The 57,671-nt window shown below is 72.6% G+C and carries 43 protein-coding genes (1 of these 43 running past the window's edge); 19 read left to right on the top strand and 24 right to left on the bottom strand.

Features of this window, described 5'->3' with window-relative positions; all coding sequences use genetic code 11:
• Positions 1-3,092, bottom strand: partial view of a TM0106 family RecB-like putative nuclease gene (locus SZ60_RS07110; RefSeq protein ID WP_043594843.1) — the 5' portion only. It extends 424 nt beyond the left edge of the window; the window shows 3,092 of its 3,516 coding nt (coding positions 1-3,092); it begins with the start codon at positions 3,090-3,092; the stop codon falls past the left edge of the window.
• Positions 3,093-3,525: 433 nt separating this feature from the next.
• Positions 3,526-4,149 carry a helix-turn-helix domain-containing protein gene (locus SZ60_RS07105; protein WP_043595034.1) on the bottom strand — a complete coding sequence of 208 codons (624 nt, stop codon included), beginning with the start codon at positions 4,147-4,149 and terminating at the stop codon, positions 3,526-3,528.
• An 80-nt stretch (positions 4,150-4,229) separates the two neighbouring features.
• Between SZ60_RS07105 and SZ60_RS07100 the strand changes: the two genes are divergently transcribed.
• The gene (locus SZ60_RS07100; RefSeq protein WP_043594842.1) at positions 4,230-5,249 is read left to right on the top strand and encodes an FAD-dependent oxidoreductase; all 1,020 of its coding nucleotides are present in this window, start codon (positions 4,230-4,232) and stop codon (positions 5,247-5,249) included.
• Positions 5,246-5,944 (top strand): bifunctional 2-polyprenyl-6-hydroxyphenol methylase/3-demethylubiquinol 3-O-methyltransferase UbiG, encoded by a 699-nt coding sequence (locus SZ60_RS07095; RefSeq protein ID WP_043594841.1) that lies wholly within the window; start codon positions 5,246-5,248, stop codon positions 5,942-5,944. The genes SZ60_RS07100 and SZ60_RS07095 overlap by 4 nt, the downstream gene beginning before the upstream one ends.
• A 107-nt stretch (positions 5,945-6,051) precedes the next feature.
• On the opposite strand, the gene SZ60_RS07090 is transcribed toward SZ60_RS07095, so the two are convergent.
• The 4 genes from SZ60_RS07090 to SZ60_RS07075 are packed head-to-tail and all read right to left on the bottom strand — an operon-like array spanning position 6,052 to position 12,456.
• Positions 6,052-9,195, bottom strand: coding sequence for a glycoside hydrolase family 2 TIM barrel-domain containing protein (locus SZ60_RS07090; RefSeq protein ID WP_043594840.1), 3,144 nt, complete (start codon positions 9,193-9,195; stop codon positions 6,052-6,054).
• Positions 9,192-10,163 (bottom strand): carbohydrate ABC transporter permease, encoded by a 972-nt coding sequence (locus SZ60_RS07085; protein ID WP_082059946.1) that lies wholly within the window; start codon positions 10,161-10,163, stop codon positions 9,192-9,194. The genes SZ60_RS07090 and SZ60_RS07085 overlap by 4 nt, the downstream gene beginning before the upstream one ends.
• Positions 10,160-11,122 (bottom strand): carbohydrate ABC transporter permease, encoded by a 963-nt coding sequence (locus SZ60_RS07080; protein WP_043594839.1) that lies wholly within the window; start codon positions 11,120-11,122, stop codon positions 10,160-10,162. Before SZ60_RS07080 ends, SZ60_RS07085 begins: the two co-directional genes overlap by 4 nt.
• The gene (locus SZ60_RS07075) at positions 11,119-12,456 is read right to left on the bottom strand and encodes an ABC transporter substrate-binding protein (RefSeq protein ID WP_043595032.1); all 1,338 of its coding nucleotides are present in this window, start codon (positions 12,454-12,456) and stop codon (positions 11,119-11,121) included. The genes SZ60_RS07080 and SZ60_RS07075 overlap by 4 nt, the downstream gene beginning before the upstream one ends.
• Before the next feature lie 110 nt (positions 12,457-12,566).
• Here SZ60_RS07075 and SZ60_RS07070 point away from each other — a divergent pair, with 110 nt between their 5' ends.
• A complete protein-coding gene (locus SZ60_RS07070) occupies positions 12,567-13,238 on the top strand; it encodes a TetR/AcrR family transcriptional regulator (protein ID WP_052505228.1) in 672 nt (223 codons plus the stop codon).
• The gene (locus tag SZ60_RS07065; RefSeq protein WP_052505227.1) at positions 13,235-14,044 is read left to right on the top strand and encodes an alpha/beta hydrolase; all 810 of its coding nucleotides are present in this window, start codon (positions 13,235-13,237) and stop codon (positions 14,042-14,044) included. Before SZ60_RS07070 ends, SZ60_RS07065 begins: the two co-directional genes overlap by 4 nt.
• Positions 14,045-14,091: 47 nt before the next feature.
• Here the strand turns inward: SZ60_RS07065 and SZ60_RS07060 are convergent, their stop codons facing one another.
• Positions 14,092-14,475, bottom strand: a complete 384-nt coding sequence (locus SZ60_RS07060; RefSeq protein ID WP_043594838.1) for a cupin domain-containing protein — start codon at positions 14,473-14,475, stop codon at positions 14,092-14,094.
• 60 nt (positions 14,476-14,535) lie between these two features.
• Between SZ60_RS07060 and SZ60_RS07055 the strand changes: the two genes are divergently transcribed.
• A complete protein-coding gene (locus tag SZ60_RS07055; protein ID WP_043594837.1) occupies positions 14,536-14,727 on the top strand; it encodes a hypothetical protein in 192 nt (63 codons plus the stop codon).
• A 6-nt stretch (positions 14,728-14,733) separates the two neighbouring features.
• Here SZ60_RS07055 and SZ60_RS07050 read toward each other — a convergent pair whose 3' ends face one another.
• Positions 14,734-15,765: an alcohol dehydrogenase catalytic domain-containing protein gene (locus SZ60_RS07050; RefSeq protein WP_043594836.1), complete on the bottom strand. Its 1,032-nt coding sequence runs from the start codon at positions 15,763-15,765 to the stop codon at positions 14,734-14,736.
• A 79-nt stretch (positions 15,766-15,844) separates the two neighbouring features.
• Here SZ60_RS07050 and SZ60_RS07045 point away from each other — a divergent pair, with 79 nt between their 5' ends.
• Both SZ60_RS07045 and SZ60_RS07040 read left to right on the top strand, forming a co-directional pair.
• Positions 15,845-16,366: a DoxX family protein gene (locus SZ60_RS07045; protein ID WP_043594835.1), complete on the top strand. Its 522-nt coding sequence runs from the start codon at positions 15,845-15,847 to the stop codon at positions 16,364-16,366.
• Between the two features lie 103 nt (positions 16,367-16,469).
• Positions 16,470-18,593, top strand: a complete 2,124-nt coding sequence (locus SZ60_RS07040) for an ATP-dependent DNA helicase RecQ (RefSeq protein ID WP_043594834.1) — start codon at positions 16,470-16,472, stop codon at positions 18,591-18,593.
• 52 nt (positions 18,594-18,645) lie between these two features.
• Here the strand turns inward: SZ60_RS07040 and SZ60_RS07035 are convergent, their stop codons facing one another.
• The 3 genes from SZ60_RS07035 to SZ60_RS07025 form a co-directional block, all read right to left on the bottom strand.
• Complete coding sequence (locus tag SZ60_RS07035; protein WP_082059944.1) at positions 18,646-20,286, bottom strand: NAD(P)/FAD-dependent oxidoreductase; 1,641 nt, start codon at positions 20,284-20,286, stop codon at positions 18,646-18,648.
• Positions 20,283-21,284, bottom strand: coding sequence for a zinc-binding dehydrogenase (locus SZ60_RS07030; protein WP_082059943.1), 1,002 nt, complete (start codon positions 21,282-21,284; stop codon positions 20,283-20,285). The genes SZ60_RS07035 and SZ60_RS07030 overlap by 4 nt, the downstream gene beginning before the upstream one ends.
• Before the next feature lie 205 nt (positions 21,285-21,489).
• Positions 21,490-23,061: a cation:dicarboxylate symporter family transporter gene (locus SZ60_RS07025; RefSeq protein ID WP_082059942.1), complete on the bottom strand. Its 1,572-nt coding sequence runs from the start codon at positions 23,059-23,061 to the stop codon at positions 21,490-21,492.
• 173 nt (positions 23,062-23,234) lie between these two features.
• On the opposite strand from SZ60_RS07025, the gene SZ60_RS07020 reads away from it, so the two are divergent.
• Both SZ60_RS07020 and SZ60_RS07015 read left to right on the top strand, forming a co-directional pair.
• Positions 23,235-25,031, top strand: a complete 1,797-nt coding sequence (locus SZ60_RS07020) for a sensor histidine kinase (RefSeq protein ID WP_043594832.1) — start codon at positions 23,235-23,237, stop codon at positions 25,029-25,031.
• Positions 25,028-25,741: a response regulator gene (locus tag SZ60_RS07015; protein ID WP_043594831.1), complete on the top strand. Its 714-nt coding sequence runs from the start codon at positions 25,028-25,030 to the stop codon at positions 25,739-25,741. The genes SZ60_RS07020 and SZ60_RS07015 overlap by 4 nt, the downstream gene beginning before the upstream one ends.
• A gap of 141 nt (positions 25,742-25,882) precedes the next feature.
• Here SZ60_RS07015 and SZ60_RS16410 read toward each other — a convergent pair whose 3' ends face one another.
• Together SZ60_RS16410 and SZ60_RS16405 are read right to left on the bottom strand one after the other, a co-directional pair.
• On the bottom strand, positions 25,883-26,650 hold the full coding sequence (locus SZ60_RS16410; protein ID WP_156155527.1) for a hypothetical protein: 768 nt from the start codon (positions 26,648-26,650) through the stop codon (positions 25,883-25,885).
• A 91-nt stretch (positions 26,651-26,741) separates the two neighbouring features.
• Complete coding sequence (locus tag SZ60_RS16405; RefSeq protein ID WP_052505225.1) at positions 26,742-27,905, bottom strand: hypothetical protein; 1,164 nt, start codon at positions 27,903-27,905, stop codon at positions 26,742-26,744.
• Positions 27,906-28,046: 141 nt separating this feature from the next.
• On the opposite strand from SZ60_RS16405, the gene SZ60_RS07000 reads away from it, so the two are divergent.
• On the top strand, positions 28,047-28,403 hold the full coding sequence (locus SZ60_RS07000) for a hypothetical protein (RefSeq protein ID WP_043594830.1): 357 nt from the start codon (positions 28,047-28,049) through the stop codon (positions 28,401-28,403).
• Positions 28,404-28,465: 62 nt separating this feature from the next.
• Here the strand turns inward: SZ60_RS07000 and SZ60_RS06995 are convergent, their stop codons facing one another.
• Both SZ60_RS06995 and SZ60_RS06990 read right to left on the bottom strand, forming a co-directional pair.
• The gene (locus SZ60_RS06995) at positions 28,466-31,000 is read right to left on the bottom strand and encodes a carboxylate--amine ligase/circularly permuted type 2 ATP-grasp protein (RefSeq protein ID WP_043594829.1); all 2,535 of its coding nucleotides are present in this window, start codon (positions 30,998-31,000) and stop codon (positions 28,466-28,468) included.
• Between the two features lie 98 nt (positions 31,001-31,098).
• The gene (locus SZ60_RS06990) at positions 31,099-31,755 is read right to left on the bottom strand and encodes a TetR/AcrR family transcriptional regulator (protein ID WP_043594828.1); all 657 of its coding nucleotides are present in this window, start codon (positions 31,753-31,755) and stop codon (positions 31,099-31,101) included.
• A gap of 75 nt (positions 31,756-31,830) precedes the next feature.
• Here SZ60_RS06990 and SZ60_RS06985 point away from each other — a divergent pair, with 75 nt between their 5' ends.
• Positions 31,831-33,363: an MFS transporter gene (locus tag SZ60_RS06985; protein ID WP_043595025.1), complete on the top strand. Its 1,533-nt coding sequence runs from the start codon at positions 31,831-31,833 to the stop codon at positions 33,361-33,363.
• An 89-nt stretch (positions 33,364-33,452) separates the two neighbouring features.
• Here SZ60_RS06985 and SZ60_RS06980 read toward each other — a convergent pair whose 3' ends face one another.
• Together SZ60_RS06980 and SZ60_RS06975 are read right to left on the bottom strand one after the other, a co-directional pair.
• Positions 33,453-35,960, bottom strand: coding sequence for a glycoside hydrolase family 65 protein (locus tag SZ60_RS06980; RefSeq protein ID WP_043594827.1), 2,508 nt, complete (start codon positions 35,958-35,960; stop codon positions 33,453-33,455).
• Positions 35,957-36,787 (bottom strand): HAD family phosphatase, encoded by an 831-nt coding sequence (locus SZ60_RS06975; RefSeq protein ID WP_082059941.1) that lies wholly within the window; start codon positions 36,785-36,787, stop codon positions 35,957-35,959. Before SZ60_RS06975 ends, SZ60_RS06980 begins: the two co-directional genes overlap by 4 nt.
• Positions 36,788-37,112: 325 nt before the next feature.
• Between SZ60_RS06975 and SZ60_RS06970 the strand changes: the two genes are divergently transcribed.
• Complete coding sequence (locus tag SZ60_RS06970) at positions 37,113-40,547, top strand: DEAD/DEAH box helicase (protein WP_052505224.1); 3,435 nt, start codon at positions 37,113-37,115, stop codon at positions 40,545-40,547.
• Positions 40,548-40,636: 89 nt separating this feature from the next.
• Here SZ60_RS06970 and SZ60_RS06965 read toward each other — a convergent pair whose 3' ends face one another.
• Positions 40,637-40,936, bottom strand: coding sequence for a putative quinol monooxygenase (locus SZ60_RS06965; RefSeq protein WP_043594826.1), 300 nt, complete (start codon positions 40,934-40,936; stop codon positions 40,637-40,639).
• Between the two features lie 98 nt (positions 40,937-41,034).
• Entirely contained in the window at positions 41,035-42,690 is a 1,656-nt protein-coding gene (locus SZ60_RS06960; protein ID WP_369700698.1) for a molybdopterin-dependent oxidoreductase, read from the bottom strand.
• 193 nt (positions 42,691-42,883) lie between these two features.
• On the opposite strand from SZ60_RS06960, the gene SZ60_RS06955 reads away from it, so the two are divergent.
• Positions 42,884-44,356 carry an APC family permease gene (locus tag SZ60_RS06955; RefSeq protein WP_082059940.1) on the top strand — a complete coding sequence of 491 codons (1,473 nt, stop codon included), beginning with the start codon at positions 42,884-42,886 and terminating at the stop codon, positions 44,354-44,356.
• 102 nt (positions 44,357-44,458) lie between these two features.
• On the opposite strand, the gene SZ60_RS06950 is transcribed toward SZ60_RS06955, so the two are convergent.
• Positions 44,459-45,580, bottom strand: a complete 1,122-nt coding sequence (locus SZ60_RS06950) for an SDR family oxidoreductase (protein WP_043594825.1) — start codon at positions 45,578-45,580, stop codon at positions 44,459-44,461.
• Between the two features lie 112 nt (positions 45,581-45,692).
• Between SZ60_RS06950 and SZ60_RS06945 the strand changes: the two genes are divergently transcribed.
• Together SZ60_RS06945 and SZ60_RS06940 are read left to right on the top strand one after the other, a co-directional pair.
• Entirely contained in the window at positions 45,693-46,241 is a 549-nt protein-coding gene (locus tag SZ60_RS06945; RefSeq protein WP_043594824.1) for a hypothetical protein, read from the top strand.
• A 187-nt stretch (positions 46,242-46,428) separates the two neighbouring features.
• A complete protein-coding gene (locus SZ60_RS06940) occupies positions 46,429-48,120 on the top strand; it encodes a threonine/serine exporter family protein (protein ID WP_231567069.1) in 1,692 nt (563 codons plus the stop codon).
• Here the strand turns inward: SZ60_RS06940 and SZ60_RS06935 are convergent.
• Positions 48,117-48,956, bottom strand: coding sequence for a site-specific DNA-methyltransferase (locus tag SZ60_RS06935; RefSeq protein WP_156155525.1), 840 nt, complete (start codon positions 48,954-48,956; stop codon positions 48,117-48,119). The two genes, SZ60_RS06940 and SZ60_RS06935, sit on opposite strands and share 4 nt — an antisense overlap.
• Before the next feature lie 106 nt (positions 48,957-49,062).
• Here SZ60_RS06935 and SZ60_RS06930 point away from each other — a divergent pair, with 106 nt between their 5' ends.
• The 3 genes from SZ60_RS06930 to SZ60_RS06920 all read left to right on the top strand — a co-directional run bounded on the left by SZ60_RS06930 (position 49,063) and on the right by SZ60_RS06920 (position 52,025).
• A complete protein-coding gene (locus tag SZ60_RS06930) occupies positions 49,063-49,566 on the top strand; it encodes a hypothetical protein (RefSeq protein WP_156155524.1) in 504 nt (167 codons plus the stop codon).
• Positions 49,567-49,626: 60 nt separating this feature from the next.
• Complete coding sequence (locus SZ60_RS06925) at positions 49,627-51,420, top strand: DEAD/DEAH box helicase (RefSeq protein ID WP_043594821.1); 1,794 nt, start codon at positions 49,627-49,629, stop codon at positions 51,418-51,420.
• 191 nt (positions 51,421-51,611) lie between these two features.
• The gene (locus SZ60_RS06920; RefSeq protein WP_156155523.1) at positions 51,612-52,025 is read left to right on the top strand and encodes a hypothetical protein; all 414 of its coding nucleotides are present in this window, start codon (positions 51,612-51,614) and stop codon (positions 52,023-52,025) included.
• 281 nt (positions 52,026-52,306) lie between these two features.
• Here SZ60_RS06920 and SZ60_RS06915 read toward each other — a convergent pair whose 3' ends face one another.
• From SZ60_RS06915 to SZ60_RS06905, 3 genes are all read right to left on the bottom strand, one after another.
• On the bottom strand, positions 52,307-53,281 hold the full coding sequence (locus SZ60_RS06915) for a RimK family alpha-L-glutamate ligase (RefSeq protein WP_043594819.1): 975 nt from the start codon (positions 53,279-53,281) through the stop codon (positions 52,307-52,309).
• A 101-nt stretch (positions 53,282-53,382) separates the two neighbouring features.
• A complete protein-coding gene (locus SZ60_RS17165; protein WP_052505223.1) occupies positions 53,383-54,081 on the bottom strand; it encodes an alpha/beta hydrolase in 699 nt (232 codons plus the stop codon).
• A 320-nt stretch (positions 54,082-54,401) separates the two neighbouring features.
• Positions 54,402-55,856 (bottom strand): hypothetical protein, encoded by a 1,455-nt coding sequence (locus SZ60_RS06905; protein WP_043594818.1) that lies wholly within the window; start codon positions 55,854-55,856, stop codon positions 54,402-54,404.
• Positions 55,857-56,012: 156 nt separating this feature from the next.
• On the opposite strand from SZ60_RS06905, the gene SZ60_RS06900 reads away from it, so the two are divergent.
• The coding region (locus SZ60_RS06900; protein WP_043594817.1) for a DUF3375 family protein at positions 56,013-57,671 on the top strand (1,659 nt) is incomplete at its 3' end.

Here is a 57,671-nt window from a genome sequence, read left to right as displayed (position 1 = left end):
ACGACCGCCCGGGCCTCCTCGACCGACGAGGTCGTGTTGCCGACGTGCGTCACCGGTTCGACGTGGAGCCCGGGCCTCACGCCGTCGAGTCGGCGGTCGGACGCATGGGCGGTCAGGGCCCCGCCGTAGGACAGCTCACTGACCGGGGCGCACAAGGCCGGATGCATGCGCCAGGTCGTGGCGAGGAAGTAGCCGTACTCGGCGGGCAGCACGTCGTGGCCGTCGGCCAGCCAGCCGAGGGCCGACTCGTCGACCGGCTCGGGGTGGCTGCCCTGGCTGACCTGCGGCAGCTGCTGAGGGTCGCCGAGCAGCAGCAACCGCGTCGCGGCGACCGACGCCGCCACGGTCGAGGCGAGCGAGAACTGCCCGGCCTCGTCGACGACCAGCAGGTCGAGGGAGGCGCGGGCCACCTTGTCGGCGTTGGCGAACCCCCAGGCGGTGGCCCCGAACACGGCCCCCACGGCCTGCCCGCCGCCGTCGACCCCGGTACCGCCCGCCCCACCGTCGGCCTCGGCGAGGAACGCGGCCTCGCCGCCGGACCTCAGGGTGCGCCAGGGCTGCTCGTCGGCCTGTACGGCGGTCGTGCCCGACTTCGGCACCTTGCCCACCCGTTCGGGATCGACCCCGGCCGTGATCGCCGCACGCAACACGTTCTCGACCACCGCGTGCGACTGCCCCACGACGCCGACGCGCCAGCCGTGCTCACGCACCAGCCGGGCGATGACCCGCGAACCGACGTAGGTCTTGCCCGTGCCGGGCGGGCCCTGCACCGCCAGGTACGACCGGTCGAGGTCGAGCATGGTCTCGACGACGGCCGAGACGGTGTCGTTGCCGACCACGGGTGCGGGCCCGCCGCCCGACCGCCGACGCGGCGGCTGCCGCCGCAGCAGGTCGAATGCCGGATCGGGCAGCATCTCGGGCAGGGCGTCGAGCACGTGCCCACCCCATTCGGCGATCGCCTCGGGCTGCGGGGTGGCCCGGGGAGGCGCGGCGGGCGTCAGCGCGACCGGGAACGCGTCGTGCCGGTCGTCGTCGCCGGTGACGCGCTCGAGAAGCACGACCTCGTGCCGGTCGCCGTTCGGGCCGGCCTCGACCACCGTCGACCCGACGGCACCACGCAGTCCGGGGCCGAGCGAGGCGACCCCGGGCGGGACGGGGGCGTCGTAGACCGCGTAGGGCGCGCCTCCTTCGGTGAGGCGGCTACCGGGCGCGAGGCGACCGCGCAGCCGCACCTCGCGGCTGAGCTTGCGGGCCCGGGGCAGCTTCTGCCATTCGCGCTCGACCGAGGCCGTCTCGACGACGAACACGTCGCGGGTGTCGGCCCAGTCGTCGACCGGGTTGCGGAGGCGGTCGAAGTGCTCTTGCCAGAACGTCTTGGCCTCGCGGCGGTGGTAGTCGATGGCCGACGCCGCGAGGGCGATCGCGGTCTGGTCGGGGGTGCGGTCGAGCGGGTCGACGTCCGCCACGTGCGCCGCGAGGCCCACGGCGACCGGGTTCGGCTCGCGGGGCACGCGGGCGAGTTCGAGCGGGTCGGGCGCGGTCGGGCCCTCGGGGTCGTCGCCCCGGGTGCCGTGCCGGTCGGCCAGCTCGAGCAACCAGTCGCGCAGCCGCAGGGTCGACCGGCAGTCGTACTCGTTGTAGTCGCGGACCTCGTCGAGCATCAGGTCACCCCGCGCCGCGTCGCCCGTGGTGCGTTCGGCGATGGCGTCGACGTACATCGTGATGCTGGCGGTGGCCGTCTTGACGTCGCTCTGCCGCAGGTCGTCGCCCATGTAGAGCGGCTCGAGCTTCTTGAGCGAGTAGCTGTGCGACCCGACCAGCAACGCCTGCCGCACGACCGGGTAGAGGTCGACGAGCAGGCCGTCGCGGAGGAGGTCGTCGACCGCGTCCTCGCCGACGCCGTGGCGCGCCGCGAGCGAGAGCAGGTGGCTGCGCTCGTACGAGGCGTAGTGGTACACGTGCAGGTCGGGGAAGCGTCGGCGGCGCTCGGCGAGGTAGTCGAGGAAGTCCATCAGCGCCTGCCGCTCGCCCGCGAAGTCGTGCGCCCAGAAGGCCCGGAAGGTGCCGTCGGCCTCGACCAGCCCGAAGAGGTAGTCGAGGCCCCAGGCTCGCCCGTCGCCCTCGGTGTAGAGCGGGTCGCCCTCGAAGTCGAAGAAGACGTCGCCGGCGTCGGGCCGAGGGATCGTCCGCAGGGCGTCGGCGTCGACGACCTCGACCGCGGGCACACCGGTGTGGTCGCGCTCGGTGGCGAGCTGCACCCGGGCCTGCCCCCGCAGCCGGGCAAGGGCCGTCGCCCCGATGCCGGCGACGGGCCCGTCCGACCCGGCGAGCTCGTCGATCGTGGCGACCCCGGCCAGATGCAGCCGCTGACGTTGTTCGCCGCGCAGGCCGGCGACGAGCACGAGGTCGCGGTGCTCGTCGACCTGGGCCTGGCAGGCCGTGCAGCGCCCGCAGGCGGTGACGCCCGAGTCGCCCCAGGCGAGCGGCCCGTCGGCGGCGAGCCGCTCGGCGAGGGCGGCCCGCAGCCGGTCGCGCTGGACCCGGTAGACCGGCAACACGTCGGCGACGTCGTGGACGCTCTCGCTGCCGTCGCCGAGCACGAGGCGCACGGTGTCGGCCGAGGGCAGCCCGAGCGCACGGATCTGGTCGGTGTAGGCGGCCACCTGCAGCAGGGCGGGGATCTTCGCGTGGCGGGCGAGCTTGGTGTCGTAGACCTCGTAGGTGCCGTCGTCGGTGCGCACCACGAAGTCGCTGAAGCCGATGAACGATCCGTCGAAGAACGTCGCCTGGAAGAGCACGTCGGCCCCGGAGGCCATGGCGAGCCGTGCCTCCTCGGCGGCCGCCGCGTAGCCCGACGGGGCCGGACGGTCGAACTCGACGACGTCACGGGTCGCCCGCAGCGCCTCGAGGTACCGCAGCTCGTGGGCGTCGCCAAGCCGGGCCGTGCGGTCGAGCATGTCGTCGGACGCGTCGGCGACGGCGTCGACCCGGCCGAGCTTCGCGTCGAGCCGTCGGAGGAACGACCACTCGCACGCGGCCCAGGTCGTCAGGTCGGACGGGCTGGTGACCACCCGGTCGTCGTCGAGGTACACGCGGACTCCTTCTGTCGGGACGCGGCCTGGACGCCCGCCCCGAGCCTAGGAGGCGCCACCGACACCCCGGGACGCCTCACCCGGGCGAGGCGGGCGCGCCCCCGCTGTGCACTTCGCGACACCCGACGGCCGACACGCCGCTCATCTCCGGTCGGAAGCGTCGTCGGCGCCGCCCGTTGTCGGGTTCGGTACGCCCCGCGGCGCCGCCCGTTGTCGGGTTCGGTACGCCCCGCGGCGGCTCGGGAGTCGGGTTCGGTACGCCCCGCGGCGGCTCGGGAGTCGGGTTCGGCACACCTCACGAGCCGGGCGAACCGGGCACCGTCACCCGACCGGCGGGCGTGTTCGGCGGCCCCGGGCCGTCGGGGACGCCCTGCTCCGGCGAACCCGCCCGGGAACGGCACCGGCACCGGCACCGGCACCGGCACCGGTGACGTCAGTCGGTCCCGGGCGAGGCGGGCGCGGTGCGCAGGTGCAGCCGCTCGCCCTGGCGGCCGAACAGGCTGAGCACCTCGACGGCCCGGTCGTCGGCGCGACCGAACCAGTGCGGCGTGCGCGTGTCGAACTCGGCCGCCTCGCCTGCCGGCAGGACGAGGTCGAGGTCGCCCAGCACGAGCCGGACGCGCCCCCGCAGCACGTACAGCCAGTCGTAGCCCTCGTGGGTGCGGAGCACGGGTTCGCTCCGAGGCGAGTCCGCAGGAATGACCATCTTGAAGGCCTGGATCGCACCGCCGCCGCGCGACAGCGGCACGACCGTCATGCCGTGCTGCTGCCGCGGCTTGAGGTGCACGCGGGGGTCACCGGTCTCGGGCGCCCCGACCAGGTCGTCGAGCGGCACCCCGTGCTCGCGGGCGAGCGGCAGCAGCTGTTCGAGGGTCGGCCGCCGGAGCCCCGACTCGAGCCGGGACAGGGTGCTGACCGAGATGCCGGTGCGCTCCCCCAGCTCGGCGAGGGTCACGCCCCGCCGCGCACGCAGGGCACGGAGGCGCGGGCCGACCGCGGCGAGGACGTCGTCGGTGCTCGCGGTGTCGGCACCGGGGGTGTTCGTCGGATGGCTCATGTCCGTCATCTTGCCATTCCGGCAACGCAGATTGCCAGACTGACGTTCGACGTCGCAGGATCGGGTCAGGAGGTCACACCATGAACCAGAACACCCACCCGGTCGACACCGTCCACGACACCGTCCACGACGTCGTCGTGATCGGCGGCGGTGCCGCCGGACTCAGCGGCGCCCTGTCGCTCGTCCGCGCCCGCCGCACCGTGCTCGTCGTCGACGACGACCGGCCCCGCAACGCCCCCGCCGAGGGCGTCCACGCGTTCCTCACCCGCGACGGGGTCGCCCCGCGCGAGCTCACCCGCCTCGGTCGCGCCGAGGTCGAAGCGTACGGAGGCGCGATCGCGTCGGGCACCGTGACCGGCGTCCGCCGCGACGACGACCCCGACGCCCCCTTCGTCGTGACCGTCACGAGCCCGGGCGGTGACGCGTCCGCGGTGCGTGCCCGGCGCCTCCTCGTCACCTCCGGGCTCGTCGACGAGCTGCCCGCCGTCGACGGCCTCGCCGAGCGCTGGGGCCGCGACGCCGTGCACTGCCCGTACTGCCACGGCTGGGAGGTGCAGGACCGCGTGATCGGCGTGCTGGCCACGAGCCCGTTCGCGATGCACCAGGCCATCCTCTTCGGGCAGTGGAGCCGCGACATCGTGCTGTTCACGAACGACTCGTTCGCACCCGACGACGAGCAAGCCGAGCAACTGCGGGCCCGCGGGGTCACGGTGGTCGACGGCCCGGTCGCGCGGGTGCGGGTCGAGGACGACGCCCTGACCGGCGTCACGCTCGCCGACGGTCGCACGGTCGCCGTCGGCGCCCTGGCCGTCATGGCCCGGGTGCGCTCCCGGGCGGACTTCCTCGCCGACCTCGGACTCGAGGCGACCGAGCACCCCGCCGGCGTCGGCACGCATCTGCCCACCGTCGAACCGTTCACCGGCCGGTCGGCCGTCCCGGGGGTGTGGGTGGCGGGCAACGTCACCGAGCCGATGGCGCAGGTCGTCGCTGTGGCCGCCGCGGGCACGATGGCCGGCGCCGCGATCAACATGGACCTGGTCACGGCAGAGGTCGCGGCGGCCGTCGCCACCCTGCGCACCGGAGAGAGGATCGACGCATGAGCGAGGCAGAGCGAGGGCAGCAGCCCCAGGACCACCGGGAGCAGGAGCGACACGGGCACGCCCACCCCGTCTTCGACCGCGACTACTGGGAGGACCGCTACGGGCAGCCCGGCCGCGCCTGGAGCGGCCGCCCCAACGCCGCCCTCGTCGCCGAGGCCACGGCCCTGACCCCCGGCCGTGCGCTCGACGTCGGCAGCGGAGAAGGCGGCGACGCCCTCTGGCTCGCCGCGCGGGGCTGGCAGGTCACCGGCGTCGACATCTCGCAGAACGCCCTCGACAAGGCGGCCGCCTCGGCCCGTGAGCGGGAGGACGTCGACCCCGAGCAGCTCTCGTGGCAGCAGGCGGACCTCACGACGTGGAGCCCGACCCGCGCCTCCTTCGACCTCGTCACGGCGCACTTCATGCACCTCCCGCTCGTCGACCGTGAGCGGCTCTTCCCGGCGCTGGCCGAGGGCGTGGCGCCGGGCGGCACGCTGTTGGTCGTCGGGCACGACGCCGACGCCCTGCCGGGTGGGGCCGGGAGGCACGGCGATCCGGGCATGCTGTTCACCGTCGACGAGGTGGTCGGTCGGCTCTCCCCCGACGCGTGGCAGGTCGAGGTCGCCGAGACGCGACCGCGCGACATGACGGGACCCGCCGGCGACGTCTGGCACGTGGCCGACGTGGTCGTGCGTGCCACCCGCCGCGACGGCTGACACCGGTCGGGAGGCGGCAGCACGCAGGACGGGCGGGTCCGGCCGGCACGGGCGTCCAGAGACGCCCGTCCGACACGGACCCGCCCGTTCTCGGCGGCGGCAGCCTGCTACAGCGCGCTGATCTTCAGGCGCAGCTGGTGGGCACCCGGGCGCAGCACGTGCCGCGACGCGACGTCCGGCCCGCACGCCCGCGACCCGACGCCGTGCTGGGCTGCGTCGAGGTACAGGTGGGTCCGGTCGCTCGCGGGCAGCTCGTGCGGGTGCTCGGCCACGCCGATCTCCTGGGCCGTGTGGCGGCTCAGCGTGAAGCCGGGACGTTCGCCCGTGGCGCTCGGCACGGCCTCGACGCGCAGCCACGGCTGACCGGCGGGGCCGAGGTCGAGCGTGCGCAGGTCGCTGCGGTGCCCCGTCTCTTGTGGGCGGGCGTACCCGGCCGACAGGTCGTCGATGCCCGACTCGTAGCGTCCGACGAACGCCGAGTGGCGGCTGTCGGGGTAGGACTCGCGCGGACCGGTGCCGAACCACGAGGCGTGGTCGACGTCGCCCGGCAGGTCGAAGCGCACGCCGACGCGGGGCCAGACCATGTCCCACCACCCGGTGGGGACGATGTCGACCGACAGCCAGAGGTCGTCACCGACGAGCTGCCACTGCTCGTCGGTCGTCACGGCGTTGCGTGTGTCGGCCGCGGCGTAGCGGGTGCGCACCCGGACCGAGTCCGGCGTGACGCTCACCGACTCGACGCGCGCGGTCAGCCGGTCGAGCCCGGCGAGCAGCCAGGTGTCCTGCGAGCTCGGCAGCACGCCGACCTCGTACAGGTCGACGCGGTGGCGGTTGCGCATCACGTCGCGGTCGCGGTCCTTCGGCGTCAACCACTCGCCGCGGTCGTTGTCGGTCGGTGCACGCCACAGCTCGAGGCGGGCACCGTCGACCGGGCGTCCGGCCAACGAGACCAGTCGCCCGTCGTCGAACACGGCCGGGCCGAGCTCGACCCGCCCCGAGGAGGCGCGGGCCGTGCGGTCGCGCGAGTCGCGCACGACCGCGGGGCGGGGTGTCGCGACCTGCACCGGTGTCGGCGTGAGGTCGAGCTGCTGCGTCGAGAGCACGTGACCCGCGTCCGCCCACACGGTGGCGTCGGCGAGCTCGACCGTGACCGTGAGCCAGGTCTCGCCGGTGCCCGACACGGGCACCTCGGGCAGTGAGACGAACACCGTCTCGTGGGCGGCCAGGGCGCCGCCCTCGAGGCCGACCACGTCGAGGGTGCCCGAGCGCGCCTCCTCGCCGTCGTGCGAGACGACCCAGCGGAAGACCACGTCGGAGGCGTCGGCCGAGTGCCGGAGGTTCGACACGACGAGCACCGGCCGTCCGTCGACGGTGGGCGTCTCGAAGCGCAGGCGGATCGGGGCCACGACCTGGGCCCACTCGTACAGGCCGGGCGACGGGGTGTCGTCGCTCAGCACCATGCCGTCCATGACGAAGTTGCCGTCGTGGACGACCTCGCCGAAGTCGCCGCCGTAGCCGAAGTACTCGACGCCGTCGGCCGTGTGCGTGCGCAGACCGTGGTCGCGCCACTCCCAGACGAAGCCGCCGTGCAGGCGCGGGTAGGCGTCGACCAGGTCCTCGTACTCGTCGATCGCGCCGGGGCCGTTGCCCATCGCGTGGACGTACTCGCAGAGCAGGAACGGCTTCGAGCGCTGACGCGCGGCCTCGGCCGGCGTGCAGCCCAGCAGCGGGACGGACTCGTCGCCCGAGCCGATGGCGCGCGTCTCGTCGATCCACGAGTACATGCGCGAGTAGACGTCGGTGTAGGCGCCCGTGTAGTCGCCCTCGTAGTGCACGGGACGGCCACCGTCCCGGGCGTGGGTCCACGCCGCCATCGCCGCGAGGTTGTGGCCCGTGCCCGCCTCGTTGCCGAGCGACCAGAGGACGATGCTCGGGTGGTTCTTGTCGCGCTCGACGGTGCGCACCATGCGGTCGACGTAGGCGTCGTGCCAGTCCGGGTCGTCGCTGGGGTTGCCGATCCACTCCTGGCGTTCGAAGGCGTGGGTCTCGAGGTCGCACTCGAGGACGACCCAGAAGCCCAGCTCGTCGGCGAGGTCGAGGAGGCGCGGGTGCGGCGGGTAGTGCGACGTGCGGATCGCGTTCACGTTGAACCGCTTCATCTGGGCGAGGTCGCGGCGCGACCACTCCTCGTCGAAGACGCGGCCGCGGTCGGGGTGGGTCTCGTGACGGTTGACGCCGTGGAACACGACGCGGCGGCCGTTGACCTCGAACTGGTCGCCCACGATGCGGACCGTGCGGAAGCCGAGGCGCAGCGAGACGGTCTCGGCGCCGCCGGCGCTCGAGACGGTCGCGTCGTAGAGGCGCGGGGTCTCGGCGGACCACGGCTCGACCGCGTCGAGCGCGACGGGCGCGACGTCGGCCGGGGTGGCCCAGGTCACCTCGACGCCGAGCTCGGGCACCGAGAGGGTGACCGGGTAGGCGGCCTCGCCGGCGGTGATCTCGGGGACGATCGCCGCGCCTCCTTCGCCCTGACCGGCCGTGCCGTGGAACGGCGTCCGAAGCCAGACGTCGTCGAGGCCGCCGACCGGGCGGGCCTGCAGCGTGACGCTGCGGAAGATGCCGGGCAGCCACCACTGGTCCTGATCTTCGACGTAGCTCGACGCCGACCACTGGTGCACGCGCACCGCGATGACGTTCTCGCCCGGGTGCAGGGCGTCGGTGACGTCGAACTCCTGGGCGAGGCGGCTGCCGACGCCCATGCCGATCTCGACGCCGTTCAGCCACACCACGTAGCGCGACTCGACGCCGTCGAACCGCAGCAGCACGCGCTCGGCGCCGTCGAAGGACGACGGCAACCCGAACGTCCGGCGGTGGTCGCCGGTCGGGTTCGCGTCGGGCACGAAGGGCGGCTCGGTCGGGAACGGGAACTGCACGTTGGTGTAGATCGGGGCGCCGCGCGAGCCGTCGCCGCCGAGCACCCAGTGCGACGGCACCTCGATCTCGCCCCAGGACGAGTCGTCGAGGTCGACCGCGCCGACGCCGTCGACGGGCTCGCCCTCGGGCAGCACGCCGCGGCCGCCCAGCGTGCCGGGGGCGCCGGGCAGCAGGCGGAACGACCAGGTGCCGTCGAGGGACAGCGTCGGGGCGTCGGTGTGCAGCCACGACCGCGCCGAGGTGCGGGCGCCCTGCCCGGGGCCGGTGTCGGTGAGGTAGTCGGCGGACACGGTGGACGGTGTGGTGCTGTGGGTCACTTGACGCTTCCTTCGGTGAGGCCGCCGCGCCAGAAGCGCTGGAGGACGACCATGGCGATGACCAGCGGGATGATCGACAGCAGCACGCCGCCGGTCGTCAGCTGGTAGAACTCGGGCAGGCGGTCGGTCTGGCTGAGCCAGTTGTTGAGGCCGAGCGTGACGGGGAACTTGTCGACGTCGCTCAGCATGACCAGCGGCAGGAAGTAGTTGTTCCAGATGCCCACGAGCTGGAACAGGAACACCGTGACGAGCGCCGGGGTGAGGATGCGCAGTCCGAGGGTGTGGAAGATGCGCAGCTCGCTGGCGCCGTCGAGGCGGGCGGCCTCCATCAGCGACGTGTCGACCGTGGCCTGCGCGTAGATGCGGCAGAGGAACAGGCCGAACGGCGACACGAGCGACGGCAGCAGCACGCTCCAGTAGGTGTTGGCGATGCCCATCTGGCTGAACAGCAGGAAGAGGGGCAGGGCCGTGGCGGTACCGGGCACGAGCACGCCGCCGAGGATCGTGCCGAAGACGACGTTGCGGCCGCGGAACTCGTACTTGGCGAGGGCGTAGCCGCCGGCCGCGGCGAAGTACGTCGCGATCAGGGCGCCGACGCCGGCGTAGAGCACCGAGTTGAGCACCCAGCGCACGAAGATGCCGTCGCCGTAGGTCAGCACCTGGCCGAGGTTGTCCCAGAGCGAGAACGTCGGCGCGAACCAGAAGCCGAACGTGCCGAACAGGTCGGGCGTGGTCTTGGTCGCCGCGACGACGACCCAGTAGACCGGCACCAGGAAGTACAGCGCCACCACGACCAGGACGGCCGTGACGATGATGGTGGACGCCTTCGAGCGTCCGGCCGTGCGGTCGGGGCCCGCGCTGCGGGCACGGCGGCGGGCGGGCTTCTCGGCGCCGCGGCCGCGACCCTGCGCCGTCACGATGGACTCGGTCTCGGTGGCGTGTTCGGCGCCCTTCGTCGAGAGGCTCATTTCTGCTTCCTGTTCGTGATGCTGAGGAACGTGATCGACAGCGCGAACGCGACGAGGGCGATCAGCACGGACTGGGCGGCCGCGACGTTGTAGTCGTTGTAGGCGAAGGCCGTGGTGTACGCGCTGAGGTTGGGCGTGTACTGGCTGTCGATCGCCGGCGAGACGCGTTGCAGCACCTGGGCCTCGGCGAACAGCTGCAGGGTGCCGATGATCGAGAACACGGCCGTGAGCAGCAGGGCCGGACGGATCAGCGGCAGCTGGATGCTGAACGCGACGCGCAACGACGACGCACCGTCGACCTTGGCGGCCTCGTACAGCTCGACCGGGATCGACTTCAGCTGGGCGATGATGATCAGCATGTTGTAGCCGGTGTAGCTCCAGGTCACGATGTTCGCGATCGACCACAGCACGGTGTTCGCCCCGAGGAAGTCGGGGGTGACGCCGAAGACCTCGCCGATGTCGATGATCGGGCTGAGGCCGGGCACGTACAGGAACGACCAGAGGATGGTCGCGATGACGCCGGGCACGCCGTACGGCAGGAAGTACGCGGCACGGAACACGCCCGGCCACTTCGCCGACGCCGACTCGAGCAGCAGCGCGAGCACCGTGCAGAGGATCAACATGACCGGCACCTGCACGATGCCGAACAGGAACATGCGGCCGATCGAGGCGATGAAGTTGGGGTCGCCGAGCACCTGCGCGTAGTTGTCGAAGCCGGCGAACCCGCTGGTCACGCCGCCCTCGCCGAACAGGCCGCTGCGGGTGACCTTGGTGAAGCTCGAGAACACGGCGATGACGATCGGGATCACGAAGGTCAGCGCGAAGAGCGCCAGGAACGGCGCGAGCAGCACCCACGGCGCCCGCTTGACGGCACCCTTCGAGCTGCTGCGACGGGGACCCGAGGAGGCGCGGGTGGAGTCGGTCACGGCCTCGGGCCGCGTGTCGGTCGCGGCGCTCATGCGTTCGCCTTCCGGATGGTGAGGCCCTTGTTCTGGAAGACGGCCATGATGTCCTTCTCGGCCTGCGCCACGGCGTCGACGAGCGTGCCGCCCGACGCCTTGCCCCGGAAGCCGTCGCTCAAGATGTTGAAGGACTGCTGGGTGATGGGCCACCAGCTCCAGTCCTGGTTCTGCGAGGACTCCTTCGTGGCGGGCACGAAGACCTCCTGGTTGTAGTTCTGACCGCTGAAGAACGGGCTGGGCTGCTCGCGCAGCGAGCCGACGACGTCGCGCGCCGGCGACCAACCGATGCCGCAGAACTCGATGAGGGCGTTGATGCCCTCGGGGGTCGTGGTCATCCAGACGGCGAAGTCGAGCGCCTCCCGGGGGTGCTTGCTGTTCGCGAGGATGGCGGCGGTCGAGCCGCCGAGGAAGCTCGAGGCGTAGCCGGTCTGCCAGGTGGGCAGCGGGGCGCACTTCCACTTGCCCTCGGCGCCGCTGACGCCCTCGATCAGGGCGTCGCCCCACGAGCCGGTCGCGACCGACGCGATGGTGCCCGCGCTGGCGGCCGAGAACCAGGCCGGCGTGTAGGCGCCGTAGGCGGTCGTGACGATGCCGTCGTCGATCGCCTTGTCGAAGAAGCGGGCGACGGTGAGCGTCGCCTCGTCGGTCATGTCGATGACCCAGCCGTCGTCCTCGGCGCGCAACCACGACGCACCGGCCTGGGTGGCGTAGGCGGCGAAGAGCGAGGCGTCGGCGAGCGGGAAGGAGTCCATCAGCACGCCGGCCCCCTTCAGCTCGGTGCCGACCGCGGCCCACTCGTCCCACGTGGTGGGGACGGCGGCGCCGACCGTGTCGAAGACGGCGGGCTGGTAGAACATGCCCATCGGGCCGCTGTCCTGCGGGATCGCGTAGATGCCGTCGGTGTAGCTGACCTGGTTCCAGAGCGTGGGGTCGTAGAGGTCGGCGTACTTGTCGGCGCCGTAGCGCTTGAGGTCGACGACGCCGTTGGCGAGCAGGAACTCGGGCAGCGAGCGCAGCTCGACCTGGGCGATGTCGGGGCCGGCACCCGCGGCGAGCGCCGAGTACAGCTTCTGGTAGCCGCCCGCGTTGCCGCCGGGGATGAAGACGGTCTCGACCTGCACTCGCGACTGGCTCTCGTTGTAGAGCGCGGTGACCTGGTCGAGGCCCTTGAGCCAGGCCCAGTACTGGAGCTTGACCGGGCCGTCGGCCGCGGGGATGGTCGGCAGGGTGTTGACCGAGGCCGTCCCGGGTGTGGCGCAGCCGGCGAGCATGGCAGTGGCGCCGGCGGTCACCCCCAGGCCGAGCAACTGCCGTCGGGACATCGGGCTCATGTTCATCTCACTTCGTCGTGGGGCCGTGGCGTCAGCGACGCTAACACAAATTCGAGTGGTCGCTCGAATTTCACGGGCGAGGTGTTCGGGAGGTCGTAGAGTGGCCGATCATGACGACGACCGGCTCGACGACGAGCGACCCAGGCGGCGTGCCCACCGGTGCCGCCGACGGTTCTCGTCCCGCGCGTCGCGGCCCGTACGCGAAGTCGGCCGAACGCCGGCTCGCGATCGTCGAGGCGGCCTTCGAGGTGTTCTCGACCAAGGGCTACGTCGGCGGGTCGCTCCGAGACGTGGCGGACGTCGTCGGCATGAGTCAGACGAGCCTGCTGCACTACTTCCCGTCGAAGAGCGCGCTGCTGCTCGCGGTGCTCGAACGTCGCGACACGGTCTCGGACCGCTCGGCCGAGCCTCCCGACCCGGGTGACCTGATCGGGACCGTCCTCGGACAGGCGCGACACAACGAGACGGTCCCCGGGCTCATCGCGCTCTACGCGGTGCTGGCGGGCGAGGCGGTCACGACCGGCAACCCCGGCAGCGACTACGTGCGCGAGCGCTTCGAGCGTCTGCGTGCCGAGTACGGCGACGCTCTGCGAGCGCTGGAGGCGCGGGGTCGGTTGCGCCCCGGGGTCGACCCCGACCGGGCGGCGTCCGGGCTCGTGGCCCTGTGGGACGGCATCCAGCTGCAGTGGCTCCTCGACCCGGACCGCATCGACGTGGTGCAGCAGTTGCAGGACCACCTCGACCTGCTGGTCCTGCCCGACGACGCGGTGGATCGGACGTGAGCGGTACCGTGCCCGTCCGCCCCGACGTCATCGTCCGCTGGTACGAGCCCTGGCCGGGGACGTCGGCCCCGGCAGGCCCGACGCTGCTCTGGCTGCACGGCGGCGGATTCTTCCGCGGTGGACTCGACCAGCCGGAGGCGCACGACGTGGCACGGTCGCTCGCCGCACGCGGGGTGAGGGTCGCCACGGTGGACTACCGTCTCGCGCCTCCCCCGGGCCTCGGTCTCGTGGCCGGGCGACTGATGCCGTCGCGCACCCGGTACCCGGGGGCACTCGACGACGTGGTGACGGCCTACGGCGAGGTGGGCGACCGGTCCCCCGAGGGCGTCATCGTGGGAGGCGCGAGCGCGGGGGCGTGCCTCGTCGCGGCGGCCACCCTCCGCACGATCGACGAGGGTCGCCCTCCGGCCGGCGCCGTCTTCGCCTACGGCTTCTTCCACGCCGCGCACCCCCGGATGGCGGAGGCACGCCACCGGTCGGGCGGCCACCGGGGACTCAGCCACGCGAGGTGGGCGCTCGACGTGATGAACCGCAACTACGCCGGCTCGCCGACCGCGCTGGGCGACCGTCTCGCCTTCCCCGGGGGTCACGCCCTCTCGGAGTTCCCCCGGACGCTCGTGGTGAACGCCGAGCGCGACAACATGCGGGCCTCGGGCGACCTGTTCGCCGGGGAGCTCGCCGACGCGGGGGTCGACGTGCGGCACGACATCCTGCCGGGCACCCGCCATGCCTTCCTGAACCGGCCCCGGCTGGCCGAGTACGCGCACGCCGTCTCGCTCGTCGCGGAATGGACCCGCGGCGGCTAGCCTGCCCGGCCCCCGGGAACGCGCCCCGCGCCTCCCGGGCGTCGTCGTCAGCGGAAGTCGCCGACCTGACGGTCGAGGGGCACGGTGCGGTCGACGACGACGTCACCGGTGTGGGCCGTCGTGGTGGTCTCGATCAGCACGATCTCGACCTCGTCGTCGGCCACGGGGTTGTGCGGCACCCCCCGCGGCACGACGTGGAACTGCCCGGGGGTGAGCACCACCTCGTGGTCGTCGGGGAGCTGGATGCGCAAGGTGCCCGAGACGACGAGGAACATCTCGTCCTCGGCGTCGTGCGCGTGCCAGACGAGCTCGCCGAGCAGCTTCGCGACCTTCACGTACTGGTCGTTCACCCGCCCGACGACCCGCGGCGTCCAGTGCTCGGTCACCTGTCGGAGTTCGGCCGCGACGTCGATTCCCAGGAGTGCAGTCATGGAGCCATCCTCCCGTGTCGGACACGTCGCGGACGCCGTGGAGGGATGACAGCATGGAGCATGACGTCGAACCCCCCGCCCACGACGGGTCGCACGACCTGGTCCGTCCTCCTCGCCGTCGCCGTGACGCTCGCGGCGGCCTCGATCGTCCTGATCGTCCTCGATCCCGGGAAGTCGGGCTCGTACTTCACGCTGATCGGCATGCTCTGCCTGATCTGGCTGAGCATCACCAACCTTCGACGACCGAGGTAGGTCGGGTCAGAACACGGCCACCGTCATGCCGGCCGTGACCGCCGGTCGGTCCATGGCGGCCAAGGCGTCGGGCAGGTCGTCGAAGGCGATCGTCCGGCCGATGGACTCCTGCGGACGCAGTCGGCCCGCGACGACGTCGTCGAGCATCGCGGCGTACTCGCCGACCGAGATGCCGTGACTGCCCAGCAACTCGAGCTCGTCGGCGATCACCCGGCCCATCGCGATCACCGGGGCGGCCTCGTCGTCGAGCAGCAGGCCCACCTGGACGTGTCGACCCCGCGGACGGAGGGACGCGACGGACGCCGCGGACGTCACCCGACTGCCGAACGCGTCGAGGGCGACGTCGGCACCTCCTCCGGTGAGGGCTCGGACCCGCTCGACGGCGAGGTCGTCCATCGGGACGACCTCGGCACCCAGGTCGGCGGCCCGTTCGAGGGCGGCGGGCGAGATGTCCGACGCGACGACGCGAGCACCGGCGGCCACCGCCACGGCGACCGCCGAGAGCCCCACTCCGCCGCAGCCGAAGACGGCGACCCACTCACCCGCCCGCACGCGGGCCCGGGCGTGCAGGGCGTGGTACGCCGTGCCGAAGCGGCAGCCGAGCGCCGCCGCCTCGACGAAGCCGACCTCGTCCGGCAGGGCGATGACGTTCACGTCGGCGTGCGGGACGACCAGCGACTCGGCGTATGAGCCGGGAAGGGTGAACCCGGGCTGCTGCTGACGGGAGCACACCTGGGTGGCACCGGCACGGCACTCGTCGCACGTGCCACAGGCGAAGACGAACGGGGCGGTCACGCGGGTGCCGACGACGACCCGGGTGACGTCGGCGCCCACCGCCGTCACCACGCCCGCGAACTCGTGGCCCGGCACGTGGGGAAGGCGCACCGAGTCGTCGTGGCCCTTCCAGGCGTGCCAGTCGCTCCGGCACACCCCGGTGGCCGCGACGCGGACCACGACGCCGTGGGCGGGCGGCACTGGTACCGCGAGGTCGACGATGGTCGGAATCGACCCGAACTGGTCGTACTGGACGGCGCGCATCCCCCGATCCTGACACGGGCGGCGGACCGGACGCGCTCCTCCGCGGACGGCGACGGCCCACACCGGGTAGGAACGGTGCATGAGCCTCGCATCCACCCTCCTCCGCCTGACCGTCGGCGGCTTCTTCGTCGGCCACGGACTCCAGAAGCTGACCGGCGCCTTCGACGGCCCGGGCCTGGCCGGCACCGAGCAGATGATGGCCGGCACGGGCATGCACCCCGCCGCCCGCAACGCCCGTCTCGTCGCCGTCACCGAGACCGCCGGCGGCGCCGCCCTCGCCCTGGGCGCGGCGACCCCGCTCGCCGCCGCCGGCATCGTCGGCACGATGGTCACGGCCGTCCGCAAGGTCCACCTCGCCAAGGGCCCGTGGGTGACCGAGGGTGGCTACGAGTACAACGCCGTCCTGATCGCCGCGGCCGCAGCCCTGGCCTCCGGCCCCGGCGGCCCGTCGGTCGACCAGCTGTTCGGCAAGAAGTCGTGGGGCGCCGGCGGAACGGTCTTCGCGCTCGTCGCCGGCGTCGTCGCCTCGTTCGTCGCGGTCGAACTGGGCAAGCGTGCCACTCCCCCGGCCGAGCCGGGCTCGGACTCCTCGGCGGGCTGACCCACCTCCCTCGTCTCGTCCCCGGGGCGCGACCACCCGGTGACGGGCGGTCGCGCCCTTCGTCCGTCCGGCGGGTGACGGTGGCCTCTGCGAGCATGGGTCCATGACACCGACGAGCACCGCGACCGACATCGACGCCGAGGCACTCGACCTGCTGCGGGCGCTCACCGGGCGCGACGACGCCGTCTTCCACGACGGACAGCTCGAGGCCATCCGGGCCCTCGTCGCCGACCGTCGCCGGGCCCTCGTCGTCCAGCGCACCGGCTGGGGCAAGTCCGCGGTGTACTTCATCGCCACCCTGCTGCTGCGTCGACGCGGCACCGGCCCGACGCTGCTCGTCTCCCCCCTGCTCGCCCTGATGCGCGACCAGGTGGCCGCCGCCGCCCGGGCCGGGGTGCGGGCCGTCGCGGTCAACTCGGCGAACGCCCACGAGTGGTCCGACGTCCAGCAGCAACTCGTCGACGACGAGATCGACGTGCTGCTCGTCTCCCCCGAACGACTCAACAACCCGCGCTTCCGCGACGAGCAGCTGCCCGTCCTCATCGCCCGGCTCGGCATGCTCGTCGTCGACGAGGCGCACTGCATCTCCGACTGGGGCCACGACTTCCGACCCGACTACCGTCGCCTCGCCGACCTCATCCGCACCCTGCCCGCGGGCGTCCCCGTCCTCGCCACCACCGCCACGGCCAACGCCCGCGTCGTGGCCGACGTCGCCGAGCAACTCGCCGTGGGGCCGGGCGACGAGGTGCTGACGATCCGGGGGTCGCTGGCGCGCGCCTCCCTGCGTCTCGGGGTGTTGCAGCTGCCGACCTCGCGCGACCGACTCGGCTGGCTGCTCAGCCACCTCGCCGACCTGCCCGGCAGCGGCATCATCTACACGCTCACCATCTCGGCGGCCGACGACACCGCCCGGCTGCTCCGTGAGGCCGGTCACGACGTGCAGTCGTACTCGGGCCGCACCGACCCCGAAGAACGCGAACAGCTCGAACAGCGCCTCAAGGGCAACGACCTCAAGGCCCTGGTCGCCACGAGCGCCCTCGGCATGGGCTTCGACAAACCCGACCTCGGCTTCGTGATCCACCTCGGTGCGCCGTCGTCGCCCGTCGCGTACTACCAGCAGATCGGCCGCGCGGGTCGCGCCACCGACAACGCCGACGTGCTGCTGCTGCCCGGCACCGAGGACGCCGAGATCTGGCAGTACTTCGCCACGGCCTCGATGCCGTCCGAGGCGCGGGCGGCGGCCGTGCTGGCCGAGCTGGGCGAGACGCCACTGTCGACGCCCGCCCTCGAGGCGCGGGTCGACGTCAAGCGCACCCCCCTCGAGCTCATGCTCAAGGTGCTCGACGTCGACGGTGCCGTCCGCCGGGTGCAGGGCGGCTGGGTCAGCACGGGCGAGCCCTGGGTCTACGACGCCGAACGCTACGACCGCATCGCCGCGGCCCGGGTCGCCGAGCAGGAGTCCATGCTCGCGTTCGAGCGCGGCGAGACCTGTCGCATGCAGATGCTGCAGGTCGACCTCGACGACCCGGCCGCCGAGCCCTGCGGGCGGTGCGACGTCTGCGCGGGCACCTGGTACCCGACCGACATCGCCGGCGAGGCGGCGACCTCGGCAGCGAGCACCCTCGACCGGGTCGGCGTCGAGATCGACCCCCGGGCCCAGTGGCCCACGGGGGCCGACCGGGCCGGAGTGTCCGTCAAGGGCAAGATCCCCGAGGGCGAACGGGTCGAGCCGGGTCGGGCGCTCGCCCGACTGACCGACCTCGGATGGGGCAACACGCTGCGCGAGGTCTTCGCGGCGAACGCCCCCGACGCCCCCCTGTCGAAGCACCTGCTCGACGGGGTCGTGCGCGTCCTGAAGGAGTGGCCGTGGGCCGAACGGCCCGTGGGCGTCGTCGCGATGCCGTCCACGTCGCGGCCGCAACTCGTCGGGTCGCTCGCCGAGGCGATCAGCACCGTCGGGCGACTGCCGCTGCTCGGCACGCTCGGCAGCGCCCGCCCCTCGGCCGGCCGCGGCCAGGGCGGCAACAGCGTCTACCGCCTGGCCGACGTCTGGCAGTCCTTCCAGGTCGGCCCCGAGCTGGCCACGGCCCTCTCCGAGGTGTCCGGGCCGGTGCTGCTCGTCGACGACCTGGTCGACAGCCGCTGGACGATCACGGTGGCCGGACGCGAACTGCGCCGCGCCGGGGCCCCCGCCGTGCTGCCCTTCGCCCTCGCGGTGGTCGGCTGAGTCGTCCACGGCGGGCCACCGCGTCGTCCGACCCGAGACCGGCGGGGCTCGCTCAGCGCTCGAACCGCATGCCGTCCCGGGTCAGCGTGCTGTGCCGCATCAGCCAGACGTCGCGCGGGTAGTTCTGGTGCATCCGCCACGGTGACCGCGCTCCCTGCCGGGGCATCAGGTGCACCCCGCGCGACACGTAGCCGCTCGTCAGGTCGATCAGCGGGCTCGTCGGCCCCGGCCGCTCCGGCGCGACCGGCACGGCCGATCGGTACCCGTGACGATCGGCGTGACGGAGCATCCGGGCGACGTAGTGCACGACGAGGTCGATCTTCAGCGTCCACGAGGCGTTGGTGTACCCGATCGCGAAGGCCAGGTTCGGCACCCCCGAGAGCATGAACCCCTTGTAGGTCAGACGGGTCGCCGGGTCGATCTCCACTCCGTCGACCGACATCCGCATGCCGCCGAACAGCAGCAGGTTGAGCCCGGTCGCCGTGACGACGACGTCCGCGGGCAGCTCGTGCGCCCGCTGGCCGTCGCGGCCCGCGACCCGGACGCCACCCGGCGTGAACGAGTCGATGTCGTCGGTCACGATCGACGCCGACCGCGAGCGCAGCGCCCGGAACAGGGCGCCGTCCGGAGTGATGCAGAGGCGCTGGTCCCACGGGTCGTAGCTCGGCTGGAAGTGCCGGTCGACGTCGAAGTCGTCCGGCAGGCGCCGGGCCACCTGCGCCCGGAGGAACGCCTTCATCTTCTGGGGCGAACGCCGGCTCGTCTGGAAGCTGAGCAGCGCCATGCCGATGCTGCGCCACCTGATCAGCCGGTCGTCGACGGCCCGCGGCAGCAGCCGACGCCATGCGCGGGGCTCCTTCCGACGCGAGGGAAGCGACAGCACGTAGGTCGGCGAGCGCTGCAGCATGGTGACCTGCTCGGCGCTCTCGGCGAGGGCGGGCACCAGGGTCACCGCCGTCGCCCCCGATCCGATCACGACGACGCGCTTCCCGCTCACGTCGAGGTCCTCGGGCCAGTGCTGGGGGTGCACGACGCGTCCGGCGAACGAGTCCTGCCCCGGGAACGCGGGTGACCAGCCCTCGTCGTAGCGGTAGTAGCCCGAGCAGACGAACAAGAACGCGCACGTGATCGTGACGCGACGCGTCGCCGGGGTGGCACCCGCGCCTCCTTCGCTTGACGCGTCGGTGGCGGCGGGCGACCCGCCCGGCCCGGGCGAGCTCGCGACCTCGATCGTCACGGTCCACCGGGCGTCGGCCGACGACCAGTCGGCGGCGACGACCCGGTGCCCGAACCGGATCAGCCCCGTGATGCCCGTCTCGTCGGCCGTGTCGCGGACGTAGTCCCGGATCGCCGCACCCGGGGCGATCGCACGGGCGTCCCGCCAGGGCCGGAACCCGTAGCCGAGGGTGAACATGTCGCTGTCCGAGCGGACGCCCGGGTACCGGAAGAGGTCCCAGGTGCCGCCGATCGCCGCACGTGCCTCGACGACGGCCAGGCTGCGACCGGGGAAGTCGCGGCGGAGCCGGGCCGCCACGCCGACTCCGGACAGGCCGGCGCCGACGACGAGCAGGTCGACGTGCTCGACGTCTCCCCCGGCGGGGCGGTCGTTGGCGCCGGCAGGGCGGTCGTGGACCCCCGCGGGGCGGTCGTCGCCCTCGTGCGGAGCCGAGGAGGCGCGGGTCGCGTCGCTCACGGGACCAGCACGATCCGGATCGGGTCGCCTTCCTTGCGCTCGAGCATCTGAACCGCCCGCTCGGCCTCGGCCAGCGGCACGGTCGCGCTGACCGACTTCGCGAAGTCGAGCCTCCCCCGGGCCGCCAGCGCGACGAGCGTGGTGACATCGGCGGGCTCGGAACCGTAGTGGCCGAGGACCTGCTGCTGCAGGAAGCTGAACTTCGTGCCGTCCGTGATCGTGATCGGCTGGTCCGACAGGCCGACGAGCGTCAACCGTCCCCGGTAGCCGAGGCAGGCGATCGCCTGCTCGCGCACGGCGGGCACGCCCGCGAAGTCGAAGGCCCGGGCGAGCCCTCGGCCACCGGTCGCGCGGCCGAGCGCCGTGGCGAAGTCCGGGTCGGCGGGATCGAGCGCGAGGTCGGCACCGAAGTCGAGGGCCCGGTCCCGGGCCCCCGGCAAGGGGTCGACCGCGATGATCGGTGCGGCCCCGAGCAGGGCGAGCAACTGCACGGCGTGGGCACCGAGTCCGCCGATGCCCCAGACGCCGACCGCGGTGCCGGGCCGGGTGTCGGCCGTCGTGGTGAGCGCCGCCCACGGTGTCGACACCGCGTCCGGGATGAAGCAGGCCTGCTCGAACGGCAGGGAGTCGGGGATCGGCACGACCGTGTCGGCGCGGGCCACGGCGAACTCGGCCCAGCCGCCGTCGTAGTCGACGCCGCGGGTGAAGACCTGTCCGTCGCGCTCCTCACCGGCCTGCAACAGCACACGGTCACCGACGGCGACGTGCGTGACGCCCTCGCCCACCTGGTCGACGGTGCCCGCGACCTCGTGGCCGAGGGTGACGGTGTCACCGGGCAGGTTGAGCGGCGTGAGCGAGCCCTGGATCAGGTGCACGTCGCTGAGGCACACGCCGGCGGCGGCGACGGCGATGCGCACCTGCCCCGGGCCGGCGTCGGGAGTGGGCACCTCGGTGACCGAGAAGTGGCGGGTGCTGACGTCGAGGCGTCCGGCGAGCATGGTGGCTCCGTCCTGCGGGGCCCGGTCGGTCGGCTCTGACCGTGGGGCGTGACCGCACATCGGGTGCGACGGTACGCCTCCGACGCGGATGTTGCACGCTGCACCCGCCGCGGGTCGGTGGGCGGGCGGCGAGACCCTCGGAAGTCGCCGAGACCCCCACACGCGTACGGGGGTCTCGGCGACTTCCTGGGGTCCGACGGAGGTGCTAACCCCGACGGGGCTCGTCGTCCGCGGCGGCGTCGGCGAGGTGCTCGTCGGCGCGGCGCCCGTCGGTGCCGACCATGGCGTGCAGCGAGCCGGTCGAGATGCGGTCGGGCGAGGTGCCCTCGAGCGAGCCCAGCCCACCCGTGCGGCCGTCGAGCAGACGCGCGGCGGCCGGGTCGGCCGAGCCGGCGCTCGTGTCCGAGCCCGAGCCCGAGGAGGCGCCGTGATCGTCCGCGTTCATGGTCGCCTCGTCGAAGGGCGCGCGGCCCGACAGCACGGTCTCGACGCGGTCCTTGTCGATCTGCTTCGTCCAGGTGCCGACGAGGATCGTCGCGACGGCGTTGCCCGTGAAGTTGGTCAGGGCGCGCGCCTCGGACATGAACCGGTCGATGCCGACGATGACGCCGACGCCGTCGACCAGGTCGGGGCGGTGTGCCTGCAGGCCTCCGGCCAGGGTGGCGATGCCGGCTCCGGTGACGCCGGCGGCGCCCTTCGAGGCGATCATCATGAACAGCAACAGCGAGACCTGCTCGCCGACGTTGAGCGGCGTGCCCATGGCGTTGGCGATGAACAGCGACGCCATGGTCAGGTAGATCGCCGTGCCGTCGAGGTTGAACGAGTAGCCGGTGGGCACGGTGATGCCGACGACCGGCTTCGAGACGCCGAGGTGCTCCATCTTGGCGATGAGCCGGGGCAGCGCGACCTCGCTCGACGAGGTCGAGACGATGAGCAGGTACTCGCGGCCGAGGTACTTCATCACCCGGAAGATGTTGACGCCCGTGACGAGCTTGAGGATCGTGCCGAGCACGACGGCGACGAACAGGATGCAGGTGATGTAGAAGGCGACCATCAGGGTGCCGAGCGCGACGATGGCGGCGACGCCCGTCTCGCCGACGACCGCCGCGATGGCACCGAAGGCACCGATCGGGGCGACCCACATGATCATCGCGAGGATGCGGAACACCAGCACCTGCAGGTTGCGGACCCCCTCGAGGATCGTCGTGCCGCGGTCGCCCATGCGCTGCAGGGCGAAGCCGACGAGCAGCGCCACGAACAGCGTCTGCAGGATGGAGCCGCTGGTCAGCGACGACACGAGCGTCTCGGGGATGATGCCGAGCAGGAACCCTGCCGTGCCACCGGCCTCCTCGGCGGCGGGGGCCTCGTATCCGGTCGAGCCGATCATCAGGCCCTCGCCCGGGTGGATCAGGTTGCCGACCACGAGGCCGATGGCCAGGGCGAAGGTCGACATCGCGATGAAGTAGCCGAGCGCGAGCCCGCCCACCTTGCCGACGGTCGCCGCCTTGGCGATGGAGCCGACGCCGAGCACGATCGTGCAGAAGATCACCGGCGCGATCATCATCGAGATGAGCGACACGAAGGCGGTGCCGATCGGTTTCAGCTGCACGGCGACCTCGGGTGCCGTGAGGCCGACGACGATGCCGGCCGCGACGGCCACGATCACCGCGATGTAGAGCCAGTGCGAGCGGTCGATCCGGCGCCGGGCGCGGACGCCGCCCGTCGTCGTCGTTCCGCCGGGGGTGGGGGTCTGCGGGCCCTTGTGCGTCTTTGCCATGGGGGTCTTCCTCGAGCTCGTGACCGGCGGCGTCGTCGTCGACGGTCGTGCGGGGTTCGTCGCCGTGACTCTCGCCGGTCGCCGGGTGGGCGTCGACGTTGTGGTCATACTGGTCGCGCCGATGGTGCGTCATGATGGACCCCGGCCGCAGCGCAGCGAGGAGCCCGCCCGAGATGACCGTCGACCCCACCCGGTGGAGCATCGCCACGCGGCTCTTCGCCCTTCTCGTGGTCTTCGTCGTCGCCGTGACCCTGCTGGCGACGGCCTGGACGATCCGGTCGGCCCGCGACGACGCCGACCGCTCGGCCGCGCGGGCCTGCCTGGCGCTCGCCACCTCGATCGCCGACAACCCCTACGTCGTCGACGCGCTCGGGACGTCCGACCCGAGCGCCCGTCTGCAGCCCTACGCCGTGGCCCTGATGAGCGACACGTCGACCGACTTCGTCACGATCATGCGACCCGACCGCACCCGTCTGACGCACCCCGACCCCGACGAGATCGGCCGCCCGTTCGTCGGCACCATCGCCCCGGCCCTCCGCGGGCAGTCGTTCACCGAGACCTACGCCGGCACCCTCGGCCCGTCGGTGCGCGCGGTCGTGCCGATCGAGAGCGACGGCGAGGTCGTCGCCCTCGTCTCGGCCGGGGTCACGGTCGACACCATCACGCAGTCCGTCGGTGAGCGTCTGCCCCTCGTGTTCGCCGCCGCGGGGGCGACCGTGCTGCTCGGCGGCGTCGTCTCGTGGCTGCTCAGCCGGTACCTGCGGCGGGTGACCTGGGGCCGCGGCCCCGAGGAGCTCGCGCGGATGTTCTCCTACTACGAGGGGGTGCTGCACTCGGTGCGTGAGGGGCTCGTGCTCGTCGACGATCGAGGCCGCCTGACGCTCTACAACGACCAGGCGGCCGAACTGCTCGACCTGCCCACCGGGGGCATCGCCGCTCCCGTCCCGCTCGCCGAACTGCAGCTGCCCTCCTCGCTGGGCGAGCTGCTCGCCTCCGGACGCCGCGCCTCCGACGAGGTGCACGTGACCGACGACCGAGTGCTGGTCGTCAACCAGGAGCTCACCGAGCCCACCGACGGCCCGCCCCGCCCGTCGCCGGCGACCGGACGAGGACGCGTCGTCCCCCCAGGAGGCGCGGTGCCGTCAGGAGGCGCGGTGCCGTCAGGAATCGCGGTGCCGGTGACCGGCGCGGCCCGCCCGCACTCCCGCCGAACGCTCGGGACGGTGACGACGCTGCGCGACCACACCGAGCTCACCCATCTGACGGGCGAGGTCGAGACCATGCGCACCCTCTCGGACGCGCTGCGCTCGCAGACCCACGAGTTCTCGAACCGGTTGCACACGATCGTGTCGCTGATCGAGCTCGGGCGCGGCGACGAGGCCCTCCGCTTCGCGGCCGACGAGCTCGAGCTCGGTCAGCGCCTCGTCGACCGGGTCGTGGCCTCGATCGACGAGCCGACGCTCGCCGCCCTCCTGCTCGGCAAGGCGGCGCAGGCCCGCGAACGGTCGATCGAGCTGCGCGTCGACGTCGAGCCCGACCTCGGGACGATCGACGTCGAGCCCGGGGACCTCGTCACGATCCTGGGCAACCTCGTCGACAACGCCTTCGACGCGGTCGCGCCGACGCTCGACGCCGCCGCTCTCGATCCCACCGGCCGCCCGGCCCGGCCGCCGCGGGTCGAGGTGACCGTCGCCCGGGTCGAGGGCGGCGTCCAGTTCGACGTCGAGGACGACGGTCCGGGGCTGGACGACGTCGAGCTCGCCTTCCGCCGGGGGTTCAGCACGAAGCCCGCGGCGCCGGGCGGACGCGGCATCGGCCTCGCGCTCGTCCGTCAGGCCGTGGGGCGGGTCGGAGGTCGACTCGACGTCGCCACGGGAACCGACGGGACCACCTTCTCGGTGCTGCTGCCCGACCGGCGGCCGGACGACGTCGACACCGCCGCCCGACGTCGTGGTGGGGTGCGGTCGTGACCGGCGCCTCCTCGTCCGTCGACCGGGTTCGCGTGCTCGTCGTCGAGGACGAGCCCCTGACCGCGGAGGCGCACGTCGCGTACCTCGATCGGCTGGACGGCTTCGAGGTGGTCGGTCGGGCACGGGACGGACGCGAGACCCTCGACGCGGTCCGCACGCTCGGCGGTCCTCACGGGCGCGGTCTCGACCTCGTCCTGCTCGACATGAACCTGCCCGACACGCACGGCCTGCAGCTCTGCCGGGCCCTGCGCGCGGCGGGGTCGACGGTGGACGTCATCGCGATCACGGCCGTGCGCGACGCCGCCGTCGTGCGGACGGCGGTGTCGCTCGGCATCGTCCAGTACCTCATCAAGCCGTTCACCTTCGCGACCTTCGCCGACCGGCTCGGGGCCTACCGGTCGTTCCGTGAGTCGCTCGCGGCCGGGCAGGGTCAGGTGACCCAGTCGGACGTCGACTCGGGGTTCGCCACCCTGCGACAGGCACCGGCACCCGCGTTGGCCAAGGGCCTCGCCCCGGCCACGCTCGAGCAGGTCGTCGCGGTGCTGCGTCGAGGCGGGTCGCCGTCGGCGGGCGAGGTGGCCGACGTCGCCGGGGTGTCGCGGGTGACCGCGCGCCGGTACCTCGAACACCTCGCCGACACGGGGGCGGCGACCCGCGAACCCCGGTACGGCAGCCCCGGCCGACCCGAACACGGCTACCGCTGGAACTGACCGGATGCCGTGCGGATCGCCCGAGGACGAGAGGGTTCGGCCACACCGGGCGGGTTCGGGGGAACCGGACGGTCGTCACGGACCGTTCTCGCCGAACTCGCCCGGGATGCCCGACGGTCTCGACGGGCCGACGCCCTGAGCTCAGCGCCGGACGAGCCGTGCGATCTCGGGCAACGCCGCGAGGGTGCCCGATGCGCCGTGCTGGTCGGGGTCGAGTGCGAGCCGCTTCAGCCCGGCTCGGGTGTACGTGCCGACGTCGGCCACGAAGTCCGCGGGCGCGCGCCAGACCAGCCGGTCGGCGGACGACGCGTCGAGGCCCCGGGCGAGGGCCGCGTCCCGGGCGCGGTCGGGCGAGGTGAAGGCGAGCAGGGTGGGTGTGCCCTCGTCCACGACGGCGAAGGGCCTCGAGGCCCCGGCCGTGCCGCGGTCCACGAACCACCAGGCCTCGAGCCGGAACGCCGAGCGCCACAGGGCGACCGGGTCTTCGACCACGACGGCCGTGGTCCGCTCCGGCGTCGCGTCGACCACGGGAGGCGGGACGACGAGCGGTGCCGTGCTGCCGGGAGCCACCCGAGGAGGCGCGGGCCGCGTCACCGGCATCGGTGCCGCCGGCGGGGCGGCCCGGTCGACGACCTTCTCGAGCCGGGCTCGACGGCGCTGCCCCAGCCCGATCCTCACGAGCACGACGCCGCCGGCGACCAGGACGGCGACGACGGCGAGGGCGACCACGACGTCGACGGACGACTGCCGGCCGGGCGCCACGAGCCCGACGAGCAGCACCGACGCCCCGATCGGCGACCCGACGACGGCGATCGCGAGCAGCACGACTCCCCAGGTGAGTGCTGCGGTGCCCGACGGGCCGCGACGGCTCGACGGACGGCGGGGGTCGGACGGGTCGGGGCTCGGCATCGCCCCAGCGTAGGGCGGCCGGCCGGGTGAGGCCCGGGTGCGGCGGCGGTGCCCGATGCGACCCCGCCGCGGCTCCGCGATGGCCTTCCGTTCACTCGGCCGCGCGGGACCAGCCGAGTCCGCGGTCCTCGACCAGGCGGCGCAGCACCACGGTCATGGCGGCGAAGTCCTTCGACCCGAGGGCGTCGGTGAGGACCACGTAGGCGTGCGCGGCGTCCGCCGGCGACGACGGCGTCGCGCGGGTCGGGTCGACCAGGCGGGTCGTCCCCTCGCTGCCGGCGTGACGACGCACCTCGTCGTGGTCGCGCAGGTGGAAGTTGACGAGCCGCTTCCCGTCGCCGATCGCGAACAGACGGGCGACGATCGACAGCCGCCGAACAGACCTCCCGCCGGCACCGGCCAGGGGGCCGGCCGGCCCGTCGACCCAGCTCACCCGGGTGACCGAGTCCCACGGCACGACGACGCTGCCGTCGATGACGACGGCGGACGCGTGGACCGACAAGGACGGCCGACCACGGCGACGCAGGGCTCCGACGTACTCGGAGAACGTCGCGATCGGCAACAGCGTCGGCAGGACCCAGAGGGCGACCACGAACCAGAGCAGCGCGGTGCTGGTGACGGCCCACGTCACGAGGACGGCGAGCAGGGCGAGGGCGAGGAGGACCCCGATGCCCGAACCGACCAGCTGACGCCGGAGCCGCCGGCCGTCGTGGGCGACGACGAGCACCGGCGCGTCCGTCGGGCGGGCGAAGCGATCCGGACCGGCCGGCGGCGTGGCTGTCGAGCCGTTCGCGTCCGCTGCGCGCCGCGCCCGCCGGTCCGCGCCGAACCTCCGCATGGCGTCGAGTGCACCCAGGGGTGCGTAGGGCCCCTTCCCCTCGACGTCGAAGAGGACGCCGAACACGCCGGTGCGCTCCCGCACGACGGCATCGTCGACGAATCCGCCCGACGGCAGCGCGAGGAGCCTGCCCGCCTCCTCGTCCGACAGGCCTCGCGCGAGGCCGTGCTGCCGCGCCCGCTCGGGCGACGTGAAGGCCAGGACCATCGGACGTCCGTCGACGTCGGTCACCAGGGGCTGCACGTCGGGCAGTTCGCCCCGGGCGATGAACCACCAGCGGTCGAGGGCGAAGAGCGCGTCCCAAAGGTCGGCCTGGGCGTCGGTGTCGTCGATGCCCCGCAGTTCGGACACGCGGGTCAGCTCGTCGATCCATTCGCTCGTCACCCGCATCTCGTCTGCCGAGGGTGGCGGGGTCATCGGGACGCCGCTCGAGTCAGGCGGAAGGGTCTGTTCACTCACGGGCCCAGCGTAGGGGAACGACGCAGGTGGGCGAGAGATCCTCATGGCCTACCGCTCCGGGTGATCGACGGAGCCGCGAGTCGGCGTTACGCTCCGACCATGGCCGACACGCGTGGACCCCAGATCGTCCGAGGCGACCCCGAGGTGACCCGGGCGACGCTCGACCTCAAGCTGCCGGTGGCGATGCTGCCCGGTCTCGTGCGCCGGGCACTGCAGGCGAGCCCGACGTTCTCGTTGGGCGACGCCGACGAGACGGGGGCCACGCTCCTGCGCCGGTCGGCCTCGGCGGGTGGCGCGGACGCCGTCCGCCTCGACTTCACCGCGTCCGAAAAGGGCAGCCGGGTCTCGGCCGAGGTCCACTCCCCCGGCGGCACGATCGGCACGTCGGTCAAGCGCCGCGACGACGACACCACCGCCCTGTTCGAGGCGATCGCGAAGGCCGCCGGACCTTTCTGACCGGTGCCGGAGCACGGGACGGCACCGCGCCTCCCGACGTCTTCCGATGTCTTCCCGGCGACTCAGTCGCCGACGATCCAGGTGTCCTTCGCGCCCCCGCCCTGCGACGAGTTGACGATCATGCTGCCCTCGGGTGCCACGCGGGTGAGCCCCAGGTCCGCCAGCACGCTCTCGCCCGCCCCGGTGCCGGTGAGGTAGACGAAGCAGCGCAGGTCGACGTGCCGGGGCTGCAGGCCGGTCGCCGTCAGGGTCGGGTGCGACGACAGCCTCACCACCTCCTGCGCGACCCAGCCGGACGGATCGCGGGCGATCTCGGCCCGCCGCTCGGCCACGACCGCCGCACTCGCCGAGGGCCCGATCAGGACGCCCCGGCCGCCCTCTCCGTCGACCGGCTTCGTGACGAGCTCGCCCACCCGGTCGAGCACCGCGAGCCGCTCGGCCGGATCACCCGTCCGGTAGGTCGGGACCGACTCGAGCAGCGGACGCTCGCCCAGGTAGTACCAGATGAGGTCGGGCACGGCGCAGTACATCGCCTTGTCGTCGGCGAGCCCGTTGCCGGGGGCGTTGGCCAGCACGACGCCGCCCGCCGCCGCCACGTCCATCAGGTGTTCGCCGAGCAACGGGTCGTGCGGCGCGTGGACGTCGACCAACTCGCGGTCGAGCCGCAGGTAGAGGGCGTCGACGACGGCGCCGGTCCTGCGGTCGACGACCCGCGCCTCCTGCACCTCGACGTCGTCGGCCCGCAGCAGCAGCAGTCCCGCGCCCTCGGCGAGGGTGCGGTGCTCGTACCAGGCGGGGCTCGTCGGGCCCTCGCTGAGGACCGCGCCGACCGAGTCGCCTCCGCCCCGAGGAGGCGCGGCGTGCGCCAGGAGCGTCGCCCGCAGCACCGCGAACACGCTCGTCGGGTCGAGCAGCCCCGCCGGCCGCGGAGCGTCCGGCACCACCTCGTCGAGCAGCCGCCGCACCGCGAGCGAGAACGCGGCCCCGCTCGGCGCCCGGACGTTGTCCTCGAGCACCCGCCAGCCACCCAGCTCGTCGCGCACCAGGTCGAAGCCCTGCACCGCCGCCCGCACGGCGTCCGCGGGCAGCCGGGTGGCCTCGTCCCGCCAGCCCGCCGCCCCGACGACCTGCTCGTGGGTCAGCACGCCGTCCGCCACGACCCGACGCTCGCCGTAGGCGTCGCGCAGGAACGCCTCGATCGCCCGGGCCCGCTGTGTCAGACCCGCCTCGAGCCGGCTCCACTCGTGCCGTGTGACGATGCGGGGCACGAGGTCGCAGTGGAACGCCCGGTGGTCGCCGCCCACGCCGAACCCGAGACCGGCCCGCTCGCACCAGGCGTCTCGCGCGACGGATCGGGCGTGCGCCTCGGTCGCGCCGAGCTCCTGGAAGAACCCGGCGACGTCGCGGTAGGCCGGGCGCGGGTGCAGTCCCGGGCCGATCGCCTCGTCGCCGGCGCGGAACCGGTACCCCACGAGGGTCGGCGTGGGGGCGTCGAGACCGGCGGCGGGGCCGTGCGTCTCGCGGACGACCAGGTCGACCACGTCGTCGAGCCGTCCCCGCTCGGCGAAGGCGGCGCGCTGCCGGTCGGCGGAGTTGCCGCGGGCGAGCGTGGCCTCGGCGAGGTCGCTCACGGTCTGCCAGTCGCCGAACTCCTCGAGCTGGGGACGCAACCGGGTCACGAGCTGCCGGACGGCCTCGGCCGCCGGCAGCCGCGACGGATGCGGTTCGAGGTCGAGCAACTCGCCGCCGAGCCCGCTGCGCGCCGCCTGCCACATCGCGGCGCGGTGCAGCGGGGCCGCCCGGTGCTCGGCGGGGCGACCGGCCTCGACGTCCGTCTCGGCCCGACGCACCGCGGCACGGTAGAGGCCGGCGATCAGCACGGCGTCGTCGACCAGGGGGCAGGCGTCGCAGGTGCGCAGCTCGAGGGTGGGCGCGTGGCTCGACGGTCGGACGTCGAAGTAGGCCATCCCGCTGTCGGCGATCACGCCCGATCCGATCAGGTCGGCGAGCAGCCGGTCGTACTCGGCGGCGTCGGCCAGCGGCCCGGTCGCCCCGGCGCTCGGCCACCGCTGCCAGATGAGCGAACGGATGCTCGCGTAGCCGGTGTCCTGCCCGTTCCAGTAGGGCGAGCTGGCGCTCAGGGCGAGCAGAGCCGGCAGCACGGGGGCGATGCGCCCGGCGATCTGCACGGCGAGGTCGCGGTCGGACACCCCCACGTGGATCTGCAGTCCGCAGATCAGCTGCTCGTCGACGAGCAGGCGGTACTGCTCGTGCATGCGCCCGTAGCGTCCGGTCGTCGTCAGTTCGAAGTCGGCGAACTCGCTGCGCGGGGCCGTGCCGACGGCGCCGATGGCGAGCCCCTCGGCGGTGGTCACCTCGACCAGGTCGCGACGGAGGGTGAGGATCTCGCGCCGCAGGTCGTCGAGCGTGGTCACGACGGGCACGTTGGTCTCGATCGTGGTGCGCTGCAGCTCCGCCCCGTAACGGTCGGCGGGCAGCCGGGTCAGGAGGTGCGGTGCCCGAGCCGACAGACGCCCCGTCTCGAGGTCGATCAGGTGCAGCTCTTCTTCGGCCCCCAGCGTCAGCTCTGCGCTCATGCCTGCACAGTACGGGCGCGTCCCGGTTCTGCCCGCCTCTTCATGAGGATTTCACATGAACGGAAAACGAGGAGGCGCGGCCCCGGTCGGCCGCGGAATCAGACCCGGGTGGTCTGGCGCACCCCCGCAGCGGGCAGCAGCACACCGTCGATGAGCCCGACGAGGTAGTCGCGGTCGACGGGCTTCCGCAGGACGAGCACGCGGTACGACACCATCGACGGGGTGACGAGGGCGAGCGCCTCGATGTCGGTGTCGGCCGCGATCTCGCCTCGCTCGAGGGCCCGGCGCAGCAGCAGCCGGTTGGCCTCGGCGCGGGGCTGGACGATCGCGGCGTCCACGGCCTCGGCGAGCTCGGGCGTGGTCGAGAGCATCGTGACGACACCCGCCATGACCCGCATCTTCTTCTCGGCGTCGTCGATGCTGTGCGGCTTGATCATCGCCACGAGGTCACCGCGCAGCGTGCCCGTGTCGGGCAGTCCGTCGAGGTCGACGGCTCCCTGCTTCAGGCAGGCCACCGCGTCGACGACGAGCTCACCCTTGGACGCCCAGCGGCGGTAGAGCGTGGCCTTGCCGGCCTTGGCACGGGCGGCGACCATCTCGATGGTCATGCCCTCGAAGCCGGTCTCGGCGAGCACGTCGATGGTGCAGCGGAGGATCTCGGGGTCGCGACTGTGGTCGCGCTTGCGACCCGGTCGCGAGGGGGTCGCGGGGCCGGTCTCGGCGGGCGTCGTCGCCGCGCCTTCCCTGTCGGTCATGGGGGTGACTCTACATCGGATGTTTACGAAACTGCCTGTATCCGAAACTAGCGGGACTCGTATATGCTCGCGCTCATGTCTCAGGCCTCCACCTCCCCTGACGGCGCGACCCGCGCCTCCTCGTCCTCCCCCACCCCGCCGCCGTCCCGGCGCTGGTTGACCCTGACCACCGTCGCCCTCGCCCAACTGATGGTCGTCCTCGACTCGACCGTCGTGAACATCGCGCTACCCGCCGCCCAGACCGACCTCGGCTTCTCGGACGGCGACCGGCAGTGGATCATCACCGCCTACTCGCTCGCCTTCGGCAGCCTGCTGCTCGTCGGCGGCCGCGTCAGCGACCTGATCGGCCGCAAGCGCACGTTCATCATCGGCCTGATCGGCTTCGCCCTGGCCTCGGCCCTGGGCGGCGCGGCCGGCACCTTCGGGCTGCTCGTCTTCGCGCGCGCCCTGCAGGGTGCGTTCGGCGCGCTGCTCGCTCCGACCGCCCTGGCCGTGCTGACCACGACCTTCACGATCCCGAAGGAGCGCGCCCGCGCCTTCGGCGTCTTCGGCGCGATCGCCGGCGCCGGCGGGGCCATCGGCCTGCTGCTCGGCGGGTTCCTCACCCAGTACGCCTCGTGGCGCTGGAACCTCTACATCAACGTCGTCATCGCCGCCGTGGCGATCGTCGGCGCCGCGATCTTCGTGTCGCACGTCACCCGCACCGGCCCGCGCCCGAAGCTCGACGTGCCCGGCACGCTGCTCGTCTCCGGCGCGCTCTTCTCGCTCGTCTACGGCTTCTCGAACGCCGAGACCCAGGGCTGGGACTCGCCCTTGACCTGGGGCTTCCTGGCGGCGGCCGTCGTGCTGCTGACCTCGTTCGTGGCGTGGCAGCGCCGTGCCGAGCACCCGCTGCTGCCCCTGTCCATCGTGCTCGACCGCAACCGCGGGGCCGCCTACGCCTCGGTGACGATCGCGGGCGCCGGCATGTTCGGCATCTTCCTGTTCGTGACGTATTACCTGCAGACGTCGCTCGGCTACACGCCGACGAAGACCGGCCTGGCCTTCCTGCCGATGATCGCGATGCTCGTGCTCGCGGCCCAGTTGTCGACGAACATCTTCGTGCCGCGTTTCGGCCCCAAGATCATGGTGCCGTTCGGCATGACCCTCGGCGTAATCGGCATGCTGCTGCTGACCCGGCTCGACCTCGAGAGCCTGTACGCCGCCAACGTGCTGCCGGCCTTGATGGTGCTCGGCTTCGGCATGGGTTCGATCATGCCCGCGTCGATCCAGACCGCCACGCTCGGCGTCGACCGCGGCCACGCGGGCGTCGCCTCGGCCATGGTCAACACGAGCCAGCAGGTCGGCGGGTCGATCGGCACGGCACTGCTCAACACGTTGGCGGCGACCGCCGCGGCGAACTACGTCGCCGATCACCTGCCGGCGACCGGAGCCGTCGCGGCCGAGGCCGCCGTCACCGGCTACGCCACGGCGTACTGGTGGGGAGCCGGATTCTTCGCCGTCGGCGCGGTCATCGCGGCCCTGCTGTTCCGTCGCCGCGTCCCGCAGTCGGACGACGTGGACGCGACGACCTCGCCCGCCGTCGACGCACCGGTCCCCGTGCACTGACGCGACCCCCTCGCACGGACGACCCGCGCCTCCTCAGCCCTCGGGGGCCGGGGAGGCGCGGGTCGTCTGCGCGACGGACGTCGCGTCGGTCAGGACGCGGCTTCGTCCTCGTCGTAGCGGTCGACGCTGATCGTCGGGATCGACGCCGTGATGACCGAGCCGTCGGCTCGCATGAGCCCGCGCAGGTCACTCGTCGTGGGGACGCGGGTCGTGATGCGCGGCCCCTGACCCTCGAGGGCCACCCGCACCGGAGCCTCGGGGGTGACCCGGAACTCGTCACCGCGGACGGACAACGTCACGGCGTCGCCCGTCTCGACGGTGAAGACGATCTCGTGCTGGGCGAGGTCGACGCGCACCCGGCTGCCCTTGATCGCGACGCGGAACGAGAGTTCTTCCCAGTCGGCCGGCAGGCGCGGGTCGAAGGTGATCGAGCCGAGCCAGTCGCGCATGCCGCCGTAGCCGTTGACGAGTGCACTCCAGATGCCACCGGTCGACGCGACGTGCACGCCGTCCGAGGTGTTCTTGTGCAGGTCGGCCAGGTCGACGTACAGGGACGACAGGAAGTACTGCTGCGACAGCTGGTGGTGGCCGACCTCGGCCGCGATGATCGACTGCACGACGCCGGACAGGGTCGAGTCGCCCGTCGTCAGCGCGTCGTAGTACTCGAAGTTGCGCAGCTTCTGCTCGGGCGTGAACTCGTCGCCCTGCAGGTACAGCGCGAGCACGACGTCGGCTTGCTTGAGCACCTGGAAGCGGTAGATGACCAGCGGGTGGTAGTGCAACAGCAGCGGACGCTTGTTCGCCGGGGTGGCCTCGAGGTCCCACAGCTCTTTGTCGAGGAACTGGGCGTCCTGCGGGTGGATGCCCCGGTGGTCGTCGTACGGGATGTGCATCGCCTCGGCGGCGAGCTGCCAGCCCGTGATCTCGTGCTCTTCGAGGCCGAGGCGGTCGACCATCCGGTCGAACGCGACGGGAGCGTCGTCCTTCAGACGGGTGACCGCCCGGACGGCCGCCCGCAGGTTCGCCCGCGCCATGACGTTCGTGTAGAGGTTGTCGTCGACGACCGTCGTGTACTCGTCCGGCCCGGTGACGCCGTCGATGTGGAACCGCTGGTCGCCGTTCGAGCGCCAGAAGCCGAGGTCGGCCCACAGGCGCGCGGTCTCGACGAGGATGTCGACGGCACCCCGCTGCAGGAAGTCCTCGTCGCCCGTCGCCTGGACGTACTGGCTCAGGGCATGGCTGATGTCGGCGTCGATGTGGTACTGAGCCGTTCCGGCCGCGTAGTAGGCGCTCGACTCGAGCCCGTTGATGGTGCGCCACGGGAAGAGGGCACCTCGCTGGTTCAACTCGACGGCCCGGTCGCGAGCGGCGTCCAGCATGCCGAGACGGAAGCGCAGGGCGTTGCGGGCGACGTTCGGCGACGTGTAGGTGAGGAACGGCAGGACGTAGATCTCGGTGTCCCAGAAGTAGTGCCCACCGTAGCCCGACCCCGTGACGCCCTTGGCCGCGACGCCCTGACCGTCGGTGCGGGCCGTGGCCTGGGCGAGCTGGAAGAGGTTCCAGCGGATGGCCTGCTGGATCTCGGGTTGGCCGGCGACCTGGACGTCGCTGCGCTGCCAGAAGTCGTCGAGCCAGGCGCGCTGGTGCTCGAAGATCTCGGCCGTGGGCGTCTCGGCCGCCCGGTCGAGGGTGCGGTCACACCGGTCGGCCAGTTCGCGAGGCGGCACGCCCCGACTCGTGTGGTAGGTGATCGTCTTGGTCAGGCGGACCTTCTGGCCGGCCTGCGCCTTGACGCGGTAGACGTGCTTGGCGATGTCGTCGTCGATCTGCGACGACTGGTCCCACTCGGCGTCGGTCTCGATGCGGTGCTCGGCACCGACCGCGATCGTCATGCCCGAGTTCGTCGTGCGGTAGCCGAGCACGGCCCGCGCGCCGCCGTTGCGGTTGAGCACGGGCTGAAGGACCCGGTCGTCGAACGACTCGGCCTTGCGCGGGTCGAACGCCTCGGCCGCGGCGCGCATGCCGGCGTGGTATTGATCGCCCATGTCCTGACGGTTGAGGATCTGGCTCGAGATCAGCAGCGACGCCGACGAGTCGAGCATCGTGACCTCGTACTCGATGACGACGAGGTGGCGGTCCTCGAAGCTGACCAGGCGACGACTGGTGACCAGGACCCGCTTGCCCGAGGGGGTGCGCCAGTCGATCTCGCGGGTGAGGACGCCGTCGCGGAAGTCGAGGCGTCGCGTGTGGCGGAGGATGTCGGCCTCGAACAGCACGAACGGCTCGTCGTCGACGTAGAGGCGGATGACCTTCGCGTCGGGCACGTTGACGATCGTCTGGCCGACCCGGGCGAACCCGAAGGCCTCCTCGGCGTGCCGGATGGGCCAGGTCTCGTGGAACCCGTTGACGAAGGTGCCGAACGCGTGGCCGCCGCGACCCTCGTCGGGGTTGCCGCGGAGGCCGAGGTACCCGTTGCCGACCGCGAACACGGTCTCGGTGAGGCCCTCGTCGCCCTGGACGTACTCGTCCTCGACGAAGGCCCATTCGTCGACGGGGAACCGCGAGCGGTCGAGCGGGTCGGACGTGATGTGGTTCACGACTGTGCCTCCGTGGTGCCGGTGGTGCTGCTGCTGGTCGAGGGGGTGTCCGGTGTCGCCTGGTCGGGATTCGGAGCCGAGGAGGCGCGGGTTCGGTCGAGCGCACCGACCAGCGTGCCGAGGTCGTCCACGACGAGGTCGGCGCCGAAGTCGAGCAGGGTCTGCGCGCCCGTGCCGCGGTCGACCCCGAGCACGAGGCCGAAGGCACCACGACGACCGGCTTCGACACCGGACTGCGCGTCTTCGACGACCACGCAGTCGTCGGCGGTGAGGCCGAGGCGGCGGGCGCCCTCGAGGTACGTGTCGGGGGCCGGTTTGCCGGCGATGCCCTCGTCCGCGGCCACGACGCCGTCGACGATCACGTCGAACCGGTCACGGAGACCGGCGGCCTCGAGCACGGGCACGGCGTTGCGCGAGCTGGAGACCACGGCGACGCGGACTCCCTCGGCGACGGCCCGGTCGAGGAAGGCCACCGACCCCGGGTACGGCGTGACGCCGTTCTCGGCGAGCTCGGCGGCGAAGGCCGCGTTCTTGCGGTTGCCGAGTCCGCAGACGGTCTCGGCCTCGGGGTCGTCGTCGGGTGACCCCTCGGGCAGGACGACGTCGCGGGCGGCGAGCATCGCCCGGACACCGTCGTAACGGGGCCGACCGTCGACGTGCTCGAAGTAGTCGGCCTCGGTGTAGGGCGCGAGGTCGTGCGCGGCGAAGTAGTCGCCGAAGAGGCGGGCCCACGCGCGCATGTGGACCTCGGCGGTCGGCGTCAGGACGCCGTCCAGGTCGAAGAGCAGGGCGCGGAGGTGCGAGAGGCGCGAGGCGTCGCGGGGCATGGCGGAGGACACGGGGTGCCGATCCCTTCGAGCGTGGGGGCAGGGTGAGCGGCACCGGGGCGACGACGGCCCGGTGCCGGTGAGGCGGGAACGTTTCGGGGCAGGGCGATGGTGCGGGGCAACGGGACGAGCGGGGGTGATGCGAGCCAGCTGCTGCGCCGACGAGGTGGTGCGGGAAGTACCGCACGGCTCAAGTGTGGCACCGCTCCGCCCGGACACCTAGCCACCCGACCGGGGTGTGGAGCAGCCGAGCCCTGGGGACGGGACGACGGGACGGGTCACCCGGCCCTGTGGACGGCGCCACCACCTGGGGAAGGAGCCCGAGGTGTCGGCGGCGGCTGACATCATGGGCGGCATGGACCTGGGCGACGAGTTCGACGTGCACGGCGGCTTCCCGGCCGGCGACGGCGACGCCGACGGCCCCGTCCACTCCGCGGCCGTGCCGCTGGTCGACGCCGTCGACGTCATCCGGCTCGTCGGGCCGCGCGCCTTCAACCGGGCGAAAGAATACGTCCGCGACGGAGCCGTGCTCGACACCGTCTGGCACCCCGCGGACGAGCGCCTCGAGGGCACCGTCCGAGGTGCCGAGTCGACGCCCTACCGGGTCGTCGTCGACCTGCGGGCGACCCGCGGCGAGTACAGCCGACCTGTCCGCAGCCGCTGCACCTGCCCGATCGGCAGCGACTGCAAGCACGTCGCGGCGACGCTGTTGCAGAGCAACTCCCGAGCCGTGGCCGATCGCAGCACTGCGACACCCACCGTCGACGACCTGACGACCGGGGGCGTGACCGCGCTGGGTGCTGCACGGCCCGGCACGGGCGGGAGCGACTGGCGGTCGACGGTGGGGGCGATCGGGCAGCCGACCCGCGCCTCCTCGGTCCGGACGACGCGCATGGGGCTGCTGTTCGAACTGCGCGACCGGGCTCACTCGACCCGAGGACGCGCGGTCGCGCCCTCCGCCCGGCGACGAGGCGGACCGACGGTGCAGCGACTCGGCGTGCGGCCCGTCACCCTGAGCGGCACGGGCAACTGGGTGCGGGGCAACCTCACGTGGTCGTCGTTGCCGTACCAACTGAACCGGCTCGCCATCGAGCCCGAGCAGCACGCCTGGTTCGGCCAGTTCGCGGCGCTGCACCGGTCGGCCGTCTCGACCTACACGCCGGGCGACGCCGACTGGCTGTTCGTCGACGACTTCGGCAGCCCCCTGCTCTGGCCGTTGTTGGCCGAAGCCGAGCGCCTCGGCATCGCTCTCGTGACGGGCAAGCGTTCGACCGACGTCGTCGTCGGCGACGAGGCCCGGGTGACCGTCGACGCCGTGCTCGGCGACGACGGCTCGATGCTGCTGACCGCCGGGGTCACCGTCGACGGAGTGGCCCGTCGCGCGGAGTCGACCGGCGTCATCGCCGACCACGGGGTGTGGTGCGTCGCCCACGAACCCGCGCTGACCTTCACCCTCGCGCCGACCGCGGCTCCGCTCGACGACGAGCAGCGCCGACTGTTGACCGTCACGCCCGAGGTGGTCGTGCCGGCCGCCGACTCAGCCGAGTTCCTGCGCGACTACTACCCCACCCTTCGCCGACGCGTCGACGTCGTCAGCTCGGACGCCTCGATCGAGTTCCCGACGATCGTGCCGCCCGTGCTGACCCTCACGGTCGCCTTCGAGAAGGGGCAGGCGATCCGCCTGACGTGGGGGTGGACCATCGACGGCACGCTCCGGCCGCTGACGGCGCACTCCCCCGTCCCCGACCTGGGCGAGCTCGACGTCGTCCCGCGCGATCAGGTGCTCAAGGGGGTGACCGCAGCCGAGTTCGCGACCGGCACGCTGCCCGCCCTCGAGGCGCGAACCGACCTGCAGGTCGACCTCGTCGGCACCCGGCCCGACTATCGCGAGCTGACCGACGAGCCACGCCTGACCATCACCACGATGCCGACCGACAAGCGCGACTGGTTCGACCTCGGCGTGCTGGTGACCGTCGAGGGACGGACCGTCCCCTTCACGCCGCTCATCACCGCCCTCGCGAAGGGGCGGAAGAAGCTGCTGCTGGTCGACCACTCGTACCTGTCCCTCGACCACCCGGCCTTCGACGAGCTCAAGAGACTGATCGACGAGGCGTCGGCGCTCGACGAATGGCAGGTGGCTCCGCGCATCAATCGCTACCAGGCGAGCCTCTGGTCCGAGCTCGACGAACTCGCGGACGAGACCGTCCCCGCCGCCGAGTGGCAGCAGGCGGTCGGCGGGCTGCTGGCCCTCGCCGACGCCGGTGGGCTCGAGGCCGCCACGGCGATCCCCGTGCCGAGCGCGGTCGACGCGACCCTGCGCCCGTACCAGCACGAGGGGTTCGCCTGGCTCGCCTTCCTCCACGACCAGGGGCTCGGCGGCGTCCTGGCCGACGACATGGGGCTCGGCAAGACGCTGCAGACGCTCGCGCTCGTCGCGCACGTTCGCGAGACCGAACGAGCCAGGGCCGCCGACGTCGCCGCCGACACGGCGACGTCGGACGCTCCGAGCACCGCGCCCGCGCCCTTCCTCGTCGTCGCCCCGACGTCGGTCGTGTCGAACTGGGTGGCCGAGGCCGCTCGTTTCACCCCGGGGCTGGCCGTCCGGGCCGTGACCGCCACCCAGGCGAAGGGCGGGCGCGGGTCGGTGCACGACCTCGCGCAGGGTGCCGACGTCGTCGTGACCTCGTACGCGCTCTTCCGCCTCGACTTCGCCGCGTACCAGACCGAGGGCTGGGCCGGGTTGATCCTGGACGAGGCGCAGTTCGTCAAGAACCGTGCGTCGCAGGCCCACCGGTGCGCGGTCGACCTCGACGTGCCGTTCAAGCTCGCGATCACCGGCACGCCGCTCGAGAACAGCCTCACCGACCTGTGGTCGCTGCTGCACGTGGTGGCGCCCGGCCTGCTCGGCAGCGGAGTCCGGTTCGCCGACGACTACGTCAAGCCGATCGCGACGGGTGAGGCACCCGAGCTCCTGCAGAAGCTCCGCAAGCGCATCCGACCGTTGATGATGCGCCGCACGAAAGAGCAGGTCGCCTCCGACCTGCCGACCAAGCAAGAGCAGGTGTTGCGCGTCGACCTCGACCCCGCGCACCGCGACCTCTACGACGCCTTCCTGCAGCGTGAGCGGCAGAAGCTGCTCGGCCTGATGGACGACCTCGACCGCAACCGGTTCATCGTCTTCCGGTCTCTCACCCTGCTGCGCCTGCTGTCGCTCGACGCCTCGCTCGTCGACGAGGCCTACGCCGACATCCCCTCGGCGAAGCTCGACCAGCTGCTCGACGAACTCGAGGACGTGGTCGCCGAGGGGCACCGCGCCTTGATCTTCAGCCAGTTCACGACGTTCTTGCACAAGGTCGCCGCCCGGCTCGAACAGCGTGGAGTCGCGTTCGAGTACCTCGACGGGTCGACCCGACGTCGGGCCGAGGTGATCGACCGGTTCAAGACCGGCACCGCACCCGCGTTCCTCATCAGCCTCAAGGCGGGCGGGTTCGGGCTCAACCTCACCGAGGCGGACTACGTGTTCATCCTCGACCCGTGGTGGAACCCGGCCACCGAGGCCCAGGCGGTCGACCGCACGCACCGCATCGGCCAGACCGACAACGTGATGGTCTACCGGATGATCGCCAACGACACCATCGAAGAGAAGGTGCTGGCCCTCCAGGCCCAGAAGTCGCAGCTGTTCGACGCCGTGATGGACGACGACGCCGTGTTCAGCGCGGCGCTCACCGCCGACGACATCCGCGGCCTGCTCGACGCCTGACGCGGGTCGGTGTCGTGTCGCCCGACGGGGACGGGCGAGTTCGACGACCGCGCCCGTCGAACGCGCCCGTCGTCGCGGGAGGACGGGCGTCAGGCCAGCGGCACCGTCTCGGCGAAGGTGCGGGTGGTCGGCGGGGCGAGCAGCACCTCGGGCAGGCGGTTGGCCCCCTCGGGAGTGGCCCGCCACGCGACGTAGGCGTCGTGGTCGGCCGACGACGCCCAGGTCTCGACGACGATCATGACCGACGGGTCGGCGTCGTCGATCAGCACCTCGAGCCCTTCGCAGCCGGGCCAGGCGCGCGTGGCGACGAGGGTCTCGCGAGCGATCTCGTGGGCGAGGTCGAGCCGGGCGGGGTCGACGTGGATCTCGAGGTGGACGGTGGTGGGCATGGTGGTTCCTTCGATCGGGCGGCGACCCCGGGAGCGGGTCGCGCGGCGGACGGGCCGCGACCTCCCACCCTGGCACCCGCGCCTCCTCGTCCGCCGGGTCAGGCGACGTCGACGGTCACGCGGTGCCACCCCTCGGCCCCGTTCGGAGCCGGCTGGACGTACGCCTCGGGCTGCCAGGTGCCGTCCGCGCCCTGCGCCCGCACGTCGATGGTGTGCGACCCCGATCCGGCCGACCCGGCGTCCCAGCGGTAGACCCACTGGCGCCAGGTGTCGGCCGACACCGAGTCGGCCAGCGTCGCGTCGAGCCACGAGCCGCCGTCGACGCGCACCTGGACCGCCTCGACCCCGGTGTGCGGCTGCCAGGCCACGCCCGCGATCGACACCGTCCCCGCGTCCACCGATCCCCCGTCACGGGGCACGTCGATGCGCGACTCGAGCTTGACCGGCCCCAGGGCGTCCCAACCGCGGGGCGTCCAGTAGCCCTCGGCGTCCGCGAAACGGGTGACCTCCATCTCGACGACCCACTTGGTCGCCGACACGTAGCCGAACAGGCCGGGCACGACCATCCGCACCGGGAAGCCGTGCTCGATCGGCAGCGGCTGGCCGTTCATGCCGACCGCGAGCAGCGCGTCCGTGCCCTCGTCCTGCAGCACGTCGAGCGGGGTGCCCGCCGAGAAGCCGTCGATGCTGCGCGAGAGCACCATGTCGGCGCCGCCGTTCGGGCCCGCGCGCTCGAGCAGCGAGCGGATCGGGTAACCGAGCCAGAGCGCGTTGCCGATGAGGTCGCCGCCGACGTCGTTCGAGACGCAGCTGAGGGTCGCCATGTGCTCCTCGAGCGGCAGGGCCAGCAGCTCGTCGAACGTGATCGACACCTCGCGGTCGACCAGACCGTGGATGCGCAGGCTCCAGTCGGCCGGGTCGATCGAGGGCACCTGCAGGGCCGTGTCGATGCGGTAGAAGTCGGCGTTGGGCGTCACGTACGGGGTGATGCCGTCGACGTCCAAGGAGGCGCCGGCCGGCACCGCGGCCTCGGTCACGCTCGCGCGGGGCAGCGTCAGGGCACGTCGCAGCGCCGCCGCGTTCGCGCGGCCCGCGTTCACCACGCGCGCCCCCGTGCCGACGACGACCGCGGCCACGCCGGCCACCACCGTGTAGGTCAGGAACGACCGGCGCTCGAGTCCGGGCCCGCGCAGCGGCGGGACGGGCTGCGTCTGCTCGGCCCACCCGGGCGACGTCGAACGGACCCACCGACGGAGGCGCGAGGCGACCTTGTCGACGAGCAGCACGGCCGCGAAGGTGCCGACGAGGCTCGGGATGGCGTCCACCTGGCCGGCGTCCGCGCGGGTCAGGACCGCGATCACGGCGAGCGCCCCGCCCGCCACGAAGGCGATCTTGCCGATCGGCTGACGGCGGTACTCGCCGTAGCCGGCCGCGCCGGTGATGACGACGAGCAGCACGCCCATCAGCACGAAGAGGGCGACCTTGTCGCCGGTGCCGAACAGCGACACCATCGTGTCCTTGACGCCGGCGGGGGCGAGGTCGATGACGGCGGAGCCGACGGCGAAGAGCGGGCTGCCGGTGGGTCCGGTGACGAGGGCGACGACCTCGGCGGCGGCGAGGAACGCGGCCATCGACACGACTCCGGCGAGTGCGGCCCACAGTCCGGCGGCGCGGGGGGTCATCGGGTCGCCGGGCCCGGGCGAGGGGACGGGGCCGGGCGTCGCCGACTCGGGTGGGGACAGGCGGACCGACATGGGCTCAGGGTACGACGCGTGGCTCGGGAACGGCCTGCGTCCCCGGGTGCCGGCCGCGCCTCCTCGCCGTCGTGTGGACGCCCTCCCACGTTTCGGGGCCGTGACGATGTGCGGCCGCCTCTTCCTTCGCCACGACGACCGGAGCAGGATGACCGGAACGCCCGAGACACACCGATGCGCCCCGGAGGTCAGCATGTCGACGACGAACCAGCAGCCCCCGAACCCACGGTCCGCGAACCAGGCCCAGCCCCCCACGACCGACACGGGTGAGAGTCCTACCGAGCTGAAGCGGGCCATCGGCCCGAAGCTGCTGCTGCTCTTCATCGTCGGCGACATCCTGGGCACGGGGGTCTACGCCCTGACCGGGCAGGTCGCGGCCGAGGTCGGCGGTGCGGCCTGGCTGCCGTTCCTGATCGCGTTCGCCGTGGCGCTGATGACGGCGTTCTCGTACCTCGAGCTCGTGACGAAGTACCCGCAGACCGCGGGCGCGGCCCTCTACGTGCACAAGGCGTTCGGCATCCACTTCGTGACGTTCATCGTCTGCTTCGTGGTGATGTGTTCGGGCATCACGAGCGCGTCGACGGCGTCCCGGGCATTCGCGGCCAACCTGGCGGCGGGCATCGGCGTCGAGCTGTCGAACTCGGCCGTGATGCTGATCGCGATGGCGTTCATGCTGCTCGTGATGGCCGTGAACTTCCGCGGGGTCAGCGAGAGCGTCAAGGCGAACGTCGTGCTCACCCTGATCGAGCTCTCGGGCCTCGTCATGGTGATCCTGATCGGGTTCTGGTTCATCGCCGGCGGCAACGCCGACTGGGGCCAGGTCGTGCTGTTCGAGACGGCCGGTGACAAGTCGCTGCTCCTGAGCGTCAGCACGGCGACGTCGCTGGCGTTCTTCGCCATGGTCGGCTTCGAGGACTCGGTCAACATGGCGGAGGAGACGAAGGACCCGAGCCGCATCTTCCCGAAGGTGATGCTGACCGGGCTCGGCATCACCGCGGTGATCTACGTGCTCGTCTCGATCTGCGCCGTGGCGATCGTCCCGATCGGCGAGCTGGCCGACAACGAGACTCCGTTGGTCACGGTGGTGAACACCGCCGCACCGGACTTCCCGATCGGGAAGCTGCTGCCGTTCATCTCGATGTTCGCCGTCGCGAACAGCGCCCTGATCAACATGATGATGGCCAGCCGACTGCTCTACGGCATGAGCAAGCAGGGCGTGCTGCCGGGCTTCCTCGGCAAGGTGCACCGGAAGCGGCAGACCCCGTGGGCGGCGATCGTCTTCACGACGGCGCTTAGCCTGGTGCTGATCGGCTACGTCTCGCTGTCGCCCGAGTCCCCGATCGTGGCCGTGCTCGGCGGCACGACGTCCCTGCTGCTGCTGACGGTGTTCGCCCTGGTCAACGTCGTCGTCCTCGTGTTGCGGCGCGACACGGTGACGCACGACCACTTCCGGGCGGGCACGGTGCTTCCGATCATCGGCGTCGTGGCCTGCCTCTGGCTCGTGCTGCCTGTGTCCTCCGGACGCGGCGCCGAGCAGTACACGATCGCCGGCGGCCTGCTCGCGATCGGGGTGGTGCTCTGGCTCGTGACGTTCCTGTCACGTCGGGGCCGGCCGGTGCCGAGCGACGCGATCGCGGACGCCGAGCGAGCCGACCCCGGGGCGTAGAGGGCCCGCGACCTCGAAGGGAGTGCGGGAGGCACGGGTCGAGGACGCAGGAGGCGCGACGCCGGTCTCGTCACCGGCACCGCGCCTCCTCGGCGCCTCGGCCTACGGGATGAGGCGGGCGGCGCGGTAGCGCTCGAACAGGTCGACGAACGCCTGCTCGGTGCGGCGGTACCGGGTGAAGCCGGCGTCGCGGGCCTTGCCCATGTCGGTGACGACCTCGATGTCACGGCCGAGGTCGCCGTCGGTGTGCCACCACGAGGCGACCCGCGACAGCTCGGGCTCGGCGAGGTCGTGCTCGGCGACGAGGTCCCGCCACTCCTGCTCAAGGCCGACCATCTGCTGCTCGAGCGGTCGGGGCTCGCCCTCGAAGCCCTCGACGAGGGCCGGGTCGATGCCGAGGTGGCCGGCGAGACGGGGCCACAGCCAACGCCACCGGAAGACGTCGCCGTTGACGATGTTGAACGGCTCGTCGGCACCCGCCGGGTCGGTCGCGGCCCAGATCATCTGCTCGGCGAGGACGCCCGCGTCGGTGACGTCGACGAGCGAGTTCCACTGGGTCTCACTGCCGGGGAAGACGAAGGGACGACCGAGGCGCTTGCTCAGCGCGGCCTGCACGGCGATGGTCAGCCCCATGTTCATGGCGTTGCCCACGGCGAACCCGATGACGGTGTGCGAGCGGTGCACCGACCAGGTGAACCCCTGGCGCTCGGCGGCGGCGAAGAGTTCGTCCTCTTGTGCGTAGTAGAAGTTCGGGTAGGGCAGGCGCTCCTCGTCCTCGTGGAAGGGCGTGTCGGGCATGTTCCCCGTGCCGTAGGCCTCGAACGGGCCGAGGTAGTGCTTCAGCCCCGTGACGAGCGACACGTGCCGCACCGGGGCGTGGTCGAGAGCGGCCAGCAGGTCGCGGACCATCGCGCCGTTCACCGCGATGTTCTCGGCCTCGGTGTCGCGCTTCTGCCACGCGGCGAAGAACACGTGCGTCGGCTTCGCGTCGGCCAGCGCGGTGCGCAGGCTCTCGGCGCTCGTCAGGTCGGCGGCGATGCCCGTCACCCCGGCGGACGAGGAGGCGCGGCGCGAGAGGGCGAGGACGTCCCACCCGTCGCGCGTCAACTGCTCGACGAGGGCGGTGCCGGTGATGCCGCTGGCGCCCACCACGAGGGCGGTGCCGGGAACGGTTCCGGCGGCGGACTGCGTGCTGTCGGTCTGGGGGGTCTCGGTGGTGCTCATCCGTGGTCCAAGCCGTTCGCGCCTCCCGGCATTCCCGGTCGGCGTGTCCACGCGACGTACCCCGCGCCTCCCGTCTGACAGGACCCCCGAGGCGCGGGCGTACGGTCGGCCCATGGATCAGGATACGAACGAGCCCACCGGTCGAACGCCCGAGGACGAGGCGGCCGCTCTCGCGCTCGCCATCGTGTCCCAGGCCGCGGCCATCACGCAGGGCGACCCCGAGGCCGTCGAGGCCAGCGACGAGAACCTCCGCGAGGTCGTCGCCGAGCTGACCGACGAACCGCTGACGCCTCGACAGGAGGACGTCATGGCGACCCTCGGCACCGCCGGAGGCAGCCTCGCGGCCGGCCTCACCGCCGCCCTCGCCCACGAGAAGGGAGTCGACCCGGGGGTGATCCTCGGCTCGACCTCGCAGGCCATCGTGGCCCAGACGCAGTCGCCCTTCGCCGGCGGACAGGACGAGATGGACGACGACCCCGAGCTCGTCGCGCAGGCCGAACGCGACGCCCGGGCCCATGCCGCCGAGCGCGACGGGGACGATGCGCCCACGCGAACCGACCTCGGTCACCGCGACATGGCCGACGCCGGACGCGAGCGGGGCGACGCGGGCGAGCCGCGGGCCGAGCGGGGCGACGACGACGACGCCGACCACGCGTCCTAGGGCCGACGACCTGCTCGACGCGACGGGCCCGGACGCCCGGCGCCGCGCCTCCTAGACTCGACGGACGGGTCCGCGGGACCGCCTCGGCGGCGCCCCGGCCCGACCGGTCATGAGCGAGGAAGAGGTCAGCGTGTCGGACGCCAGGCGCCCTGAGCGGCCCACTCCGGTGAGGCCTCGGCCTCCTCGGGTGCCCAAGGCCCCGAAGGCCAGGCCGAAGGGGCCCGCCCAGTCGCGACTGGTCAACCAGCACGAACTGCGCGACGTCCGGGCACGACTGCGCGGCACCATCTACGAGGGCACGACGCCCGAGCACGGCATCGGCGGCGACCTCTACTCGCCCCGACAGATCGTCGACTTCTGCCTCGACCTGGGCGACGTCATGCTGTCGTCGGGTGCCGACGTCCGCAGCACCGAGGTCGCGATCGTGGCCGTGAGCACCAAATGGAACCTGGCCCCGCTCGAACTCGACATCACGGGCACGGCGATCACCATCCAGTACGCCCCGGCCGGCGTCAACCCGTTGGTCAAGACCCGGGTCATCTACGCCGAGGGCTCGAACCTGCACCGGCTGTCGAGGGTCTACCAGATCGTCGACGACCTGCTGCACGACGACCGCGACATGACCGAGGCGGTGGCCGGCCTCGTCGAGGTGTTGAAGTCCCCGCCCCGGTGGCCGTCGTGGCTGACCGACCTGGCGATGGGTCTGCTGGGCGTCTCCGTGACGCTGCAGGCCGGCGGCACGTGGCAGGCCGCCGTCGGCGCCTTCGTGGTGATGATCGGCATCATGACGTCCGGTCGAGGGCTCAGCGCCCGCGGCATCCCCCAGTTCTTCGTCATCGGCCTGCAGGCCGCGTCCACCGCCGCACTCGGAACGCTCGGCATCTGGGCGGGGCTGCTGACCCCGGGAGGCGCGGCGGCGTTGGTCGCGGCCGTGGTCGTCCTCGTCCTGCCGCACCCCACGATCGTCACCTGGGCCCAGGACGCGATCTCGGGCTTCCGGTCGATGGCGGTCGGCCGCGCCCTGGTGATCGGGCTGATCGTCGCCGGGGTCGTGTGCGGCATCCCGGCCGGACTCGCCGTGACCGCACGGTTCGCGGACATCGAGGTCGACCCGACGAACATCACGCTGCAGGCGCTGCCCCTCTGGCTCTCGCTCATCTCGAGCTTCGCCGCGGCGTCGGCCAACTCGATCGCCCAGGGGTCGACCGCCCGCATGATCCCGATCACGATCGGGGTCGCCCTGGTCGGCAACGTCTCGCTCTTCACCCTGCGCCACCTCGGGCTGCCGTTGATGGGGGCGACCTTCGTCGCGGCGACCCTGCTGGGTGCGCTCTCGACCGTGGCCGCGGCACGTCTGCGGACGGCCGCGACGGTCATCGCGGTGCCGGCCTTCTGCGGGTCGTTGCTGCCGTCGCTCGCCGTGGCGTCGTCGCTGCTGAACTTCATGGCCGGCAACGACGGTGCCGAGGTCGACTTCGTGTTCTCGATGCTCACGACGCTGGCGATCGGCGCCGGACTCGTGCTCGGCAGCCTGCTCGCAACCCCGGGCGCCCGTCGGTGGCTGCGCCGGGCCAAGCGCGTGCGCGTGCAGTCGGTGCACACGGACACGACGCCGATCAGCGTCATCGTGCCGACGGTCGCCGCGGAGGCGCCCGTCACGGCACCACCCGTCACGGAGCCGCCGGTCGCCGCGCCCACGCCCGTGACCGCGCCGATCCCCCTGGTCCCGTCCGCCCCCGAGACGGCCTCGGAGCCGAAACCCTTCCCGGAGCGCCCGCGCTTCGCGGACCCCACGGCACCGCACCTCCCCGGGGTCGCTCTCTCGACTCCGGTCCGATCCGCCGAGCCCCCGGCAGACGCCGGGACCTCGGGCGGCTAGCGCTCGGCGCCGGCGGTCACCCCACGGCCGGTGTCGCCGCGCCCCGTGTCTCCGCGGCCCGGCAGCTCGACCTGGGCGTCCTCGCCCTCGAGACGACGGATGATCGGCCGGACGTCGCCGATCTCGGCACCGACCCAGTGCCGGTGCATCTTCTCGGCCACGGCGTAGGTCGTGCCCGACCCGCCGAAGGGGTCGAGCACGAGATCGCCGGGCTCGGAGCTGATGGTCAGGACTCGCTCGAGCAGCTTCTCGCTGAGCTCGTTCGCCCCCCGGGTCTTCGTCGCCCGGTGTCGGACCGGGGGGATGTCGAGCCAGACGTCGGTCAGGTTGATGCCGTCGGGGTGCAGCTTGCTGCGGTGGCCGCCGTAGTCCTTGATGTCTCGGCCGCAGTGACGGCAGACCTGGATCGGCAGGCGGGGTCGGACGAAGCGCGACGGCTTGCCCTTGCTGTAGTAGAGCAGCGAGTAGTGCGACGGGTAGAGCTTGTTCGGGATCGGCAGACCGTACTTGATGTCGACGGCGACCCAGTGACGGAAGGTCATGCCCTCGCCGTTGAGCACGTGGCCCAGCTCGATGTTCCAGCGGGGGAGGTTGAAGAGGTAGAAGGAGCCGCCCGGCCTCAGCACCCGGACGCACTCGGCGATCCACCGGCGGCACCAGGCCAGGTAGGCGTCCTCGTCGAGCGAGTCGTCGATGCCCGCCCCGTAGACCTTGCCCAGGTTGAACGGCGGATCGGCGAACACGAGGTCGACCGACTCGTCGTCGAGCTCGGCGAGGACCTCGAGGCAGTCGGCCTGGAAGAGCCGACCGCTGGCGGTGCGGTACGTCGGTTGCACGTCGTCCTTAGGGGTGTCGCGAGGTGGGATCGGTCGTCGAGAAGACTACTTCGGGCCGCCGACATCGAGGCCCCCCGTTGAGCAGACGACCGATATGCTGACGACCGTGTCGCCCCCTGCGAAGAAGCAGATGCCGTACTCGAGGCGTCCTCGGCCCGTCGACGAGGTGATCGTGCTCCACCGGCAGGGTCGGCTCCCGCTCGACGACACGCTCGACCCCGACGACCCGATCCTGCGGCCGAGGCGCCACCCCCGGCGGGGGCCCCCGGCCGTCCACGTCCATCGCGAGCCGATCCCGCACCGGCCGGCCCTCGCGCTCGCCCTGTCGGCCGTGGCCACCGCCGGGTACGTCGCGTGGGGCTGGGCCGAACTGCACGAGGGAGCCGCCGAGTTCCCGCTCGACCTCGCTCGAGGGCGACGGGCCTCGGCGCCCGTGGTCGGCCTGACCTCGGCCGCCTTCGCCGTGACGGCCCTGCTGTCGGCCACCGTCGGGCCACGCCCGGGCCGGTCGCGGACCCTGCGCCGGGTCGCCGTCACGACCTCGGTCCTGGCCACGACGATCGTCGTGGCCACGCTCGCCGTGGCGCTGCTGCCCCCCGCACCGACATGACTCGACCCGCCTCGCGGGCGGAAGCAACGGCAGAGGCCCCGGACAAGCTACCGTTGCACCATGAGTGACACCACCGAGCAAGCCCCGAGCGACGCCACAGAGCAAGCCGACACGACGCCGACGTTCGCCGATCTGGGCTTGAGCGACCAGGTCCTGAAGGCCATCCGTGAGATCGGCTACGAGACCCCTTCGGCCATCCAGGCCGCCACGATCCCCACCCTGCTCGACGGCCGCGACGTCGTCGGCCTCGCGCAGACCGGCACCGGCAAGACCGCGGCCTTCGCCCTGCCCATCCTGTCGCGCCTCGACGTCTCGGCCAAGAAGCCGCAGGCGCTCGTGCTGTCGCCGACGCGCGAGCTCGCACTGCAGGTCTGCGAGGCGTTCGAGCAGTTCGCCTCCGGCATGCGTGGCGTCCACGTCCTGCCCGTCTACGGTGGCCAGGCCTACGGCGTGCAGTTGAGCGCCCTGCGCCGCGGCGTGCACGTCGTCGTCGGCACGCCCGGTCGCATCATGGACCACCTCGCCAAGGGCACCCTCGACCTCAGCGAGCTCAAGTACCTCGTGCTCGACGAGGCCGACGAGATGCTGAAGATGGGCTTCGCCGAGGACGTCGAGACGATCCTCGCCGACACCCCCGACGACAAGCAGGTGGCGCTGTTCTCGGCCACGATGCCGCCGCAGATCCGTCGCATCTCGAAGCAGTACCTGAACGACGCCGAAGAGATCACGGTCAAGGCGAAGACCACCACCTCGGTCAACACGACCCAGCGCTACCTGATGGTGTCGTACCCGCAGAAGGTCGACGCCCTGACGCGCATCCTCGAGGTCGAGAACTTCGAGGGCATGATCATCTTCGTCCGCACCAAGAGCGAGACCGAGACCCTCGCCGAGAAGCTGCGCGCCCGCGGTTACTCGGCCGCGGCCATCAGCGGTGACGTCGCCCAGGCCCAGCGCGAGCGCACGGTCAACCAGTTGAAGAGCGGCAAGCTCGACATCCTCGTGGCGACCGACGTCGCGGCCCGTGGTCTCGACGTCGACCGCATCAGCCACGTCGTCAACTACGACATCCCGATCGACACCGAGTCGTACGTGCACCGCATCGGCCGCACCGGCCGTGCCGGCCGCAGCGGTGCCGCGATCAGCTTCGTCACCCCGCGCGAGCGTCGTCTGCTGGGTGCGATCGAGAAGGCCACCCGCCAGCCGCTCACGCAGATGCAGCTGCCGACCGTCGAGGACGTCAACAGCACCCGGCTCACCCGGTTCGACGACGCGATCACCGAGGCCCTGTCGCAGGACAGCCGCATCTCGGCGTTCCGCGACATCATCAGCCACTACGTCGAGCACCACGACGTGCCCGAAGCCGACGTCGCCGCCGCCCTCGCCGTGGTCGCCCAGGGCGAGACTCCCCTGCTGCTCGACCCGAAGGACGAGCGACCGCAGCGCGACGAGCGTCCGCTGCGCGAGCGCGACGACCGCGCCCCGCGCGGCGGCCGTGACGACGACCGGGGCGAGCGCCGCGAGCGCGGACCGCGCACGTCGAAGCCGATGACGGCGTACCGCATCGAGGTCGGTCGTCGCCACCGAGTCGAGCCGCGTCAGATCGTGGGCGCCCTGGCGAACGAGGGTGGCCTGAGCCGCGACGACTTCGGGGCCATCCAGATCCGCCCCGACTTCTCGGTCGTCGAGCTCGCCTCGGACGTCTCGACCGACATGCTCGACCGTCTGAGCGACACCCGAATCAGCGGCAAGCTCATCGAGATCAAGCCCGACCGCCGAGGAGGCGCGCCCCGCCGCGACGACCGCCCCGACCGGTCACAGGGTGGCGAGCGGCCCGCCCGCAAGCCCCGTTACTAGACACCCGGCCGCACGGCCCACGACGCCGACCTCGCCTTCCGCCTGGTCGGCGTCGTCGTGTCCGGGCGGTTCGTCGGCGACTCGGCCCGTGATGGTCGTGGACGGGCGGATTCGTGGTCCCCGGGCCGCCGGAGGCGCCCGTCCACCACGAACTCGCCCGTGAACCCACCACCTCGTTCGAACGGAGTCCGATGAGCACCCCGCCCTCCCCCGGTGGCACCGACGCCTTGTTCGGCGTCGTGCAGACCGCCCTCACGATCGGCAGTGCCGTCCCGCTGCTGCTGTCGTTGGTCGCGTTGGTGCTCTTCGTGCGGATGCGACGCCGACTCTCCGCCGGCCTGCCGGGAACATCGGGCACGCGCCGCCTCGCCGACGACTCCCGGCGACTGCACGACCTGGCCCGGGTGAGCCTTCTGGGCTCCGCGTTCGGCCTCGTGCTGCTGGTGGTGGGCCAGCTCGTCGTGGGCCTCGGCACACCCGTCGGCCTTGCCGCAGCGTTCGCCGGGCCGCTCGCACCCGTGACGATCGGTGCGGTCGTGCTGACCGGCCTCGCGGCCGTGGCGTTCGCGACCTCGCCGGCGCCACCCGCGCCTCCGCGTCGCTAGCCCGTCCCGGCGTCCGCCTGCAACGCTCGACCGTACGATCGAAGGGACCCGGTGTCGACGCGACGTGGCGACGACCGCCCGCCAGGCGCGAGGCCCGCGTGACCGGGCTCCTGGTGGCCAACGTGGTCATGGCCGTGACGCTGCTGCCCGCTGGTCGTCCTGATCGCCGGCCCCTGACAACCGCCGCCCGAGACACCCCGTCCCGGGACGCCGTCGAGTGGACGACGAACCGCGGCACGACGTGGCGCGGCGTCCACTCGACGGTGTCCAGGCGACCGGCGCTAGGCCGGTGTCGCGGCGTACTCCGCCGCCAGCACCTCGCCCAGCCACGCGGCGAGCGTCGCGGCGGCCGATACCGACGACGACCGCTCGACGTCGGGGTTGTAGTTGGTGTTCGTGTTGACGTCGTAGGGCACGAAGCGACCGTCGACGGTCTCGATGAACTCGATGCCCGCGACCTCGATGCCCTGTTCGGCGACGAAGGCTTCGAGCCGCCTCACGAGCGGGTGCTCGGCGGTGACCGAGGGGCGCACCGCGAACGGGGCGAAGGTGGCCGGGTCGGCGCCGTCGGGCACGACGCACGCGTCGGCGGGGCACAACTCGAAGCTGCCGGCCGAGGTGTCGACGCGCACCGCGTAGACGAACCGCCCGCCGACGAACTCGACGCGCGTGTTGAAGGGTTGCTCGGCCTGCAGGAACTCCTGCAGCAGGGTGATCCCGTCGACCGGCACCTCGAAGTCGGGCCCGTCGACGTACGCGTCGAACGAGTCGAGGTCGTCGAAGCGCCGCACACCGAGGCCCTTGCCGCCCTGGTTGTGCTTCGTGATGAACGGCAGCGTCTGCTCGCGGGCCCGCGCCTTGAGGTCGGCGGTGCCGAACACGGCGGTCGTCGCGGGGACGTCGAACCCGGCGGACGCCAGCGCCAGGTACTGCGCCACCTTGCTCACCTCGAGTTCGACGACACCGCTGCCGTTGATGGTCCGGCGCCCGTGCCGTTCGGCCCAGCGCAGGGTCGCCCGGGCGACCTCTTTCGCGGTCCCCCGGCCGCGCGTGTGGGCCGATCCGCTCAGCCGCGACCAGAACACCCCCTCAGGAGGCGCGGCCGCGAGGTCGAAGGACGTCCCGTCGAGCAGGTGCTCGCGGTGGGGCACCCCCGCGGCGTCGAGCGCGGCGACGAGCGGCGGCAGCCACTCGGCGTTGTCGTGCAGCACGTGCACGACGGGTGTCGGGTCGGCGTGGTCGATCGGCGAGGTCATCGTTCGATCGTGCACCGTTCGGGCCCGAGGTGCCAGCCCGACCGACACACGCGGACACGTCGCGTCACGTCGGCCCGACCGACACACGCGGACACGTCGCGTCAGGCGGGCCGGGGCGTGCGCGCCGCGAACGCGTCGACGAGCACGGGATCGTCACTGCGCTGACGTTCGAGGAAGAGCACGATCGAGGCCGTCACCGTGCGGTGACCGGAGCCCCGCAGCACGTCGTGCCCACCCTGGCCGACGAGGCGGACCGAACCCCGCGGCAGCTGGGCCGCCCAGGCGACGGCGTCCGCGACCTCGGTGACCCGGTCCCCGTCGCCGTGGAAGACCAGGGTGGGCTGCACCACCGACCGTGCCGCCGGCAGGGACAACCCCGTCGGCAGAGCTCTCCCGTGCCGGTCGTCCCGTCGGTCGAGCCCGAGCCCCCGTCGCGAGGCCGGCGTCAGCACGCCCGTCAGCACGACCGCGTCCACGGCCGCAACCGAGTCGGCCGCGACGGATGCCGCGAGGGTCGCCCCGACGTCGGAGCCGAGCAGCACGAGGGGTCTCGGCAGTGCCCGGTCACGCACGAGCCGCTCGACGCCCGCCCGCACGGCGCGGACGTCTGTGGAGACGTCGTCGAACAGCTCGACCCGGTACCCGTCGAAGACGAGACGGTCGGTGAGCCTCGCGAAGTCGTCCGCTCGCTCGCCCTCCCCGAGCAGGACGATCACGGTGCCGCGCACGTCGACGGTCGGGGTCTGGCCGACCGCGCTCGAGTCCGCGGAGTCGACTGCCGTGTCGCCGACGCCGCTCACGACGCCGCGCCCGCGGTCTGCAGCAACGTTCGTCCGAGGTCGCGCGGCGCCCGGCGGGAGGCCGCGGTCGGACGGGTGCTCCTGCTGGTCACGACGACTCCCCTGCGCTCGACGACGGATCGGAGCGGAGCGTCGGCGAGCGACGACCCCGCGTCCCGTCATCTTCGGCCCGGTGCTTCCGCCACACGAACGACGTGACGTTTCGTGACGGATCGTGACGCCGTGTCTCGCGACGGACGTGGTGAGGGCGATCTCAGGATCAGGCCTCGACGGCCACCTCGACAGGGCGTGACGAGGTGAGGAGCCTCGTCGTCCGGCGACTACCCGCCCCAGGCGGAGGCGACGATCTCGCACAGACGTCGATCGTCGGTGTCGAGCGTCGAGCAGTCGCTCGTCTCCCCCTGGCCGACCGTCTCGGTGGCGAGGTCGGCCGCCCCGCGCCCGTCTCGCCGGAACGTCACGACGGTCCCGGCCGGTGCCGTCCGAACCGCCCCGACGACGTCCGCCAGGGCGGCGTCGGTGGCGGCGTCGTCGTCGTCGTCGAGCTCGATGCTGATGCGGCCTTCCGTGGCGGTCACGGCCACGCCCTCGATCCGGGGTGCGGTCACGATGGCGCCCGTGACGGTGGCGAGCACCGCGAGCGCCTCGGGCCGTCCCGAGAACCAGAGTCCCCGACCGTCGGCTGCATCGGACGAGACGCGGATCTCGTCCATCCCGGACACGGCCCCGGAACCACCGATGGCCTGCATCGCGGGCACGGCGCCCTCGAGCCCCGACGTCCGTACCTCGACCGACCGGGCGCTGATCGCCGAATAGCTGACCGTGTCGGGTGCGACGACGTCCACCAACGACTCGGCCGCGGACAGGTCGCCGTTGAGCTCCCGCCGTTCGTCCGGTGAGTCGACGAAGCCGATCGACGTGCCGGGCACCTCCGACATCGCGACGAGGACGCCGGCGATCCGGGCAGCTCGCGGGGACGCCTCCGCCACCTCGTCCGGCGAGTGGTACCCCGTGACGGTCGGTGTGTCGAGGTCGACCCGGATGCCCTCCGGCAGGACTTCGACCCGCCCGGCCCCGAGATCCGCAGCCCCCACGGCGTCGAGCAGCCGAGCCTGGTCGGCGGCGTCGAGGACGACGTCGGACGTCGCGGGATCGTCGAGGACCGAGGGGAACCCGCTGACGTTCTCGGTGACGAACCGGCGGGAGTCCGGGCTCCAGGCCGTCACGTCGACGTCGGCCAGCTGAGCCGCGGCATCCCGCAGGGACCGTGCCCGCTGCCAGGCCGAGACGACGTCCGACGAGTCCGAGGGGACCACCGTGATCCCGAACCCCTGCCGAGGCGAGTCGGTTCCGATCGCCCGGCCCTCGCCGAACGCGTGCGTGGTGAGGGACACCTCGGCGAAGACCGGGTCGTCCGCGACGCGCCGGGCGAGGTCGAGCTGGGCCGCCGTGTCGCCCTCGTCGGCGAGCACCTCGAACGAGACGGTGCCTCGCCGGACGTCGACGAACCGCCAGCCGGAGGAGTCACCGACGTTGCGGGCCACGAACGGCCTGATGCGCTCGGCGACGGCTTCGAGGTCGTCGTCGGAGAGGTCGTCCTCGACCACGACCGTGGCCTGGGCCTCCGCGACGCCGAGGGGAGAGTCGGTCCCGGCCGTCTCGATCTCGACCACGCCGCCGACACCGTCCATGAGCGACTCGAACCGTTGGAGCAGGTCACTCGAGCTGGCACATCCGGCGGCGAGCGCGAGGACGGCCACGACGACGGTCGCCACGACGCCCCGCCTCGACCTGATGCCCATCCCCATTCCCATCCCCATCCCCATCCCCATCCCCCCATCCTGGCCGCTGCGGACGACGAGCGACACCGTCGCCGAGCGGAGCGTCACCAGTTGGTATCGTCGTCCGACGATTGCCGGAGGTCTTGCTTGGTGAACCACCCGTCGGGGCACGACGACGCCCTGAGCCGCGACGACGTGCGCGCGGCGTACGAAGACGACCCCACCTGGGCCCTGCTTCGCGGCTACAACGCCCGGTGGATGCTGCCGCTCTTCTCCCGCCACCTCGAGCACGCCGAGGGTCCGGTGTCCGCCGACTGGTTCCACCGGCAGGTCGCCGACGCCCTCGAGCAGAACGCCGCCGACCAGGCGGCGTCCGAGCGGTCCCCCGAGGAGGCGCGGCCCGCGTCCCCGACGCCCGTCGCCACGTCTGCCCCCACCGAGCAGAAGACCACCCCGGCCGAGTACTGCCGCAGCTGGGTCGAGAGCCGCTGGCTCGTCCGCACCCGCGCCTCCGGACCGGACGCCCGTGCCGAGTACCGCCTGTCACCGCACGCGCTCAAGGCGCTGCGTCTCGTGCGCGACCTCGTCGAGCGCGACAACGCCGTCAGCGAGGCCCGCCTCGGCAGCATCGCCCACGCCGTCGGGCAGCTCGCGGGCCTCGCCGATCCCAGCCGCGAGTCGCAGCTCGCGCGACTCGACGAGCAGATCGCCGAGCTCGAGCGCCGCAAGGCCGAGATCGAGCGGCACGGCACCGAACCCACCGCTCCCGACGTGCTGCGCCGACAGGTGCGCGAGGTGGTCCGTCTGACCGCGTCGCTGCCCGAGGACTTCCGGCAGCTCGGCGCCATGGTCGAGCAGCGGCACCGCGAGGTCGCGCGCCGGGCCTCGTCCGAACACGTCGGCAAGGGCGCGCTCGTCGACCAGTACCTGCGCGACAACGACCTGCTCGAGCAGACCCCCGAGGGACGCGCCTACCGCGGCTTCGCCCAGATGTTGTCGTCGCGCGGCATCGACGTGATGCGGGCCGACATCGAGAAGGTCCTCGCGCAACCCGACGCCGCCGCACAGCTCACCGAGCGACAGCGCACGCAGCTCGAGTCGCTCATCTCGTCGCTGCTCGCCGAAGAGCAGAGCGTGCAAGAGACCTACGGTCGCTGGACGTCCTCGCTGCGGCGCTTCCTCAGCCGGTCGGGCTCCGATCAGCAGCAGCGCCTGCTCACCCTCGCCGACCGGGCGCTGCACGCGGGTGGCGTCTGGGCCGAGCGCCGGCCGGGCCACGCCATGCTGCCGGTCGAGCACGGCGACGGGCTCGGCCTCGGGGCGCTCGACGTCCGTGACGTCAGCCAGGTGCAGCTGCACACCGACCGCGCACGGCCGACGGTCGACGTGCAGGTGACGATCGGCGACGCGACCCTGCCCGAGGCCGACCGGGCCGCCCTCCGCCTCACCTCGGGCACGAGCACGGCGGCCGTCTCGGCGACGATCGACCGGCTGCTCGCCGACCACGACGAGGTCACGAGCGTCGACGTGTACCGCGCCACCGAGCCCGAGTTCCGCCGCCTCGCGCTCGTCCTCAGCATGCTCGACCTGGCGCTCGAGCGCGGCGTCGTCGGCGACGACACCGAGACCGTCGAGCTCGTCGGCGATTCCACCGGCCCCGGTGCGTCGTCGGACGCGGGCCCAGGAGGCGCGGGTCGGCAGGTCACGCTGCCCCGCCTCGTCTTCCGGCGCGACCCCGCGGGCCCGCCCGACGCCGCACCCGCCGCCCCCGCCGAGCCCGCCCTCACGACCAGCACGACCTCCACGAAG

The sequence above is a fragment of the Frigoribacterium sp. MEB024 genome (assembly GCF_000878135.1).
Lineage (GTDB): Bacteria > Actinomycetota > Actinomycetes > Actinomycetales > Microbacteriaceae > Frigoribacterium.
The sequence above is the reverse complement of the archived record's forward strand: the minus strand, read 5'-3'. Positions and strand labels throughout refer to the sequence as shown.

What these genes read in the sequence shown, in the direction of transcription:
- SZ60_RS07105 (WP_043595034.1), bottom strand. Translation starts at nt 4,149, where the DNA reads ATGAGCCATCCGACGAACACCCCCGGTGCCGACACCGCGAGCACCGAC.
- SZ60_RS07100 (WP_043594842.1), top strand. Translation starts at nt 4,230, where the DNA reads ATGAACCAGAACACCCACCCGGTCGACACCGTCCACGACACCGTCCAC.
- SZ60_RS07095 (WP_043594841.1), top strand. Translation starts at nt 5,246, where the DNA reads ATGAGCGAGGCAGAGCGAGGGCAGCAGCCCCAGGACCACCGGGAGCAG.
- SZ60_RS07085 (WP_082059946.1), bottom strand. Translation starts at nt 10,163, where the DNA reads ATGAGCCTCTCGACGAAGGGCGCCGAACACGCCACCGAGACCGAGTCC.
- SZ60_RS07080 (WP_043594839.1), bottom strand. Translation starts at nt 11,122, where the DNA reads ATGAGCGCCGCGACCGACACGCGGCCCGAGGCCGTGACCGACTCCACC.
- SZ60_RS07075 (WP_043595032.1), bottom strand. Translation starts at nt 12,456, where the DNA reads ATGAGCCCGATGTCCCGACGGCAGTTGCTCGGCCTGGGGGTGACCGCC.
- SZ60_RS07070 (WP_052505228.1), top strand. Translation starts at nt 12,567, where the DNA reads ATGACGACGACCGGCTCGACGACGAGCGACCCAGGCGGCGTGCCCACC.
- SZ60_RS07060 (WP_043594838.1), bottom strand. Translation starts at nt 14,475, where the DNA reads ATGACTGCACTCCTGGGAATCGACGTCGCGGCCGAACTCCGACAGGTG.
- SZ60_RS07055 (WP_043594837.1), top strand. Translation starts at nt 14,536, where the DNA reads ATGACGTCGAACCCCCCGCCCACGACGGGTCGCACGACCTGGTCCGTC.
- SZ60_RS07050 (WP_043594836.1), bottom strand. Translation starts at nt 15,765, where the DNA reads ATGCGCGCCGTCCAGTACGACCAGTTCGGGTCGATTCCGACCATCGTC.
- SZ60_RS07045 (WP_043594835.1), top strand. Translation starts at nt 15,845, where the DNA reads ATGAGCCTCGCATCCACCCTCCTCCGCCTGACCGTCGGCGGCTTCTTC.
- SZ60_RS07040 (WP_043594834.1), top strand. Translation starts at nt 16,470, where the DNA reads ATGACACCGACGAGCACCGCGACCGACATCGACGCCGAGGCACTCGAC.
- SZ60_RS07030 (WP_082059943.1), bottom strand. Translation starts at nt 21,284, where the DNA reads ATGCTCGCCGGACGCCTCGACGTCAGCACCCGCCACTTCTCGGTCACC.
- SZ60_RS07025 (WP_082059942.1), bottom strand. Translation starts at nt 23,061, where the DNA reads ATGGCAAAGACGCACAAGGGCCCGCAGACCCCCACCCCCGGCGGAACG.
- SZ60_RS07020 (WP_043594832.1), top strand. Translation starts at nt 23,235, where the DNA reads ATGACCGTCGACCCCACCCGGTGGAGCATCGCCACGCGGCTCTTCGCC.
- SZ60_RS16410 (WP_156155527.1), bottom strand. Translation starts at nt 26,650, where the DNA reads ATGCCGAGCCCCGACCCGTCCGACCCCCGCCGTCCGTCGAGCCGTCGC.
- SZ60_RS16405 (WP_052505225.1), bottom strand. Translation starts at nt 27,905, where the DNA reads ATGACCCCGCCACCCTCGGCAGACGAGATGCGGGTGACGAGCGAATGG.
- SZ60_RS07000 (WP_043594830.1), top strand. Translation starts at nt 28,047, where the DNA reads ATGGCCGACACGCGTGGACCCCAGATCGTCCGAGGCGACCCCGAGGTG.
- SZ60_RS06995 (WP_043594829.1), bottom strand. Translation starts at nt 31,000, where the DNA reads ATGAGCGCAGAGCTGACGCTGGGGGCCGAAGAAGAGCTGCACCTGATC.
- SZ60_RS06990 (WP_043594828.1), bottom strand. Translation starts at nt 31,755, where the DNA reads ATGACCGACAGGGAAGGCGCGGCGACGACGCCCGCCGAGACCGGCCCC.
- SZ60_RS06985 (WP_043595025.1), top strand. Translation starts at nt 31,831, where the DNA reads ATGTCTCAGGCCTCCACCTCCCCTGACGGCGCGACCCGCGCCTCCTCG.
- SZ60_RS06975 (WP_082059941.1), bottom strand. Translation starts at nt 36,787, where the DNA reads ATGCCCCGCGACGCCTCGCGCCTCTCGCACCTCCGCGCCCTGCTCTTC.
- SZ60_RS06965 (WP_043594826.1), bottom strand. Translation starts at nt 40,936, where the DNA reads ATGCCCACCACCGTCCACCTCGAGATCCACGTCGACCCCGCCCGGCTC.
- SZ60_RS06960 (WP_369700698.1), bottom strand. Translation starts at nt 42,690, where the DNA reads ATGTCGGTCCGCCTGTCCCCACCCGAGTCGGCGACGCCCGGCCCCGTC.
- SZ60_RS06955 (WP_082059940.1), top strand. Translation starts at nt 42,884, where the DNA reads ATGTCGACGACGAACCAGCAGCCCCCGAACCCACGGTCCGCGAACCAG.
- SZ60_RS06950 (WP_043594825.1), bottom strand. Translation starts at nt 45,580, where the DNA reads ATGAGCACCACCGAGACCCCCCAGACCGACAGCACGCAGTCCGCCGCC.
- SZ60_RS06945 (WP_043594824.1), top strand. Translation starts at nt 45,693, where the DNA reads ATGGATCAGGATACGAACGAGCCCACCGGTCGAACGCCCGAGGACGAG.
- SZ60_RS06925 (WP_043594821.1), top strand. Translation starts at nt 49,627, where the DNA reads ATGAGTGACACCACCGAGCAAGCCCCGAGCGACGCCACAGAGCAAGCC.
- SZ60_RS06920 (WP_156155523.1), top strand. Translation starts at nt 51,612, where the DNA reads ATGAGCACCCCGCCCTCCCCCGGTGGCACCGACGCCTTGTTCGGCGTC.
- SZ60_RS06915 (WP_043594819.1), bottom strand. Translation starts at nt 53,281, where the DNA reads ATGACCTCGCCGATCGACCACGCCGACCCGACACCCGTCGTGCACGTG.